Source organism: Bradyrhizobium vignae, assembly GCF_004114425.1.
GTDB classification, from domain to species: domain Bacteria; phylum Pseudomonadota; class Alphaproteobacteria; order Rhizobiales; family Xanthobacteraceae; genus Bradyrhizobium; species Bradyrhizobium vignae.
Map to the genome: position 1 here is coordinate 1 of NZ_RDQF01000032.1, position 57,671 is coordinate 57,671.

Annotated in this window: 51 protein-coding genes and 3 tRNA genes (1 of these 54 running past the window's edge); 19 read left to right on the top strand and 35 right to left on the bottom strand. The window is 64.0% G+C overall.

Annotation, left to right across the window (positions count from 1 at the left end; genetic code table 11):
• Positions 1–224 precede the first annotated feature (224 nt).
• The 22 genes from EAV90_RS24195 to EAV90_RS24300 form a co-directional block, all read right to left on the bottom strand.
• Positions 225–500, bottom strand: a complete 276-nt coding sequence (locus tag EAV90_RS24195) for a DUF1467 family protein (protein WP_100232724.1) — start codon at positions 498–500, stop codon at positions 225–227.
• 9 nt (positions 501–509) lie between these two features.
• Positions 510–914 (bottom strand): methylmalonyl-CoA epimerase, encoded by a 405-nt coding sequence (mce, locus tag EAV90_RS24200; protein ID WP_122403012.1) that lies wholly within the window; start codon positions 912–914, stop codon positions 510–512.
• Between the two features lie 12 nt (positions 915–926).
• On the bottom strand, positions 927–2,597 hold the full coding sequence (locus tag EAV90_RS24205) for a ribonuclease J (RefSeq protein WP_122403011.1): 1,671 nt from the start codon (positions 2,595–2,597) through the stop codon (positions 927–929).
• A complete protein-coding gene (locus EAV90_RS24210) occupies positions 2,597–3,403 on the bottom strand; it encodes a biotin--[acetyl-CoA-carboxylase] ligase (RefSeq protein WP_129144921.1) in 807 nt (268 codons plus the stop codon). Before EAV90_RS24210 ends, EAV90_RS24205 begins: the two co-directional genes overlap by 1 nt.
• Position 3,404: 1 nt before the next feature.
• Positions 3,405–4,841 (bottom strand): NADH-quinone oxidoreductase subunit NuoN, encoded by a 1,437-nt coding sequence (gene nuoN / locus EAV90_RS24215; RefSeq protein ID WP_122403009.1) that lies wholly within the window; start codon positions 4,839–4,841, stop codon positions 3,405–3,407.
• Positions 4,842–4,863: 22 nt separating this feature from the next.
• On the bottom strand, positions 4,864–6,372 hold the full coding sequence (locus EAV90_RS24220; RefSeq protein WP_129144922.1) for an NADH-quinone oxidoreductase subunit M: 1,509 nt from the start codon (positions 6,370–6,372) through the stop codon (positions 4,864–4,866).
• The gene (gene nuoL, locus EAV90_RS24225) at positions 6,373–8,466 is read right to left on the bottom strand and encodes an NADH-quinone oxidoreductase subunit L (RefSeq protein ID WP_122403007.1); all 2,094 of its coding nucleotides are present in this window, start codon (positions 8,464–8,466) and stop codon (positions 6,373–6,375) included.
• Between the two features lie 8 nt (positions 8,467–8,474).
• Positions 8,475–8,783 carry an NADH-quinone oxidoreductase subunit NuoK gene (gene nuoK, locus EAV90_RS24230; RefSeq protein WP_027523804.1) on the bottom strand — a complete coding sequence of 103 codons (309 nt, stop codon included), beginning with the start codon at positions 8,781–8,783 and terminating at the stop codon, positions 8,475–8,477.
• Positions 8,780–9,418, bottom strand: a complete 639-nt coding sequence (locus EAV90_RS24235) for an NADH-quinone oxidoreductase subunit J (protein WP_027575307.1) — start codon at positions 9,416–9,418, stop codon at positions 8,780–8,782. Before EAV90_RS24235 ends, nuoK begins: the two co-directional genes overlap by 4 nt.
• 9 nt (positions 9,419–9,427) lie before the next feature.
• The gene (gene nuoI / locus EAV90_RS24240; RefSeq protein WP_210342510.1) at positions 9,428–9,922 is read right to left on the bottom strand and encodes an NADH-quinone oxidoreductase subunit NuoI; all 495 of its coding nucleotides are present in this window, start codon (positions 9,920–9,922) and stop codon (positions 9,428–9,430) included.
• Positions 9,923–9,930: 8 nt separating this feature from the next.
• Positions 9,931–10,998, bottom strand: coding sequence for an NADH-quinone oxidoreductase subunit NuoH (gene nuoH, locus EAV90_RS24245; protein ID WP_122403006.1), 1,068 nt, complete (start codon positions 10,996–10,998; stop codon positions 9,931–9,933).
• Positions 10,999–11,008: 10 nt separating this feature from the next.
• Positions 11,009–13,084, bottom strand: a complete 2,076-nt coding sequence (nuoG, locus tag EAV90_RS24250; RefSeq protein ID WP_122403005.1) for an NADH-quinone oxidoreductase subunit NuoG — start codon at positions 13,082–13,084, stop codon at positions 11,009–11,011.
• Between the two features lie 5 nt (positions 13,085–13,089).
• Entirely contained in the window at positions 13,090–14,415 is a 1,326-nt protein-coding gene (gene nuoF, locus EAV90_RS24255; protein ID WP_122403004.1) for an NADH-quinone oxidoreductase subunit NuoF, read from the bottom strand.
• Between the two features lie 15 nt (positions 14,416–14,430).
• Complete coding sequence (locus EAV90_RS24260) at positions 14,431–14,637, bottom strand: hypothetical protein (protein ID WP_122403003.1); 207 nt, start codon at positions 14,635–14,637, stop codon at positions 14,431–14,433.
• Positions 14,637–15,248: an NADH-quinone oxidoreductase subunit NuoE gene (gene nuoE / locus EAV90_RS24265; protein WP_122403002.1), complete on the bottom strand. Its 612-nt coding sequence runs from the start codon at positions 15,246–15,248 to the stop codon at positions 14,637–14,639. The genes EAV90_RS24260 and nuoE overlap by 1 nt, the downstream gene beginning before the upstream one ends.
• 12 nt (positions 15,249–15,260) lie before the next feature.
• A complete protein-coding gene (locus EAV90_RS24270) occupies positions 15,261–16,223 on the bottom strand; it encodes an FkbM family methyltransferase (protein WP_162500256.1) in 963 nt (320 codons plus the stop codon).
• The gene (locus EAV90_RS24275; RefSeq protein ID WP_122403000.1) at positions 16,223–17,419 is read right to left on the bottom strand and encodes an NADH-quinone oxidoreductase subunit D; all 1,197 of its coding nucleotides are present in this window, start codon (positions 17,417–17,419) and stop codon (positions 16,223–16,225) included. Before EAV90_RS24275 ends, EAV90_RS24270 begins: the two co-directional genes overlap by 1 nt.
• A 2-nt stretch (positions 17,420–17,421) precedes the next feature.
• Positions 17,422–18,033, bottom strand: a complete 612-nt coding sequence (locus tag EAV90_RS24280) for an NADH-quinone oxidoreductase subunit C (protein WP_027575316.1) — start codon at positions 18,031–18,033, stop codon at positions 17,422–17,424.
• Between the two features lie 11 nt (positions 18,034–18,044).
• The gene (locus EAV90_RS24285; protein ID WP_162500255.1) at positions 18,045–18,632 is read right to left on the bottom strand and encodes a NuoB/complex I 20 kDa subunit family protein; all 588 of its coding nucleotides are present in this window, start codon (positions 18,630–18,632) and stop codon (positions 18,045–18,047) included.
• Positions 18,623–18,988, bottom strand: coding sequence for an NADH-quinone oxidoreductase subunit A (locus EAV90_RS24290; protein ID WP_008136158.1), 366 nt, complete (start codon positions 18,986–18,988; stop codon positions 18,623–18,625). Before EAV90_RS24290 ends, EAV90_RS24285 begins: the two co-directional genes overlap by 10 nt.
• Before the next feature lie 715 nt (positions 18,989–19,703).
• On the bottom strand, positions 19,704–21,953 hold the full coding sequence (locus EAV90_RS24295; RefSeq protein ID WP_162500254.1) for a TonB-dependent siderophore receptor: 2,250 nt from the start codon (positions 21,951–21,953) through the stop codon (positions 19,704–19,706).
• A 174-nt stretch (positions 21,954–22,127) separates the two neighbouring features.
• Positions 22,128–22,643: a MarR family winged helix-turn-helix transcriptional regulator gene (locus tag EAV90_RS24300; RefSeq protein WP_122402998.1), complete on the bottom strand. Its 516-nt coding sequence runs from the start codon at positions 22,641–22,643 to the stop codon at positions 22,128–22,130.
• A 514-nt stretch (positions 22,644–23,157) separates the two neighbouring features.
• On the opposite strand from EAV90_RS24300, the gene EAV90_RS24305 reads away from it, so the two are divergent.
• From EAV90_RS24305 to EAV90_RS24345, 8 genes are all read left to right on the top strand, one after another.
• The gene (locus tag EAV90_RS24305; protein WP_122406638.1) at positions 23,158–23,361 is read left to right on the top strand and encodes a hypothetical protein; all 204 of its coding nucleotides are present in this window, start codon (positions 23,158–23,160) and stop codon (positions 23,359–23,361) included.
• A gap of 161 nt (positions 23,362–23,522) precedes the next feature.
• Positions 23,523–23,599, top strand: a tRNA-Asp gene (locus EAV90_RS24310).
• A 762-nt stretch (positions 23,600–24,361) separates the two neighbouring features.
• Positions 24,362–24,724 carry a hypothetical protein gene (locus EAV90_RS24315; protein ID WP_122402996.1) on the top strand — a complete coding sequence of 121 codons (363 nt, stop codon included), beginning with the start codon at positions 24,362–24,364 and terminating at the stop codon, positions 24,722–24,724.
• A gap of 950 nt (positions 24,725–25,674) precedes the next feature.
• The gene (locus tag EAV90_RS24330) at positions 25,675–25,896 is read left to right on the top strand and encodes a hypothetical protein (RefSeq protein WP_122402993.1); all 222 of its coding nucleotides are present in this window, start codon (positions 25,675–25,677) and stop codon (positions 25,894–25,896) included.
• Between the two features lie 313 nt (positions 25,897–26,209).
• Complete coding sequence (locus EAV90_RS39665) at positions 26,210–26,362, top strand: hypothetical protein (protein WP_164937087.1); 153 nt, start codon at positions 26,210–26,212, stop codon at positions 26,360–26,362.
• A 547-nt stretch (positions 26,363–26,909) separates the two neighbouring features.
• Positions 26,910–27,239, top strand: coding sequence for an HU family DNA-binding protein (locus EAV90_RS24335; protein WP_122402992.1), 330 nt, complete (start codon positions 26,910–26,912; stop codon positions 27,237–27,239).
• Positions 27,240–27,356: 117 nt separating this feature from the next.
• On the top strand, positions 27,357–28,607 hold the full coding sequence (gene pepT, locus EAV90_RS24340; protein ID WP_122402991.1) for a peptidase T: 1,251 nt from the start codon (positions 27,357–27,359) through the stop codon (positions 28,605–28,607).
• Positions 28,608–28,968: 361 nt separating this feature from the next.
• A complete protein-coding gene (locus EAV90_RS24345; RefSeq protein WP_244607987.1) occupies positions 28,969–30,099 on the top strand; it encodes an MFS transporter in 1,131 nt (376 codons plus the stop codon).
• Positions 30,100–30,163: 64 nt separating this feature from the next.
• On the opposite strand, the gene EAV90_RS24350 is transcribed toward EAV90_RS24345, so the two are convergent.
• Positions 30,164–31,054 carry a hypothetical protein gene (locus EAV90_RS24350; RefSeq protein WP_122402990.1) on the bottom strand — a complete coding sequence of 297 codons (891 nt, stop codon included), beginning with the start codon at positions 31,052–31,054 and terminating at the stop codon, positions 30,164–30,166.
• A 360-nt stretch (positions 31,055–31,414) separates the two neighbouring features.
• On the opposite strand from EAV90_RS24350, the gene EAV90_RS24355 reads away from it, so the two are divergent.
• From EAV90_RS24355 to EAV90_RS24380, 6 genes are all read left to right on the top strand, one after another.
• Positions 31,415–31,651 (top strand): hypothetical protein, encoded by a 237-nt coding sequence (locus tag EAV90_RS24355; protein ID WP_122402989.1) that lies wholly within the window; start codon positions 31,415–31,417, stop codon positions 31,649–31,651.
• 120 nt (positions 31,652–31,771) lie between these two features.
• The gene (locus EAV90_RS24360; protein WP_122402988.1) at positions 31,772–32,137 is read left to right on the top strand and encodes a hypothetical protein; all 366 of its coding nucleotides are present in this window, start codon (positions 31,772–31,774) and stop codon (positions 32,135–32,137) included.
• Positions 32,138–32,192: 55 nt separating this feature from the next.
• Positions 32,193–33,467, top strand: a complete 1,275-nt coding sequence (gene ihpA / locus EAV90_RS24365) for a divalent metal ion exporter subunit IhpA (RefSeq protein ID WP_129144924.1) — start codon at positions 32,193–32,195, stop codon at positions 33,465–33,467.
• The gene (gene ihpB / locus EAV90_RS24370) at positions 33,464–34,441 is read left to right on the top strand and encodes a divalent metal ion exporter adaptor subunit IhpB (RefSeq protein WP_122402986.1); all 978 of its coding nucleotides are present in this window, start codon (positions 33,464–33,466) and stop codon (positions 34,439–34,441) included. The genes ihpA and ihpB overlap by 4 nt, the downstream gene beginning before the upstream one ends.
• Entirely contained in the window at positions 34,434–37,646 is a 3,213-nt protein-coding gene (locus EAV90_RS24375; protein ID WP_122402985.1) for an efflux RND transporter permease subunit, read from the top strand. Before ihpB ends, EAV90_RS24375 begins: the two co-directional genes overlap by 8 nt.
• A 2-nt stretch (positions 37,647–37,648) precedes the next feature.
• Complete coding sequence (locus tag EAV90_RS24380) at positions 37,649–38,611, top strand: cation diffusion facilitator family transporter (RefSeq protein WP_162500252.1); 963 nt, start codon at positions 37,649–37,651, stop codon at positions 38,609–38,611.
• A 147-nt stretch (positions 38,612–38,758) separates the two neighbouring features.
• On the opposite strand, the gene EAV90_RS24385 is transcribed toward EAV90_RS24380, so the two are convergent.
• Entirely contained in the window at positions 38,759–39,619 is an 861-nt protein-coding gene (locus tag EAV90_RS24385; protein ID WP_164937088.1) for a class I SAM-dependent methyltransferase, read from the bottom strand.
• A gap of 254 nt (positions 39,620–39,873) precedes the next feature.
• Here EAV90_RS24385 and EAV90_RS24390 point away from each other — a divergent pair, with 254 nt between their 5' ends.
• A complete protein-coding gene (locus tag EAV90_RS24390; RefSeq protein WP_122402984.1) occupies positions 39,874–40,233 on the top strand; it encodes a hypothetical protein in 360 nt (119 codons plus the stop codon).
• A gap of 192 nt (positions 40,234–40,425) precedes the next feature.
• Here EAV90_RS24390 and EAV90_RS24395 read toward each other — a convergent pair.
• From EAV90_RS24395 to EAV90_RS24430, 7 genes are all read right to left on the bottom strand, one after another.
• Positions 40,426–40,502: transfer RNA gene (locus EAV90_RS24395), tRNA-Val, on the bottom strand.
• Positions 40,503–40,565: 63 nt separating this feature from the next.
• A complete protein-coding gene (locus EAV90_RS24400) occupies positions 40,566–40,970 on the bottom strand; it encodes a GFA family protein (RefSeq protein WP_122402983.1) in 405 nt (134 codons plus the stop codon).
• Positions 40,971–41,038: 68 nt separating this feature from the next.
• On the bottom strand, positions 41,039–43,462 hold the full coding sequence (lon, locus tag EAV90_RS24405; RefSeq protein ID WP_122402982.1) for an endopeptidase La: 2,424 nt from the start codon (positions 43,460–43,462) through the stop codon (positions 41,039–41,041).
• A gap of 323 nt (positions 43,463–43,785) precedes the next feature.
• Positions 43,786–45,057 carry an ATP-dependent Clp protease ATP-binding subunit ClpX gene (gene clpX, locus EAV90_RS24410; RefSeq protein ID WP_008547851.1) on the bottom strand — a complete coding sequence of 424 codons (1,272 nt, stop codon included), beginning with the start codon at positions 45,055–45,057 and terminating at the stop codon, positions 43,786–43,788.
• A 413-nt stretch (positions 45,058–45,470) separates the two neighbouring features.
• Positions 45,471–46,106: an ATP-dependent Clp protease proteolytic subunit gene (locus tag EAV90_RS24415; protein ID WP_027559514.1), complete on the bottom strand. Its 636-nt coding sequence runs from the start codon at positions 46,104–46,106 to the stop codon at positions 45,471–45,473.
• A gap of 378 nt (positions 46,107–46,484) precedes the next feature.
• Positions 46,485–47,846, bottom strand: coding sequence for a trigger factor (gene tig, locus EAV90_RS24425; protein WP_122402981.1), 1,362 nt, complete (start codon positions 47,844–47,846; stop codon positions 46,485–46,487).
• A 175-nt stretch (positions 47,847–48,021) separates the two neighbouring features.
• Positions 48,022–48,106: transfer RNA gene (locus EAV90_RS24430), tRNA-Leu, on the bottom strand.
• Between the two features lie 154 nt (positions 48,107–48,260).
• On the opposite strand from EAV90_RS24430, the gene EAV90_RS24435 reads away from it, so the two are divergent.
• On the top strand, positions 48,261–49,562 hold the full coding sequence (locus tag EAV90_RS24435) for a multicopper oxidase family protein (protein ID WP_122402980.1): 1,302 nt from the start codon (positions 48,261–48,263) through the stop codon (positions 49,560–49,562).
• Between the two features lie 4 nt (positions 49,563–49,566).
• Here the strand turns inward: EAV90_RS24435 and EAV90_RS24440 are convergent, their stop codons facing one another.
• A complete protein-coding gene (locus tag EAV90_RS24440; protein WP_162500251.1) occupies positions 49,567–51,066 on the bottom strand; it encodes an NAD(P)H-hydrate dehydratase in 1,500 nt (499 codons plus the stop codon).
• A gap of 380 nt (positions 51,067–51,446) precedes the next feature.
• Here EAV90_RS24440 and EAV90_RS24445 point away from each other — a divergent pair, with 380 nt between their 5' ends.
• The gene (locus EAV90_RS24445; protein WP_007603495.1) at positions 51,447–51,785 is read left to right on the top strand and encodes a P-II family nitrogen regulator; all 339 of its coding nucleotides are present in this window, start codon (positions 51,447–51,449) and stop codon (positions 51,783–51,785) included.
• Positions 51,786–51,938: 153 nt separating this feature from the next.
• The gene (gene glnA, locus EAV90_RS24450; protein WP_129144926.1) at positions 51,939–53,348 is read left to right on the top strand and encodes a type I glutamate--ammonia ligase; all 1,410 of its coding nucleotides are present in this window, start codon (positions 51,939–51,941) and stop codon (positions 53,346–53,348) included.
• A gap of 190 nt (positions 53,349–53,538) precedes the next feature.
• On the opposite strand, the gene EAV90_RS24455 is transcribed toward glnA, so the two are convergent.
• The 3 genes from EAV90_RS24455 to EAV90_RS24465 form a co-directional block, all read right to left on the bottom strand.
• Positions 53,539–54,300: a slipin family protein gene (locus tag EAV90_RS24455; RefSeq protein WP_122402978.1), complete on the bottom strand. Its 762-nt coding sequence runs from the start codon at positions 54,298–54,300 to the stop codon at positions 53,539–53,541.
• The gene (locus tag EAV90_RS24460) at positions 54,297–55,679 is read right to left on the bottom strand and encodes an NfeD family protein (protein ID WP_122406633.1); all 1,383 of its coding nucleotides are present in this window, start codon (positions 55,677–55,679) and stop codon (positions 54,297–54,299) included. Before EAV90_RS24460 ends, EAV90_RS24455 begins: the two co-directional genes overlap by 4 nt.
• A gap of 478 nt (positions 55,680–56,157) precedes the next feature.
• Entirely contained in the window at positions 56,158–57,120 is a 963-nt protein-coding gene (locus tag EAV90_RS24465; protein ID WP_129144927.1) for an AraC family transcriptional regulator, read from the bottom strand.
• Positions 57,121–57,430: 310 nt separating this feature from the next.
• Here EAV90_RS24465 and EAV90_RS24470 point away from each other — a divergent pair, with 310 nt between their 5' ends.
• On the top strand, positions 57,431–57,671 hold the 5' end (the start) of the coding sequence (locus EAV90_RS24470; RefSeq protein ID WP_129144928.1) for an outer membrane protein. It continues 1,250 nt past the right edge of the window; the window shows 241 of its 1,491 coding nt (coding positions 1–241); it begins with the start codon at positions 57,431–57,433; its stop codon lies off the right edge, out of view.

Genomic DNA, 57,671 nt, shown 5'->3' on the forward strand with positions numbered 1-57,671 from the left:
TCAGAAAACGCCACTTCTGCAGATAGTTGCGTTCAACCGTTCGGTCATAGCTGTTGTCTCGCATCGGATCGTTCCTCCGCTGCAGCGATCCAATCAGCGAATTATTGAACATGCACAATTGCGAGCGAAGCGAAGCAATCCAGAGTCTTTCCGCGGAGGGATACTGGATTGCTTCGCTTCGCTCGCAATGACGAGCTTGGTCGATATCCTTCGTCTGTTACGCTCTAAAACGGCATTCCCATCAATTTCGACAGGCGCTCGATCGAGAGATAGCCGGCATGATAGGCCGCTACGCCGAGGCCGTAGATCACCGCCGAGATGATCGTGGTCCAGATCAGCTTGCGGCCCATCCGCGTCAGGATCGGCGCGCCGGGATCGGTGCCGGGGGCGCCGACGCCGTCCTCGTGCTGGCTGCGCACGCCGAACGGCAGCGTCAGGAACAGCGCGATCCACCAGATGACGAAGTAGATCGCAAGCGCGGTCGAGATCTGGATGGCCATGGCGCGGCCTTATGCCTGCTCGATCTCGACCAGGGCGCCGGAGAAATCCTTCGGGTGCAGGAACAGCACCGGCTTGCCGTGGGCACCGATCTTCGGCACGCCGTCCCCGAGCACCCTTGCGCCCTCCCTCACCAGCGTGTCGCGCGAGGCGATGATGTCGACGACCTCGTAGCAGACATGGTGGATGCCGCCGTCGGGATTGCGCTCGATGAACTTTGCGATCGGCGAGGATTCACCGAGCGGCTCGATGAACTCGATCTTGGTGTTGGGAAGGGTCGCGAACACGGTGGTGACGCCATGCTCGGGCAGCGGCACGGCCTCGGAGATCTGGGCGCCGAATGCCGCACCGTAGATCTTGGCGGCCTTGACGGCGTCCTTGGTCGCGATCGCGACGTGGTTGAGGCGACCCAGCATGGTTCTCTCCCGTTAGACTGTCAGTACGTGGACCAGACAGGGGGGCTTTTTGCCCCAATGTTCGTTGATCACAGCCCGGACCGCGCGTCGCACCGGCTCGGCCAGCGCGTCCGGATCGCGGCGGCGCGCCTTCGGCAGCCCCTCGATCGTGGACATCACGGCTTCGAAGACAAGGTCGTCGAAGAGTTCGCCGGCCCGGTTCTTCTCGGGGATGCCGACGAGATCGACCTCGGGCTCGTCGGCGAGCTCGCCCTGCGCGGTCATGGCGATGGCGACGAAGGCGCAGCCGGAGAACGCCATGCGGCGGCGCTCGATCACGGCACGGGACTTGGAGTCCTCCAGGATCGTGCCGTCCTTGTAGAGGCGGCCCGACGGCACCTCGCCGACGATGCCGGGATCGCCGGGGCCGAGCTTGACGAGATCGCCATTGCGGCAGACCAGCACGCGCGGCACGCCGGCGGCGCGGGCGAGCTTTGCGTGCTCGTGCAGATGCAGCGCCTCGCCGTGGACGGGGATGAGGAGCTGCGGTTTCACCCAGGAGATCAGGTCGCGCAGCTCGTCGCGGCGCGGGTGGCCGGAGACGTGGACCAGGGCGTCGCGGTCGGTGATGATTTCGATGCCCTGGAGCACCAGATTGTTGATGATCGAGCCGACGGCCTTCTCGTTGCCGGGAATGGTGCGCGATGAGAAGATGACGCTGTCGCCGCGGTTCAGGGTGATTTCAGGATGATCGTCATTGGCGATGCGCGCCAGCGCCGCGCGCGGCTCGCCCTGGCTGCCGGTGCACAGCGCCAGCACCTTGTCCTGGGGCAGGTGACCGTAGACCTCGGGCGAGCGGAAGTTCTGCACGCCTTCGAGATAGCCGGTCTCACGCGCGACCTGCACCACGCGCTCCATGGCGCGGCCGACCACCACGACCTCGCGGTCGGCGGCCCTCGCGGCATCGGCGACGGCTTTGACGCGGGCGACGTTGGAGGCGAAGGTCGTGACCGCGACGCGGCCCTTGGCCGCCTTCACGAGGTCGATGATGGTTTTGGCGACCTCGGCTTCCGAGGGCGAGCGGCCGTCGCGCACCGCGTTGGTGGAATCGCCGATCAAGGCGAGCACGCCCTGCTCACCCAATTCGCGCAGCCGCTTCTCGTCGGTCGGGGGCCCCAGCGTCGGAGTCGGGTCGATCTTCCAGTCGCCGGTGTGCAGCACGATGCCGGCTTCGGTGTGGATCGCAAGCGCGTGGGCTTCCGGAATCGAGTGCGCGACCGGGATGAACTCGACGTTGAACGGGCCGACATCGACGCGGCCGCCCGATGGCACCACCGTGACCGGGATCTCGGGCGCATTGCGCTCGGCGGCGCATTTGGCCTCGAACAGCGCGGCGCTGAATTTCGTCGCGTAGATCGGGCATTTCAGCTTGGGCCAGAGGTCGATGATGGCGCCGAAATGATCCTCATGGGCGTGGGTCAGCACCAGGCCCATCAGGTTCTTGCGCTCCTTCTCCAGGAAGCTGATGTCGGGCATGATCAGGTCGATGCCGGGCAGATGCTCCTCGTCGCCGAAGGAGACGCCGAGATCGACCGCGAGCCAGGCGCGCTGGTGGCGGTTGCCGAGGCCGTAGATCGACAGGTTCATGCCGATCTCGCCGACGCCGCCGAGCGGCGCAAACACCAGTTCGTCGGGCCTTGCCATCACGCAGCTCCCACGGAGGCGACGGGGCCGAAGAACACCTCGCCCGCGGCCACCGGCACAAGGCGGCCCTCGGCGGTGCGGACGATCAGGCAGCCGGTGTCGTCGATCGTGTCAAATATGCCTTCCAGCGTCATCGCTCCCGTGTGGATCGCGACCTTCTCGCCGAGGCCGGCCGCGCGGTCCAGCCACAGTTTACGGATATCGGCGAAACCGCGGCCATTGTCCCAGATGCCACGGAACTCGACCCAGGCGTCCGACAAGGCCGTAAACAGCTCCTCCGCGCTGATTTGGACGCCGAGCGTAGCCAGCGACACTGCGGGCGTCGGCGTCCCTTCGGGCGCAGCGACGACGTTGGTGCCGATGCCGACGACGACGGCCAGGCGGTCGCCGATGGCCTCCGCCTCGAGGCCGATGCCGACGAGCTTCTTGCCATTGGCGAGCACGTCATTCGGCCATTTCACGGCGTAGCGGGGACGGTCAGGACCAAGCCGCAGCGCGGCTTCGAGGCTGACCTTCTCGAGGGCGGCCTCCTCTGCCAGCCCTGCGGCAAACCCGATGGTGGCGGCAACCGCGGGCGCGATGTCCAGGACTTCGAGGACGCTGGCGGCGAGATTGCCCTTCGGGGCGATCCAGGCGCGCTGGCGGCGGCCACGGCCGGCGGTCTGCTCCGAGGTGACGAACCACATCGGACCGCGTTCGCCGGCCCGCGCGTGCTCGATGGCGTCGGTGTTGGTCGAGCCGGTCCGTTCGAACGCCGCGAGCTTGTAGCCCGCGGCCTGTGCGCGAGGACCGAGCGCGAACGCCATCCTAGAACAGCGACTTTGCCGCGGCGGAGGCGACGCTCACCACGGGACCTGCGAACAGCGCAAACAGGATGTTGAACACGCCCGCGACCGCCAGCACCGTCTTCACCTCGATGCGCACCGGGTCGACCTGGCCGGCCGGCTCGTCGAAGTACATCGTCTTGACGATGGCGAGATAGTAGTAGGCGCCGACCACGCTGGTCAGCACGCCGATCACAGCGAGCGTGAACAGGTTCGCCTTGATGGCGGCGACGAAAACGTACCATTTGGCGAAGAAGCCGGCGAGCGGCGGAATGCCGGCGAGCGAGAACAGCAGCATCGCGAACATGAAGGCGAGCAGCGGGTTGGTGCGCGAGAGGCCAGCGAAATCGCTGATCTGCTCGACGGCCTGGCCGTTACGCTTCATGGCGAGGATGATCGAGAACGAGCCGAGCGTCATCGCGACATAGATCACGATGTACATCAGGACGCCCTGCGCGCCCTCGACCGTGCCCGAGGCCAGGCCGACCAGGGCGAAGCCCATATGGCCGATCGAGGAATAGGCCATCAGGCGCTTGATGTTGCTCTGGCCGATCGCGGCGAAGGAGCCGAGCGCCATCGACGCGATCGACACGAACACCAGGATCTGCTGCCACTGCGAGACGATGCCGGGGAATGCGGTCAGCGTGACGCGGGTGAAGACGGCGAGCGCGGCCACCTTCGGCGCCGAAGCGAAGAAGGCGGTGACCGGCGTCGGCGCGCCCTCGTAGACATCAGGCGTCCACATGTGGAACGGCACGGCCGAGACCTTGAAGCAGAGGCCGACGAGCAGGAAAACGAGGCCGAAGATCAGGCCGATATTCGAGACCGTCGCGGCCGCGGCGATGCCGGTGAAGCTGACGGTACCGGTGAAACCATAGACCAGCGAGGCGCCGTAGAGCAGCATGCCCGAGGACAGCGCGCCCAGCACGAAGTACTTCAGGCCGGCTTCGGTCGACTTGGCGTTGTCGCGGTTCGAGGCGGCCACGACGTAGAGCGCCAGCGACATCAATTCGAGGCCGAGATAGAGCGAGATCAGATCGCCGGCCGAGATCAGCACCATCATGCCGAGCGTCGAGAGCAGCACCAGGATCGAATACTCGAAGATGCGGCGCGACGGGTCGGACAGGAACTCGGTCGACAGGATCAGCGTCACGGCCGAGCCGATCACGGCCAGGATCTTCATGAAGCGGGCGAAGTCGTCGACGATGAAGCTGCCGCCGAAGGTCACCTGCTTGCCCGCAGGCTGCATGTAGACGAGCGCGCCGACCACGATCAGCAGCACCACTGCCAGCGAGGTGACCGTCCTGGTCGTCCCCTGCCCGCGATAGGCCCCGAGCATCAGAAGCGCCATGGCGCCGACCGCGAGCACGAGCTCGGGCAGCGCGGGCGCCAGTTGATAACCTGCAGTCGAAAAGCTCATGGCGATATCCTGACCTGCCCGATCACTGGAGCAGTGCGGCGGCCTTCACGGCCGTCACGGCGGTGTTGTAATTGTTGACGAGTTGCTGGACCGAGGCGGCCGACATGTCGAGCACCGGCTTCGGCCAGACGCCGAACAGGATCGTCAGCGCGATCATCGGAAACAGCGTCAGGCACTCCCGCAAGGTGAGATCCTTCATGCTCATCAGCGACGGCTTGACCAGCGCTCCGAACACGATCTTGCGGTAGAGCCACAGCGCGTACGCCGCCGAAAGGATCACGCCTGATGTGGCGAAGAACGCGGTCGGCAGCGAGACCTTGAAGGTGCCGAGCAGCGTCATGAACTCGCCGACGAAGCCGCTCGTGCCGGGCAGACCGACATTGGCCATGGTGAAGACCATGAAGGTCATCGCGTAGAGCGGCATCCGGTTGACGAGGCCGCCATAGGCCGCGATCTGGCGGGTGTGCAGGCGGTCGTAGACGACGCCGACGCAGAGGAACAGCGCGCCGGAAACGATGCCGTGCGAGATCATCTGGAACACGCCGCCGGCGACGCCCTGCATGGTGCCGGCGAAGATGCCCATGGTGACGAAGCCCATATGCGCGACTGACGAGTACGCGATCAGCTTCTTCATGTCCTCCTGCATCAAGGCCACCAGCGAGGTGTAGATGATGGCGATGACCGAGAGCGTGAAGATCAGCGGCGCGAAGTCGTGCGAGGCCAGCGGGAACATCGGCAGCGAGAAGCGCAGGAAGCCGTAGCCGCCCATCTTCAACAGGATCGCGGCGAGGACCACCGAGCCCGCGGTCGGCGCCTCGACGTGGGCGTCGGGCAGCCAGGTGTGCACCGGCCACATCGGCATCTTCACCGCAAACGAGGCGAAGAAGGCGAGCCAAGCCCAGGTCTGCAGGGACCGCGGCACGGCGGTGTGCATCAGGGTCGGGATGTCGGTGGTGCCGCCGTTCCAGTACAGCGCCATGATGGCAAGCAGCATCAGGACCGAGCCGAGCAGCGTGTAGAGGAAGAACTTGAACGACGCATAGACCCGGCGCGGACCGCCCCAGACGCCGATGATCAGGAACATCGGGATCAGGCCGCCCTCGAAGAACAGGTAGAACAGCACGAGGTCGAGCGCCGAGAAGGTGCCGACCATCAGCGTCTCCAGGATCAGGAACGCCATCATGTATTCGCGGACGCGGCTCGTGATCGCCTTCCAGCTCGCGATGATGCAGAACGGCATCACCGCGGTGGTGAGGATCACGAGCGGCAGCGAGATGCCGTCGACGCCCATATGGTAGGTGATGCCGGTGGCGAGCCAGTTCGCCTTCTCGACGAACTGGAAGTCCGGATTTGCGGGATCGAAGCGCATGACCAGGATCACCGACACCGCGAAGGTGATCAGCGTGGTCCAGAGCGCGATCCAGCGCGAATTGCGCCGGGCCGCCTCGTCATCGCCGCGGCTCAGATAGACGATCAGCGCGCCGACCAGCGGCAGGAACGTGGTGACCGAAAGAATGGGCCAGGTTGTCATTTACTGGCCTCCAAAGCCGAACATGAACCAGGTGATCAGGCCGGCCGCGCCGATCAGCATGGCGAATGCGTAGTGATAGAGATAGCCGGTCTGGATCTTCACGACGTTGCGGGTGACGTCGAGCACGCGAGCGGAGACGCCGTCGGGTCCGAAGCCGTCGATGATGAAGCCGTCGCCCTTCTTCCAGAGCTGATAGCCGATCCACTTCGCCGGACGGACGAAGATGAAGTCGTAGAGCTCGTCGAAGTACCATTTGTTGAGCAGGAACTGGTACAGCATCGGCTGCGTCTTCGCGAGCTCGACCGGCAGGTAGGGCCGGCGGATGTAGAACAGGTACGAGACGAGGAAGCCCAGCACCATCATCACCGTCGGCAGGAAGGCGATGGTCTCGGGGATGTGGTGCATCTCCTCGATGATGTGCGGGTTCATCTTCACGGACTCGCGGAAGAACTCCTCGATGCCGTGACCGGCGAACAGCTCCTTGAACGGAAGCCCTGCCACGAACGAGCCGACCGCGAGCGCGCCGATCGGGATCAGCATCCAGATCGGAGCCTCATGCGCGGCCTCGTAGTGATGCTCGTCGTGCGGCTCGCCGTGGAACGTCTTGAAGATCAGGCGCCAGGAGTAGAACGAGGTCAGGCCGGCGGCGACGACCGTCATCAGGAACCCATACACCGCGAACGGATTGTGCGAGGCGTAGGCGGACTCGATGATCGCGTCCTTGGAGAAATAACCGGCGGTGAGCGGGAAACCGGTCAGCGCCAAGGTGCCGACCACCATCACCGCATAGGTGTAGGGGATCTTCTTCCAGAGGCCGCCCATGTTGCGGATGTCCTGCTCGTGGTGCATCGCGTAGATGACCGAGCCGGAGCCTAGGAACAGCAGCGCCTTGAAGAAGGCGTGCGTGAACAGGTGGAACATGCCGACCGAATAGGCCCCTGCCCCCATCGCGACGAACATGTAGCCGAGCTGCGAACAGGTCGAGTAGGCGACGATGCGCTTGATGTCGTTCTGGACCAGGCCGATCGTGGCCGCGAAGAACGCCGTGGTGGCGCCGAAGAACATCACGACGGCCTGCGCATTCGGGGCGAGCTCGAACAGCGGCGACAGCCGCGCAACCATGAACACGCCGGCGGTGACCATCGTCGCCGCGTGGATCAGCGCCGAGACCGGGGTCGGGCCTTCCATCGCGTCCGGCAGCCAGGTGTGCAGCAGGAACTGCGCCGACTTGCCCATCGCACCCATGAACAGGAGGAGACAGGTCAGGGTCAGCGCGTCGGCGTGCCAGCCGAGGAAGTTGATGGTCTTGCCGGTGAGGCTGGGCGCGGCATGGAAGATGGTCTCGAAATCGGTCGAGCCGGCCAGCATGAAAATCGCGAATATGCCGAGCGCGAAGCCGAAATCGCCGACGCGGTTGACCACGAAGGCCTTGATGGCGGCGGCGTTCGCCGAGGGCCTCTGGTACCAGAATCCGATCAGCAGATAGCTGGCGAGACCCACGCCTTCCCAGCCGAAGAACAGCTGCACGAGATTGTCAGCCGTCACCAGCATCAGCATGGCGAAGGTGAACAGCGAGAGATAGCCGAAGAAGCGCGGCCGGTTCGGGTCCTCATCCATGTAACCGATGGAATAGAGGTGCACGAGCGAAGACACGGTCGTCACCACCACCAGCATCACGGCGGTCAGCGTGTCGACCCGCAGGGCCCACCAGACCTGGAGGTCGCCCGAGAAGATCCAGGGCAGAATCTGGATGCGGGCGTCATGATGCATGAAGCCGACATCGACCAGGGTCATCCAGGACAGTGCGGCCGAGACGAACAGGAGCGCCGTGGTGATCAGCTCGGCACCGCGCGAGCCGGCCGCCGGCGGCTCGTGGTCGTGATGGCCCGGCTCGTCGTGGGTCTCGTGAACGACGCTCCCCTCCTCCTTGATGGAGGCAGCGGAGACGTGGCCGTTATTCGCACCATTACCGTGCGCCTCGTCGTGATGCTCGACGGTGTCGCCTGAGGGATTGCGCCCATGCGCGCCCACAAGCGCGATCAGGCCGGCCAGAATGGCGCCCAGGAGAGGCAGGAAAACGATTGCCTGAACCATTTGAGAGCTCAGCCCTTCATCAGATTGACGTCCTCAACCGCGATCGAGCCGCGGTTGCGGAAATAGACCACCAGGATGGCGAGACCGATCGCGGCTTCGGCGGCCGCAACGGTCAACACCAGCAGCGCGAAGACCTGGCCGACGATGTCGCCGAGGAAGGTCGAGAACGCCACGAAATTGATGTTGACCGAGAGCAGGATCAGCTCGATCGACATCAGGATGACGATGATGTTCTTGCGGTTCAGGAAGATGCCGAGGATCCCGAGCGTGAACAGGATCGCGCCGACCGCCAGATAGTGTCCGAGCCCGATCGTCATTTCACCCACTCCGCAGCATCGGCGTCCGAGAGCCCCTGCCCCGACGCTACCTTGCGCATCGCCATCGCCATGTCGGGCGTGCGCGCGTTCTGAACGTTGATGTCCTGCCGCTTGACCTTCGCCTTATGCCGAAGCGTCAGCACGATCGCACCGATCATCGCAACGAGCAGCACCATGCCGGCGAGCTGGAAGTAGTGGATGTACTTCGTATAGAGCACGAGACCGAGCGCCTCGGTGTTCGAGACATTCGTGGGGATCGCCGCCGTGATCGTCTTGGAGACGCCGGGGTTGATGACCCAGAAGCCGACCGTGAGCAGCAGCTCGAACAGGAAGATGCCGCCGATCACGAGGCCGACCGGCAGATACTCGATGAAGCCCTCGCGCAGCTCGAGGAAGTCGACGTCGAGCATCATGATCACGAACAGGAACAGCACCGCGACCGCGCCGACATAGACGACGATCAGCATCATGCCGAGGAACTCGGCACCCATCAGCACGAACAGGCCGGAGGCGTTGACGAAGGCCAGGATCAGGTACAGCACGGAGTGCACGGGATTGCGCGAGACAATCACCATCACGGCCGAAGCGACGCAGACGCCGGCGAAGAGATAGAAGAACAGCGCGGGAAGGATCATGCCCTCACCTCACCGGTACGGCGCGTCGAGCTCGATCGCTTTCGCGATCTCGCGTTCCCAGCGGTCGCCGTTGGCGAGCAGCTTGGCCTTGTCATAATAGAGCTCCTCGCGGGTCTCGGTCGCGAACTCGAAGTTCGGGCCTTCGACGATGGCGTCGACCGGACAGGCCTCCTGGCAGAGGCCGCAATAGATGCACTTCACCATGTCGATGTCGTAGCGCACGGTGCGGCGGGTACCGTCGTTGCGGCGCGGGCCGGCCTCGATGGTGATGGCCTGCGCCGGGCAGATCGCCTCGCACAGCTTGCAGGCGATGCAGCGCTCTTCGCCGTTCGGATAGCGGCGCAGCGCGTGCTCGCCGCGGAACCGCGGCGAGATCGGGTTCTTCTCGAACGGATAGTTGATGGTCGGCTTCGGCTGGAAGAAGTAGCGCATGGCGAGGAAGAACGCCGAGACGAATTCCGACAGCAGAAGCGAGCGTGCAGTGGCGTTGACGTTGATACCCATGACGGCCCTCACTTCGGCGCGATGCCGGCGAAATGCAGCACGCCGGCCACCACGACCACCATCACCAGCGACAGCGGCAGGAACACCTTCCAGCCGAGGCGCATCAGTTGGTCGTAGCGGTAGCGCGGCACGATCGCCTTCGCCATCGCGAACAGGAAGAACATGAAGAACAGCTTCAGCGAGAACCAGATGATCCCCGGCACCCAGTTGAAGGGCGGCAGATCGACCGGCGGCAGCCAGCCTCCGAGGAACAGGATCGTCGCCAACGCGCACATCGTGACGATCGCGACATACTCGCCGAGCATGAACAAGAGGTACGGCGTCGAGCCGTATTCGACCATGAAGCCGGCGACGAGCTCGGATTCGGCTTCCACGAGATCGAACGGCGGACGGTTGGTTTCCGCCAGTGCCGAGACGTAGAACACCACGAACATCGGGAACAGCGGCCAGACGTACCAGTTCAGGATGGTGAGCTGCGGCAGCCCGATCAGGCTGGCAAGACCGCGCGCATGCTGGGCCTCGACCACGGCCGTGAGGTTCAGCGTGCCGGCGCAGAGCAGCACCGTGATGATGACGAAGCCGATCGAGACTTCATACGACACCATCTGCGCCGCTGAGCGCAGCGCGGCCAGGAACGGGTATTTCGAATTCGACGACCAGCCGGCCATGATGATGCCGTAGATCGACAGCGACGAGATCGCGAAGATGAAGAGGATGCCGACATTGATGTCGGAGATCACCCAGCCGAGATTGGTCGGAATCACCGCCCAGGCCGCGAGCGCGAGCACGCACGACACCAGCGGTGCCAGAAGGAACACGCCCTTGTTGGCGCCCGCCGGAATGATCGGCTCCTTGAGCACGAACTTCAGGAGGTCGGCGAAGGACTGCAGCAGGCCCCAGGGGCCGACCACGTTCGGGCCGCGGCGGATCTGCACCGCCGCCCAGATCTTGCGGTCGGCGAGCAGGATGTAGGCGATCGCGACCAAGAGGACGACGAGCACCAATACGCTCTGCGCGACCATGATGATCAGCGGCCAGAGGAAGCCGGTCCAGAATGCGCTTTCGAAGAATTCCATCAGATCACGCTCACTCCGCTGCGGTCAGCATTTGCCCGGAGGCGAGGCGCGAGCATTCCGCCATCACGGCGGACGCACGCGCGATTGGGTTGGTCAGGTAGAAGTCCTCGACCAGGGGCTTGAACGGCGCCTTTTCCGGCGAGCCGCCCTTCCCTGCAAGCTTCTTGATCTGGTCGGCGGAGCCGGCCTCGATCTGGCCGAGACGGATCAGATGCGGCACGGCCTTGAAGATCGCCTGGCGCAGCGCCGAAAGCGAGTCGTAGCCGAGCTTCTTGCCGAGCGCCTCCGACAGGGCGCGGATGATCGCCCAGTCCTCGCGGGCTTCGCCCGGCGGGAATGCGGCGCGGCCGGTCATCTGCACCCGGCCTTCGGTGTTGACGTAGATCGCTGACTTCTCGGTGTAGGCCGCTGCCGGCAGGATCACGTCGGCGCGATGCGCGCCGCGGTCGCCGTGAGTGCCGATATAGACGACGAAGGTGCCGTCAGGCGCCTTGATCTCGTCGGCCCCGAGCAGGAACAGCAAGTCCAGCGTGCCGAAAGTCGTCATCTGCGCGGCGTTCAGCCCACCCGCCGCGGCGGAGAAGCCGATATCGAGCGCACCGACGCGCGAGGCAGTTTCGTGCAGCACGCCAAAGCCGTTCCAGCCGTCCTTCACCGCCCCGACGTCGATCGCGAGCTTGGCGCTCGCGGCAAGAATGGCCGCGCCATCGTGACGGGCGGCCGCGCCTGCGCCGACCAGGATGATCGGATGCTTGGCGTTCTTCAGCACGTCCACGAAGGAGTGCTTGCCGGCCGCGAGCTCGCCGAGCGTCTCGGTGCCCGCACCGAGATGGTCATAATCATAGGTCAGGTCGGCCTTGGCGCCGATCACGCCGACCTTGAAGCCGCCGGCACGCCAGCGCTTGCGGATGCGGGCGTTGAACACGGCCGCCTCCTTGCGCGGATTGGCGCCGATGATGAGCAGCGCATCGGCCTGCTCGACGCCCGCAAGCGTCGGGTTGAAGATGTAGGAGCCGCGGCCGAGCGCGGGATCGAAGGCGTCGCCGCCCTGCACCGCCAGATTGCTCGAGCCGTACTTGGCGAGCAGATCCTTCAGCGCGAACATCTCCTCGACGCCAGCGAGATCGCCGGCGATCGCGCCGATCCGCTTGCCGTCACTGCGCGCCGCCTTGGCGGCGATGGCGGCGAAGGCCTCGGGCCAGCTCGCTGCACGCAGCATGCCGGCTTCGCGGATATAGGGCCGGTCGAGGCGCTGGGTGCGCAGGCCGTCGACGATGTGACGGGTCTTGTCGGAGATCCATTCCTCGTTCACGGCCTCGTTGATGCGCGGCAGGATGCGCATCACCTCACGGCCGCGGGTATCGACGCGGATCGCCGATCCGAGCCCGTCCATGACGTCGATCGACTGGGTCTTGCCGAGCTCCCAGGGACGCGCCGCGAACGCATAGGGCTTCGAGGTCAGCGCGCCGACCGGACAGATGTCGACGAGATTGCCCTGCAATTCCGAGGTCAGCGCGTGCTCGAGATAGGTCGTGATCTCCATGTCCTCGCCGCGGCCGGTGGCGCCCATCTCGGGCGCGCCGGCGACTTCCGCCGAGAAGCGGACGCAGCGCGTGCACTGGATGCAGCGGTTCATCGAGGTCTTGACCAGCGCGCCGAGGTACTTGTCCTCGACGGCGCGCTTGTTCTCGGCGAAGCGGCTGGTGTCGACACCATAGCCCATCGCCTGGTCCTGCAGGTCGCACTCGCCGCCCTGGTCGCAGATCGGGCAGTCCAGCGGATGGTTGATCAGCAGGAATTCCATCACGCCTTCGCGCGCCTTCTTCACCATCGGCGAACGCGTGGAGATCTCCGGCGGCTCGCCCTTGGGACCCGGACGGCAATCGCGCACACCCCAGGCGCAGCTCGCGACCGGCTTCGGGCCGCCTTTCACTTCGACGAGGCACATCCGGCAATTGCCGGCGATCGACAGCCGCTCGTGATAGCAGAAGCGCGGAATCTCGGCGCCCGCCGCCTCGCACGCCTGAAGCAGCGTGTACTCCGGCGGGACGTCGATCTCTTTGCCGTCGATGATGAGCTTGGTCATTCTTCTTACTCCGCCGCGACCATGTTCACGGGATCGCGGACGCCGATATCGTCGACATCGGCCTTATGCGAATACTGGTCGATGCGCGCCTCGATCTCGTGACGGAAGTGCGCGATCAGGCCCTGGATCGGCCAGGCCGCAGCATCGCCGAGCGCGCAGATGGTGTGGCCTTCGACCTGTTTCGTCACTTCAAGCAGCATGTCGATCTCGCGCTTATGGGCGCGGCCTTCGGCCATGCGGGTCAACACGCGCCACATCCAGCCGGTGCCTTCGCGGCACGGGGTGCATTGGCCGCAGCTCTCATGCTTGTAGAAGTACGAAATGCGGGCGATGGCGCGGATCAGATCAGTCGACTTGTCCATCACGATCACGGCCGCAGTGCCGAGACCCGAGCGCAGCTTGCTCAAGCTGTCAAAATCCATCGGCGTGTCGATGATCTGCTCGGCCGGCACCATGCGCACGGACGAGCCGCCGGGGATCACCGCCTTGAGATTGTCCCAGCCGCCGCGGATGCCGCCGCAATGCTTATCAATCAGCTCACGGAACGGAATGCCCATGGCTTCTTCGACGTTGCAGGGCCGCTCGACATGGCCGGAGATGCAGAACAGTTTCGTGCCGACATTGTTCGGACGGCCGATGCCGGCGAACCAGGCCGCGCCGCGACGCAGGATGTCGGGCGCGACCGCGATCGACTCGACGTTGTTGACGGTGGTCGGGCAGCCGAACAGACCGACGTTTGCCGGGAACGGCGGCTTCAGCCGCGGCTGGCCCTTCTTGCCCTCGAGGCTTTCGAGCAGCGCGGTCTCTTCGCCGCAGATGTAGGCGCCGGCGCCGTGGGCGACATAGAGATCGAACGGCCAGCCGTTGACGTTGTCCTTGCCGATCAGCTTGGCCTCGTAGGCCTGGTCGATCGCGGCCTGGAGGCGCTCACGCTCGCGGATGAACTCGCCGCGGACGTAGATGTAGCAGGCATGCGCGTTCATCGCGAAGCTCGCGATCAGGCAGCCCTCGACCAGCAGATGCGGATCATGCCGCATGATCTCGCGATCCTTGCAGGTGCCGGGCTCGGACTCGTCGGCGTTGACGACCAGATAGCTCGGTCTTCCGTCGGTCGATTCCTTCGGCATGAAGGACCATTTCAGACCGGTCGGGAAGCCAGCGCCGCCACGACCGCGCAGACCCGACGCCTTCATCTCGTTGATGATCCAGTCGCGGCCCTTGTCGATGATATTCTTGGTGCCATCCCAGGCGCCGCGGCGCCGCGCACCCTCGAGCCCCCAATCGTGGAGGCCGTAGAGGTTCTTGAAGATGCGGTCCTTGTCCTCGAGCATATCAGTGCTTTCCGATCAACGATTGGACTGCTTGTAGGCAAGTCCGGCGGCGCAGACGGCGAAGGTCAGCGCCCAGAGCAGACTGGATTCCAGCGACGCGTTCAGGCTGAGACGCTGCAGCAGGAAAATGAACGTGGCCGCCACCGCGGCATGCATCGCGATGAAGCCCCATCTTTTCACGGCACCGCTCCCCTGCACTGAAGGCGACGAAAGATCACGCATCAGGTGACCTCCTTCAGCGTGGTCGGTCCGGTTATCGGCGCCGAGAACTGGCGGCCGTTCTGGGGACCGGGCTTGGGCGGATTGCCCGAAGCAAAGCCGTCGAGCACCTTGCCGAAGCTTTCCTTGGTCAGGTCCTCATAGGTGTCCTTGCCGATCAGCACCATCGGCGCGTTCACGCAAGCGCCCAGGCACTCCACCTCTTCCCAGCTGAAATTGCCGTCCTTGGAGAGATGGAAGGGCTCGTGATGGATGCGGTGCTCGCAGACGTGGATCAGGTCCTCGGCGCCGCGCAGGCGGCAGGGCGTGGTGCCGCAGACCTGGACATGGGCTTTCTTGCCCACGGGAGCGAGCTGGAACATCGTGTAGAAGGTCGCGACCTCCAGCACGCGAATATAGGGCATGTCGAGCATGTCGGCGATGACGCGGATCGCGGCTTCCGAGACCCAGCCGTTATTTTGTTCCTGCGCGCGCCAGAGGATGGCGATGACGGCGGAAGCCTGGCGTCCGGGCGGATACTTCGCGATCTGCTGCCTGGCGAATGCGAGGTTCTCCTCCGTGAACGCAAAGCTCGCGGGCTGGACTTCCTTCGGTGCTAATCGGCGAACGGACATAGCTTCAATCTCTCACTGCATGCGGCGCGCGGTCTTCGCATTCATGGCCTCGATCCTGTCCTGCCAGAATGCGCTTGCGGTGCCGAAAACGTTGTAGCCGACGTGGGTCGAGACCTTGATGCGGTCGAGGATCGACAGCTCGGTCACGGTCTCCATCCGGTTGCTGCGCGGATCGAACACGATCAGCTTCAGCGGGGTCTGTTCGAGGATGAAGCGCGACACGGCGTGAGAGCGGTCGCTGCCGTGCTCCTCGCACATGATGACGCTGTCGGCCTGCAGCAGCCGGACGCCGCCCTTGATCGCCTCGATCTCGACGCCTTCGACGTCCAGCTTGATCAGGTACTTGCCGGTGGCCGCGACCTTGCCGTCGCCGATCAGATCGTCGAGCGCAATGACCGGCACTTCCTCACCGCCCACCGACGGATCGCCGGCGATGCTGAAGGCCTCGTGCTTGGTGCCGGAGAGCCGCGCGGTGCCGCGGGCCGCGCCGATCGCGCATTTCATGGTCTCGAAGCGGCCACCGTTGACGCGGGCGTTGTTGGCGAGCTTCGGATAGTTCTGGCCCGACGGCTCGATCGCGATCGCCTTGTGCGCACCGAACGGCTTGCTCGACACCAGCACCGACCAATAGCCGTAATTGGCGCCGCAATCGAGCAGCGTGTAGTCGACGTCGATGGAGTCGGCGAACAGCAGCTCGAGCTCGTCCTCATAATTGTACGAGCGGTTGAGCAGCTTGCTCCAGTAGCCGTCCCCATAGGGGAATTCGAACACCGCGTCGGGGTTGAGCCTGATCGCGATGTTGCGCTCCGGCAGCGTCTTGCGCAGCAGATTCGCGCAGGCGATGTAGCCCATGTGCGAGAAGTGCGAGGAGATCTTCGATCCCGTCACCAGCGCCAAGGCAGCCGTCCGCTCCCACAGGTTGGCCCCTTCAAGGGCCCCCGAGGCACGGTCAAACTGGATTGGCGCCTGCGCCATCACCGATCGACCTCTCCGAACACGATGTCGAGCGAGCCGAGGATCGCCGAGACGTCGGCAAGCAGATGGCCGCGGCAGATGTGATCCATCGCCTGGAGATGGGCGAAGCCCGGCGCGCGGATCTTGCACTTGTAGGGCTTGTTGGTGCCGTCGGCGACGAGATAGACGCCGAACTCGCCCTTGGGCGCCTCGACCGCGGCATAGACCTCGCCGGCCGGCACGTGGACGCCTTCGGTGTAGAGCTTGAAGTGGTGGATCAAGGCTTCCATCGAGCGCTTCATCTCGCCACGGCGCGGCGGGGCGACCTTGTTATCGGCGACGACGACGGGGCCCTTGCCGTCCGGCGCGTTCAGTTTCTGGATGCACTGCTTCATGATGCGCACGGCCTGGCGCATCTCTTCCATGCGGATCAGATAGCGGTCGTAGCAGTCGCCGTTCTTGCCGATCGGGATGTCGAAATCCATCTCGGCGTAGCACTCATAGGGCTGCGACTTGCGCAGATCCCAGGCCGCGCCCGAGCCGCGCACCATGACGCCCGAGAATCCCCACTCCCAGGCCTCCTTGAGCGGCACCACGCCGATGTCGACGTTGCGCTGCTTGAAGATGCGGTTGGCGGTGAGCAGCCGGTCGAGGTCGTCCACGACCTTCAGGAACGGATCGCACCAGGCCTCGATGTCGTCGACCAGCTTCTGCGGCAGGTCCTGATGCACGCCGCCGATACGGAAATAAGCAGCGTGCATGCGGCTGCCCGAGGCGCGCTCGTAGAACACCATCAGCTTCTCGCGCTCTTCGAAGCCCCACAGCGGCGGGGTCAGCGCGCCGACGTCCATCGCCTGTGTAGTGACGTTGAGCAGATGCGACAGGATGCGGCCGATCTCGCAATAGAGCACGCGGATCAGCTGGCCGCGGCGCGGCACCTCGATGCCCAGCAGCTTTTCGGCGGCGAGGCAGAAGGCGTGCTCCTGGTTCATCGGCGCGACGTAGTCGAGCCGGTCGAAATAAGGGATCGCCTGCAAGTACGTCTTTTGCTCGATCAGCTTCTCGGTGCCGCGATGAAGCAGGCCGATATGCGGATCGACGCGCTCGACCACCTCACCGTCGAGTTCCAGCACCAGGCGCAGCACGCCGTGCGCCGCCGGATGCTGCGGCCCGAAGTTGATGGTGAAGTTGCGGAGATTCTGCGGTTGCTCGTTCATGATCAGCTCTTCGGCCCCGCTTTTTCATCCCCCGGCAGCGGATAGTCCGCCCCCTCCCACGGCGAGAGGAAATCGAACTTGCGGAATTCCTGGTTGAGCCGGACGGGCTCGTAGACCACCCGCTTCTCCTGGTCGTCGTAGCGGACCTCGACGAAGCCGGTGAGCGGGAAATCCTTGCGCAGCGGATGGCCCTCGAAGCCGTAGTCCGTGAGGATGCGGCGCATGTCGGGATGGCCGACGAAGAACACGCCGTAGAGATCGTAGGCCTCGCGCTCGAACCAGTCGGCGCCGGGGAAGACGTCGATCAGCGACGGCACCTGCGTGGTCTCGTCGGCCTGAGCCTTGAGCCGGATCCGCGCGTTCAACGTCGGCGACAGGAAGTGGTAGATCACGTCGAAGCGCTTCTCGCGATCCGGGTAGTCCACCGCCGTGATGTCGGTGATGTTGACGAAACGGCAGTTCGGGTCATCGCGGAGGTACTTGACCACCTCGACGATCTTGCTGGCCTCGACATCCACGGTCAGCTGGTTGAAGGCCACCGAGTGACCGGTCGCGGCGCCCGGAAGCGCGCTAACGATCGTCTGCCCCAGGGCGTCGAGCTTGGCGTCGTCCATGACGTAAAACCTTAGCGTTCGATGGTGCCGGTGCGCCGGATCTTCTTCTGCAGCAGCAGCACGCCATAGAGCAGCGCTTCCGCCGTGGGCGGGCAGCCCGGCACGTAGATGTCGATCGGCACGATGCGGTCGCAGCCGCGCACGACCGAGTAGGAATAGTGGTAGTAGCCGCCGCCATTGGCGCAGGAGCCCATCGAGATGACGTAGCGCGGCTCCGGCATCTGGTCGTAGACCTTGCGCAGCGCAGGCGCCATCTTGTTGGTCAGGGTTCCCGCGACGATCATCACGTCGGACTGGCGCGGCGAGGCACGCGGGGCGAAGCCGAAGCGCTCGACATCGTAGCGCGGCATCGACACCTGCATCATCTCGACGGCGCAGCACGCGAGACCGAAGGTCATCCACATCAGGGAGCCGGTGCGCGCCCATGTGATGAGATCGTCGGTCGCGGCCACGAAGAAGCCCTTGTCGGACAGCTCGGAACTGACCTCGAGGAAGAATGGATCATTGGCCCCGACCGGCTTTCCGGTCGACGGATCCAGGATGCCCTTCGGGGCCGGCGCGATGACCGGACCGGTGGACGATGCGGGGTTCAATCCCATTCCAGTGCTCCCTTTTTCCATTCGTAGGCGAACCCGACCGTCAGCACGGCGAGGAACACCACCATGGACCAGAAGCCGGTCGCGCCAAGCTTGCCGAACGCCACAGCCCAGGGAAACAGGAACGCCACCTCGAGGTCGAAGATGATGAAGAGGATGGCGACCAGATAGAAGCGGACGTCGAACTTCATGCGGGCGTCGTCGAAGGCGTTGAAACCGCACTCATAGGCCGAGAGCTTTTCCGGGTCCGGCTGCTGGAACGCCACGATGAAGGGCGCGATCAGCAGCACGAGACCGATGAGGCCCGCAACGCCTATAAAGACCACGAGTGGAAGATAGTTCTGAAGAATGCCGCTCATTGACGAGCCCTTTTTCCCGCAGCCTCGGGAGAGCCACGGATTCGTCCGATTTGGAATTATTCTGAGCCTTAGCGCAGTGCACCAATGGGCGCAAGACACGCTCGTTTCAGGCCCTTTGCCGCTCCCAGCGCGGCGAAAATCCCGGAATCACCCCGCGGCTGGTATGGAGCAGATCGCCGGCCCCAGCAAGAGCGGTGACGGTTTCGCTGGCCCGCAGTTCCGAGATTGCGGCGCAGGGGTCAAGGCAGCTATCGCCCGCGCTTTGACCGACCAAATGTACACTTTTTCTGACGACACGTGCAGCCCAGGCAACAGCCGGCCGCCGCCTTGACATATTTTGCCGAGGGTCCTTTTTCCAGGGGGTCCCCCCGAGCGGTGCAGCCAAGGAGCCATTGAGGGCGCTGCCGCGATCGGGACAGATGCAACATAGGACACCTATCCACAGCTGCGGACGATCAGAGAGCCATGCGCCACGAAAGGGCCGGGGCTCGTCTGGCGAATGCGTCGGCGGTCAGCTCCGGACCTGACCACGAGCGCGGCAGCGGCGACTTGCTGGTCGCTCGCGCCGCGCTCGGATGAGCTCCGGGCCGGGGGGCATGGCCCGTGAGCTCATCGTGACGCCAGATCAGCTGTCTCCAGGCGGAGCCGAAGGACGTTCACGACCCGTCGGTCCAAGTCCCACAGCCTGCCGCCACGGCCCCGCCCTCGCCTGTCCTCACCATTTGTAGGAGACGCTCGCGGTGACGCGCCGACGGTCGCCATAGAAGCAGGACGTCGGGAACGAACAGCTCGCGACGTAGATCTTGTCGGTCACGTTGATCACGTTGATGGCCGTGCGCCAGTTCTGCCATTCGTAATGAAGGGCGAGATCGCCAAGCACCACCGCGGGAACCTCGAGCGTGTTGGCGGGGTCGGCCCAGGAGGAGCCGACGTAACGGACGCCGCCGCCAAAACCGAATCCTTCGAGCGGACCTATCTTGAAGGTGTAGTCGGCCCACGCCGAGACCAGAAGCTGAGGCGTGTTGGTCGGCGTCTTGCCGACCAGCGACGGATCGAGATCCCTGCTGTTGAAGAGGTGATAGGCGGTGAAGGCGCCGATCAGCTTGAGTTCCTTCGTGGCATTGGCCACCGCTTCGAGCTCGATGCCGCGAGAGGTCACCTCGCCGGTCTGGTTCAGCAAGATCGGCGTGCCCGCGGTCGTCGCCACGTTCTGACGCTTCAGGTCGAACACCGAAGCCGTGAAGTAACCGTCGAACCCCCTCGGCGCGACCTTCACGCCGATCTCGGCCTGTTGTCCGGTCTCCGGCAGGAACAGCTGGTTGCTGGCGTTGAGACCGATGACCGGGTTGTAGCTCGTCGCATAGGAGACGTAGGGCGCGATGCCGTTCTCGAAATTGTAGATCAGCCCGGCTCGCCCGCTGAACTTGCTGTCGTCGCGGCTTGCGACCGTGGCTCCGGTGTCGCGGCCCGCCTGCGTCGTCTCCACCCAGTCGTTGCGACCACTCACCACCAGTGTGAAGTTGCCGAGCTTCATCTGATCCTGGAGATAAGTGCCCGCCTGCTTCTGCGTGATGAGGAAGTTGCGGAACGGCGCGCCCGTGAGCGGAATGTCGAGACCGTAGACGGGATTGAAGACGTTGATCGAAGGGACGGTGCCGAAATTGAAGTTCTGGTAGTCGTCGATCTGATAGCCCCTGAGATCCACTCCGAACAGCATCGTGTGCCGCACCGGTCCCGTGTTGAAGCGATACTCCAGCTGGTTGTCGAGATTGGCCTGGTTCGCGGTGTCCTTTGCGTACCAATTGTAGCGGCCCATCACGGCCGTATTGATGTTCTCCCAACCGTTGCCGATGTAGCCGCGATAAGTCAGGTCGATATGCGCAAACCGCGCGTTCTGCCGAAAGGTGAGGTCGTCAGTGAGATTGCGCTCGAACCGATAGCCGAGCATCTCCTGCTCGCGCGTGAACTTGTCGACACTGGGATCGCCGACGAAGAAGCTGGTCGGAATCTTGCCGAACGGCGCATCGGTCACCGTGCCCTGGTACGGGAGGAAGTTGATGCCGCGGGTGTCCGTCTTCGACGCCGATGCGAGAACCGTGAAGGTTGTGTCGGCATCGGGCTTCCAGGTGAATGACGGTGCGATGAAGTAGTTGTTGTCCGGCGTGAAGGCGACCTGCGTGCCACCGTTCCTGACCTCGCCGACGACGCGGTAGAACAGCTTGCCATCTTGGGGCTGGGTTGCGATCGGCCCGCCGACGTCGAAGCCGACATAGGCGTTGCCGAAATTGTTGACGCCGGTCTCGATGTAGCGGATCGGTTCGGCCGGCGGCATCTTGCTGATGACGTTGACGATGCCGCTCGGGCTCGAACCACCATAGAGCACGGCGGAAGGACCGCGCAGCACCTCGACGCGCTCCATGTTGGATGGCGGCAGACGCCAGCTCGCATAGGAGGTGTAGAACAACTGCATACCGTCGAGGAACAGTCCGACGTCGTCGGACTTGAAGCCGCGGATCAACCACCAATCGTTGCGGGTGTCCGCACCGAAGGTCCCTGCCCGAACGCCAGCGGTGTAGCGCAGCACCTCGTCGAGCTTGTTCGGCTTCTGGCCACGGATCTGCTCGGCGCCGATCACCGAGACCGATTGCGGTGTCTCGATGATCGGCGTGTTGGTCTTGGTGCCGGACGAGCTGCGACCCGCGACAAAACCGTTCACCGGGCCAAGCGGTGTCTCGACGAAGCCGAGATTGCGCTGCGGCTGGGGCTTGCTCCTGTCGGCGGTCTGCACCGACGATCGCGTCGCACGGCGCTGTGGGGTCGCAGCAGCACGTCTCCGGGTTTCCGGCGCGGTGACGGTCACCGACGGCAGATTCTGCGCGCCGCTCGGCGCCGAAGACTGTGCGAGCGATGCCTGCGGCATCAAGATCCAAGCGGATGCCGTCGCCAACACGGCCGACCGCAGCATTCCAAGACTGTTCAACGCGCCACCCCAAAGCTGCATGTTCGATGCATCATGCCGCCTGTCCCGGAACGGCATGCGCTTGCGGCGACTTATGTGAGGGCGCGCGATTTCCCTAATTGAAAGCTTCTTAGAAAGTCTCTTAGAAGTGCTTCAATAGTTCCGCGTGCCGCAGCGAGATCAGCGCAAATTCTTCTCGGCCTCGAGCATCTCGGCGGCGATCGCCGTGAGCTGATCGACCTGCCGCAGCAGTGCATGCAGTTCGGCTTCGCTCAGATGCTCCAGCAGACGGCGGTTGCGCTCCTGCGCGCCATCGACGATCGCATCATGCGCAGCGAGACCCGTCACGGTGAGCGAGATCAGCACCTCGCGGCTGTCCTTCGGATTGGCCGCTTTTGCGATCAGCTTGCGCGACAGCAGATTTGCGAGTGCACGGCTGATCTGTCCCTTGTCCTGGCCGACGGCTTCGGCGAGCCGCGCCACACTCATCGGCGGCCGCCGTCCGAGCGAGGCGACGAGACCGAACTCGACCGAGTTCAATCCAGTCAGCCGCTTGTAGCGCAGGATGGCGCCGCGTTTGAGCAAATTGGCAAGCACCATCAGCCGCGACGACAGCATCGCGGTGATCGGCGCCGCCGGCTCGCTCTCGTCCGTTTTCGATGACGTCGACCCGCCCCTGCTCTCGGTCTGGCCCATGATTCCACCTCTGCCAAGAAAGCCGGGGCGTGCCAAGCCCGGGCCGCTGCGGGCGCAACTAAGCCGCGGCGAGGACCACTCGAAATTGTGGGCCGCGCGACCACCTCGGCCTCGCCCGTGGTGGGTGGGCAGGGTCAACGTCATTCTAAAGGCGTTATGGCGCGCCGTGCGCTACTCCCCGCTCCCGGCCGCAGTCACGACCACGCTCGGCGCCCTGCTGTTCATCTCGGCCGCCCGCGCGATCCGGGATGGCATCGGCCGGGCGCCCGCCTGACGCCCCTTCCGGCCAACCCCGGCGAAACCAAGCGGGCGTATTAAAGCGCGATGAGATTTGGATGAATCGTCATCGCGCTTTAGCTTGTTGTTTACGCATGATCTTTCCGGAAAACCGCTTCGCACTTTTCCGGATCATGCTTTAATGAAACCATTTTGCGGAACCCGCGAAACCATCCGGAAACAGATGGTCCTTAGAAGAAGAGCCATAGACGGCGGTAAAGCCCGTCGGGAGGCTCAGATGAACCACTCTATTCACTCCGCTGATCGTGCGACCCACCTGAAGATCGTGGTGGTGGCGCTGGTGGCTGGCATCGTCGTGGCCGGCTTCGGGATCGCAGCCCGCACCCATGCCGATTACAGCCAGACCGCCCAGTCGAGCCATGTGATCAAGGCCGGCAAGCCGGTGGTGGTAACGAGCGCAGGGACGTCGGAGATTCGCTGATACGGCCTCTTCCGAGCCGGCCAATGGCCGCCCCCGGGGCGGCCTTTTTCGTTTTCCAGAGCAATGCTTAGCCGGGACGCTCTGGGGAAGCGCAACGTCCTTGACTTCACCATGTCCCCCCTTTAAGTCCCCCCTCGTTCCGCGCGCGTCCAGCGAACCACGCGGGAGTAGCTCAGTTGGTTAGAGCGCCGGCCTGTCACGCCGGAGGTCGCGGGTTCGAGCCCCGTCTCTCGCGCCATTCAATGGCGGAAGATCAATCACTTAGATTTGGCCGATACGGACCTTTCGACACTCGAGTGTCAGGATGGCCGGCGCCCTGACACTTTTGGTCCGGCTTCGTTCGTACCGGTGCGAATCCGCCGCGGAGCGCTCGCGCGCCGAAAATCACACACGGCCCAAGCCGCTGATGCCCAATAGTCCGCGGCCCCTTTGTTCTCGCTGCGTACACGTGCGACAAGAGGGCCGTGACACCGGGCCCCAAGATCAGCCTCGGCGAAAGCCGCAATTCACGTGCAGCAAATGCGGTCACCGCGGCGCCGAAGTCCGGCCGGATTTTCAGCCGCCACGCATGGGCACGGGCTGACGCCACCGGTCTAATCGTCCCAAGTGAGCTTCTGGCAATCGGCGCACTTGTAGATGCGCACAGGCTTGTCATTGCGGGTATTAAGGAGACGTTCCACCCGGCTCAATCGGCCGTTGCAGTGCGGGCAGGTACGGAATTGGTCTCCCCCTGCTCCCGGGGGATGAGGCGATGAAGAACCGATGCGAAGCATGGTGATGCTCGTCAGCGAACTCAGGAAGCAAGCTAAAGCAAATCTGCTTCGGATGTTCCGATACCGCGCCGAGCAGGACCGATCGCGGGGAACGAAGGTCACGGGATCAGATTAAGAGTCTCGCCGGCTCGCCGCTTGAGCTGGTGGAGCGGCCCCGGCCTACCCCCACACCACGCCCCGAAGCCGGGGCCGACTCTCCGCCGAAGCGACAGTTTCGGAGTATGCGTATGCGTTCCTCGCCGTCGATTGTGCCGGCGGATCGTCTCGACCGCGACATCTACCTGGTGCTCGAGGATTTCGGCGCATGCGCCGGCAGCGCCTGGCGCGAGACCGACGAGGGCGACACGGATCTCGAGACCGTGCTGCAGGACATCATCTCCGGCCAATACGCCTACCCGGTCAGGATCGTCTGCTTCAATGCCGTCGAGGGCTGGTCACGGGATGCGACCCCCGACGTCGCCGACGCGCTAGCCGAGCGCGTCGCCAACACGGACGCCGAGATCAGGCCAGCGCTGCAGGACTTCATCAAAGCCAACGCGAGACGGCGCCTTGACGTGCAGCTCGCGCTGCCCCTGCGCGGCGTCGGCTGATGGCAACCGAAGGCAAGCCTCTCGGCTGGACTGCCCCGGAGAAAGCCAGCTCGCGCGGACGCTGAACAGCCAAATCGGGCGCTCGTTCGCGACAGCGTCGGCACTCATGAACCGCACGAGATCGCGAAGGCAGCTGCGCGAGAACTCGGCCGTAATTATTGGGACCTGCTTTGCAAGCACTGGGAACCGAGGAGCGGGAGCAAAGTTGGTCTTGCGGATCACGCCTCGAAAACGTGATGCCGACACAAGGCCTCAGCTCGGTGTCAGCCCCGGAGCTGAGGCATTTTGTTGCCTGTGTACATTTTTGTACAAAGCTGCGGAACGCAGTCCGGGTTTCTGACTCATCCCACGGGGCCTTCGATGGGATGAAAACGTGCCGCGTTACACCTCCTTCGCCCGAGAGGCCGCAGCAACGCTGCTGCGAATGGCAAAAACAACAAAGGACCCGCAGGTTGCGTCGGGATTGATCCAGCGGGCGGCCGATCTAAAGGACCGCACTGGGGAGCTTGCCCCTGGTGAAATCGATGCGATGGCGGAAGAACCGCGACCTCTTACAAGGAACTAAGGCCGCCTCCACGGGCGGCCTCGATCGTCTCTGATCGTCCTTGCCCGCCTAATCGCGGTCGTGATGGTGATGGTGATGGTGTTCGTGGTGCTCGTGCCGGACGCCTCCACCTCCGGAATGCGCAATAGCGTTTGACGTGAGGGAGGTCGAAAGCAGCATAGTTATGGTTGGCGGAGTCACCGCCGCGAACTTTCCGCAAGTCTTCAGAAACTCACGCCGGTCGTCGTCTTCAGCGGGCATAGCGGCCAATCCTCTATTTTAGGGCGATCCAATATTAAACTAGCACGAATTAAATAAATTTAAATACGTTAATAGGTTCCAATTTTTTTCGGTGAAGCTACGGTTCCATGGTATTGTCCCTCGTAGGCGTGCTGAAGGGCGAGACATGGGGATCTACCTACATTTGCAAACCCACGGTATGGCACCGAGAGAGATTGCTTGTATTACAAAGGCTTACGAGCAAACCTTGCGTGCTCTATGTGTTAAAGATCGCGACGATCCCCTCACGGAACTGGTGGCGAAAACAATCATAAAGATCGCCCAAACAGGGCTCAAAGACCCTGCACAGATTTCAGCGCAGGCGATCACGCAACTCGAATTGCGGTAGGCGATCCCGACCGCTTGAAACTGAAACATTCCCGAGATCAGGAGGTTGGTTATTGGGCTTCGGGGCTTCGCAACATGCGAGGCGCGCCATGACCCCTCTCCCGGTGGGCGATGTGTTCCTCACGGTCGCAATCATGGCCGTGACGTTCGTGGTCGAGATCGGCCTTTTCATCCTGATCGGAATGTTCTGAATGGAACGCCCATCCCGCTCAGGATAGCGGGTGCCGGATGCCTTAGTTTCGGCTCAAATATTTCAAGATCCCCCGCAACCATCGCCCTCGTTCGGCGTCATGCTTGATTGCGGAGACTTCGCGATGGACGACGACGGCGAGGAACAGCAAGAGCTTGAAGATCAGATCATGCGCTACCGCATGATGGAGCGCGACGTCACCGATCCGCTCGCGCTCGGGCTCCTGCACGACATCGTCGCGGAATTAGAAGCTGCGCTGCAAGCTTCAAACGAGTAGCCGAATTATCAGAAAGACGGTATTGGCCTCAGTAAGAGGCGCGCTTAAGTACCGCCGCGCCGTATAGGAACCCCCGATATCAAGTGGTGTTGCGTCTCTATGCCTAGAGAGATCGCAATAGCGCTCTGGTCACTTGCCGTTGCCTGCGTGGTGGCGTTCAGTGTGGCCGCAATCGTTTCTCCTCACTAGTCGCCCAAAAGGCCGTCGGTGTCGGCGGCCTCTTTCCGCGCTTGATCCGATCCTCGTCGCCCTCATCGGCATCGCGACCCGCTTCGGTTCAAAATGACAAACCGCTGAAATTCCTCAGACAACAATCCCTCCCCGCCGAAGATCCGTTCGGCGGGTATGGAACGGCACAACTTCTAGGCACTCAAGTGGGCATTGCACGTAGTCCACGTAATCTGCCCGGCCGGTGGGTCCACCGGGAACTCTCGGCATAGTCAGCCCGCGCCCGAATCGTCTACGCCTGAAAGGACTTAGAGGGATCCCCGCATTCTCGGCTCTTCCAGGGGTTCCCCCGTCGGTGGATAACCCGAGGAGGCCATTCATGGCTAAGAAGGATTCCGCGAAGAAGGATTCGGCGAAGAAGGCAGCCGCTCCCGCCACGATCACGCTCAAGCACCTCGCCGCCGATATTGCGGAGCGCCAGGACCTGTCAAAAAAGCACGCCGAGGCCGTTCTGACCGACATGGTCGACCTGATCGCCAAGCACCTCAAGAAGGGCGACCGTGTCCGTATCGTGGGCCTTGGCATCCTCCAGGTCCGCAAGCGCGCCGCCCGCACCGGCCGCAATCCTGGCACCGGCGAGGCGATTCACATCAAGGCCAGCAGGAAGGTCGCGTTCCGCCCGGTAAAGGAACTGAAAGAGGCGATCTAGCACGTACGATTCATTAGGCCTGACCGGATCTCGTTCTCGCCGCATCATGATCCGCTTTTCTGATATACCGCCTGCTTCCCAAGACCTGCTCCCCAAGACCCGGCGGTTTGACCAGAAATGTCCTCCCTCTCCTTTTCGCATACCGTGACCGAGCGCTTCCTGCGCTACGTCACCATCGATACCCAGTCCGATCCGGAATCCCCCAGTTCGCCCTCGACCGAGAAGCAGAAGGATCTTGGCCGCGTGCTCGCCGCCGAACTGAAGGCGATGGGCGTCGAGGACGCGCATCTCGACGATTTCGGCTATGTCTACGGCACCATCCCGGCCAACACCGAAAAGAAGGTGCCGGTGATCTGCTTCTGCTCGCACATGGACACCTCGCCCGATGTCACCGGCAAGGACGTCAAGCCGCAGGTCGTGAAGAACTATCGCGGCGGCGATATCGTGCTGCCGGGCGACACCAGCCAGGTGATCCGCTTCGCCGAGCACCCCGCGCTGAAGAGCCAGATCGGCAACGACATCATCACCACCGACGGCACCACGCTATTGGGGGCCGACAACAAGGCCGGCGTCGCCGAGATCATGGATGCCGCGCATTTCTTCCTCACCAACCCCGACGTGAAGCACGGCACCATCAAGATCCTGTTCACGCCGGACGAGGAGATCGGCCGCGGCGTCGACAATGTCGACCTGAAGAAGCTGGGCGCCGATTTCGGTTACACCATGGACGGCGAGAGCGCCGGCTGCGTCGAGGACGAGACGTTCTCGGCCGACGGCGCCACCATCACCATCAATGGCGTCAGCGCCCATCCCGGCTACGCCAAGGGCAAGATGGAGCACGCAATCAAGATCGCCGCCGCCATCATCGAGCGCCTGCCGAAGGAAGGCTGCTCGCCGGAGACGACCTCGGGCAAGCAGGGCTTTCTACATCCGATCGGCATCGAGGGCGCGCTGGAGCAGGCGACCCTCTCCTTCATCGTCCGCGACTTCACCGAGGAAGGGCTGAAGGAGAAGGAGGTCCTGCTCGAGACCATCGTCAAGGACGTGATGAAGGACTATCCGCGCTCGACCTACAAGTTCGAGGTGCGCGAGCAGTATCGCAACATGAAGCAGGTGATCGATCGTCACCCGCACGTTCTCGAATACGCCATCGAAGCCATCCGCCGTGCCGGTCTGCGTCCGATGCGCACCGCGATCCGCGGCGGCACCGACGGCTCGCGCCTGTCCTTCATGGGCCTGCCCTGCCCCAACATCTTCGCCGGCGAGCACGCGTTTCATTCGCGGCTCGAATGGGTGAGCCGGCAGGACATGGAAAAGGCCGTGCAGACGATCGTGCATCTGGCCATGATCTGGGAGGAACGGGCCTAGGTCTCATACCGACCAGGCCCGGCCACCGCGCGCGGCCGAGCGAACGGTGGCTTCCCGCTGCGCCCATCCCGACAACGCGCCGGTGCGGCCGAGCCTAGGAACCGGCCGATGCGCCGGCCGTTACCGCCCGTCCGCCTCGGAATGCCCCGATAGAGCGCCGCTGTGACGCCATGGCCCGACCAGGCGGGGTCCCCGACCTCACCGGAGGAGCACGCGCGTCGCAGAACTCGAGCAGACGATGGGCATCCGTGACCTCGCGCAGTTCACGCCGCAGTAAGCGGCGGCTCCCCAGCCCGGCAGGATCAGGGCTATGAAAAAAGTTTCCGCGCACGCCTCGCCCGCTTTCACTTTCGTGCTGACAATGGGCGTGGTCAATCTGTTCGGCGACGTCACTTACGAGGGCGGCGCGAGCATCAATGGTCCCTTCATGGCTTCGCTCGGCGCCAGCGCGGCGGCCGTCAGCATCACAGCCGGCGCGGGTGAGTTTCTCGGCTATTCGCTGCGGCTCGGTGCTGGTTATCTCGCAGACCGCACCGGTCGCTATTGGCTCATCACTTTCGCTGGTTACGTCATCAACCTGTTTGCCGTCCCAGCCATGGCGCTTGCCTGGAATTGGCAGACGGCAGCCGCATTCATTCTAGCTGAGAGAATCGGACGCGCGTTGCGCAAGCCGACGGTCGAGGCGATGCTCTCCTACACGACGGGCGAGCTCGGCAAGGGATGGGTCTACGCCGTCAACACCGCGCTGGACGAGATCGGGGCCACCCTTGGCCCGCTTCTGATCGCCCTGGTCCTGCTCCTGAAAGGAGATTATCGGACCGGTTATGCGCTTCTGCTGATATCCGCCGTGTCCGCGCTCCTCGCGCTGGCCGTCGCACGCGTGAATTTCCCATTGCCGTCGCGGCTCGAGCAAGGCCAAACGGCGCCGGCGCGAAGCTTCGCTCGTCCGTACTGGCTGTACATGCTGGCGGGCGCCTTGTTTGCCGCCGGGCTCATGAGCTTCGAGCTGATCTCGTACCATCTGTCAAAATCGAAGATCGCATCCGAGCAGTGGATTCCGGTCTTGCTGGCGGCCTCGACGGCGTTCGGCGTGCTCGCAAGTCTCGCCCTGGGCAGGCTCTACGATCACCTCGGTCTCCCCGTGGTGATCGGCGCGGTGTGCCTCTCCGCCCCGTTCTCACCGCTCGTGTTCCTCGGCGACTTTCAGCTGGTGCTCGTCGGCATGCTGTTGTGGGGCGTCGGCTACGCGACGCAGGACACCCTGCTCAAGGCGCTCGTCGCCGAGGTGCTTCCCGAGGGAAAGCGCAACCTGGCGTTCGGCCTGTACTATGCAGGTTATGGGGTTGGGTGGCTGGCCGGAAGCATCGTCACCGGCCTGCTGTACGACCGCTCGATGACGGCGCTGATCGCGTTTTCGATTGCGATGCAGCTATTGGCGGTGCCGGTCTTTGCTCTGGCGCGGCGAACGCAAGCGCCACCACCCACCCTGTGATTAGCCGGGGAAGTCGGTCGCCTCCACGAACGAGAGCGGCCGACACGATCTTGTGCGAGCGATCCTACGGCACCGGCATCGCGCGTGGATTGCGATGGAAGCGGTTGGCGCTCGCCATCCAGTTCGGCAACGGCTCTCCATCCCGATGCCGTCCACCGGCGACGGCGGCAGCCCATGCCACCGCGGCGCCGACCAGGGTCGCGGCTGCGACCGAGAACGCCACGATGATCGAGTTGCGCCTGGCACGGTTGATGGCCGTCTTTGACTCTGCGATCAGGGTGTCGACCCGCCGTTCGGCGTCAGGTGCCGCAAGGCCCGTCACAGCCGCGACCTGTTGCACGAGGTAGGTCCGGTCGTCCGTGCTGACACCGCTGTGGCTGGACGACGTCATCAGGATCCGTCCCGCTTCCGCGCGTCCTTCCCTCAGATCGGTGTTCGGCGGGCGGCGCGGCGCGCGGAACAGCTTGTCGAGCTCATAGCTCAACAGCGGCTCGGCCGCGGACGTGTTGCTCGCCGAGCTGCGCATCGGCGAACGATCGATCGCAGCAGCGCCAAGAAGAGCCAGCAGAGCTGCGCCCAGGAGCACAGCGAGAGCCCAGGACGTCAGGCCATGCAAGCCGTCGCGCCGCTCGTCATCGTCCTCGATCTTGGCCGGCGCCGGCGCCGGTCGCGTTGTCCGGCCGGCGATATAACCGCCGAAGCCGAAGCTGATGATGGCCTGGATGATCAGATACAGCCCCGAGAGCAGCGCCAGCGCTGCCGAGGCATCGCGCCATGTCGGCGAAGCCGAACTGACGCCAAGGCCGATGGCAACACCAAAGCTCACCAGGATGAACGACATTGCGCCCGCCGCAAGCGCGCCTGCGAACACGGAACTCCACTGTATGGTTCGAGGAGCCTCGCCCGCCATGCCGCCTTCCATGACCTCTTCCCGCATGAGAGTTTCAACCGTCATTGCGGTGCTCTCAGCGCAAGCCGAAGAACGACAGGATCGCCATGATGACGACGATCAAGCCGATCAGATAAATCAGTCCGTCCATTGTCCGTCCTCCTCAGTCTCTCCTGCTCGCTAATCGCGAGGTATGAGGAACGTTCCAAATTGGACGGATCGCCTGGAACGAACGTGGAAGATGCGGGTTATCCGCTCAAGTCCCAAGGATAGAGAATGTGAGCACATGAGGCCTCAGCCGGTTCGTCCGGCTGGGGCCTTTCCGCGTTGCGGCCAGCTTTGGCTGTCCCTGTCCCATGTTAACGACGCAAGGGCCGGGATCATTGATGATGCGACGGGGCGGAACCTCCAGGTCAGGAGAGGCGCGTGGATCGCAGAACGGCATGCCTGCATCAGGCGAATGCATTTCGGGAGAAGGCCCTCGCCGATCCCGAGCACCACGACCAATGGATTGACGAAGCCATCAAATGGCTGGAACAGGCGATGGAAGCGAGCTGTCACGCCGTCATCACCATGGAGGCTGACGACGGCAGCGACGCTCCGGAGCCGGCCCCCACGGTCGCAGCCATGGCCCCGCATCGGCGCGTCATTATCCGCCAGTGATAGGCGCTGGCGACGTATCCACCGGTGCGGCAATTGTTCCAAGGACGTAACAATGTTGCGGGTCGACACTGTTCCCGCGCCCATGCTAGGCCGAGCACAGACCGCAACCAGAGTAACGTCGTGCTCGCAAACCGCCAGCCCTCGGGATCGTGCCGCTCGCGCAACTGGCGCGGGCTGCTGTCCGTGCTGATCGCGGTGGTCTACCTGCTCGCGAGCACGCTGCACGGCTCGCACGACATCGACGTGACCACGCCCGGCGGCGGCTCGGAGATCGCTACGGTCCTTGATGGCCCCCCGGGCCACGGCGACCACCCTAAGGTCATCGGCAGCCATCACTGCCATGGCTGCTTCTCGCTGACGGTGACGCAGCCGGCGCCATTGACCGCATCGGTCATGCTCGTGTCCGCAGCGAGCCCGCAACGTGCACCCAGGCTCGCCGGAATTGTCCTGGATACCGACTCCCCGCCTCCCAAACATACTGCCTGAACGGATTGGTCGGGCGGCCCGCGCCCGTTAGGTTCATCCTTCACAGGTCGGTTTCATGTTTCGCAGGGGAATGGCTGCGCGCCTCGCGTGCGCGGCGGCGTGTCTGATTGCCGAAGTGGCGCTAGCTCCGTCTCACGCCCAGACTTTGACGATGCGCAGCGCGTTGTCGCGCGCGCTGGCGGCGAGCCCGCGGCTGACGGCGGCGGAGCGCGACGTCGGCATCGCCACGGGCCAGCGCATCCAGGCGGGCGCGCTGCTCAATCCGGAACTGTCCTACGAACAGGACGATTCATTCGGCTCCGGCAAATATCGCGGGACGCGATCGGCGGAGACCACGCTGCAGATCAGCCAGGCCTTCGAGCTGTTCGGCAAGCGCGACGCGCGGATTGCAGCCGGGGCGGCTGGGGTCGAGGTCGCGGCGATCCAGCGCAAGGCCGTCAGGCTGGAGGTGCTGTCGGAGACCGCGATCGCCTTCCTCAGCGTGCTCGGCGCACAGCGGCGCATCCAGATCCTCGACGAGCAGATCGCGGCGATCGACCGCCTGACGCCGCTGCTCCGCCGCCGCGTCGAGGCCGGCGCCTCCTCACCGGCCGAGACCGGCCGCGCCGAGGTCGCCTCGGCGCTGGTGAAGGCCGACCGCGAGCGCTTCAAGGCGACGCTGGCGAGTGCCCGGCGCGAGTTCGCGGTGCTGATGGGCGATCCCGCCGCGAAATTCGGCGAAGTCTCCGGCCGGCTCGACACCACGGGCAAGCCGCCGACCTTCCAGTCGGTGGTCGCCGCCATCGATGCCAATCCGCAACTGGTGCGCTGGACCGCCGTTTACGCGCAGCGCAATGCCGAGCTGCTGCTGGCGCGGCTCAAGCCCTATCCAGACGTGCGGATCGCCGCCGGCTGGCGCCATTTCAACGAGACCAATGACGATGCCGTGCGCCTCACTCTCTCGGTGCCGATCCCCGTCTTCGACCAGAACCAGGGCAATATCCTTTCGGCGCAGGAGAGCCTCGCCAAGACGCGCGCCGAGCGCGAGACCAACCGCAACGCGCTGGTCGTGATCGCCGGGCGCGCCTACGACTCGCTGCAGGGCTCACTGCGCGAGCTCGCGGTGCTGCGCGAGGTCGCGATCCCGAAGGCCGTCGAAGCGTCCGAGGCGATCTCGCAGGGCTACGGACAGGGCCGCTTCACTCTGCTCGAGGTGCTCGATGCCCAGGCGAGCGTCACCCAGGCGCGGCTGCGCGAGCAGGAGGCGCTGCAGAATTTCCATGCCGGGGTCGCGACCATCGAAGGCCTCGTCGGCAACCCCTTCACGCTGGCGCGGGAGAGCGCACGATGAGGACCTCCTCCACCATTCTCATCGCCATCGTTGCCGCAGCGCTCGGCGCCTACGGCTATTCCCGGCTCGCCCCGGCCAAGCTCGCACACACCGAGCATACCGAGCATTCCGAACAGAAGAAGCCGAACAACCATGTCGAGCAGGACGAGCACGGCGCCGACCGCATCCGCATCTCCGACGTCAAGCTGGCAGCCGCCGGCGTGAGCCTGGCGGAGGCCGCAAGCGCCACACTGACCGACACGCTGTCCTTCAATGGCATCCTGCGTGCCAATCAGGAAACGGTGGTGCAGGTGACGCCGCGCTTTCCGGGCGTCGTCAAATCCATCCTGAAGCGCATCGGCGAGAAGGTCGGCAAGGACGATCTGCTCGCCGCGATCGAGAGCAACCAGAGCCTCACCGTCTACGAGCTCAAGGCGCCGATCGCCGGCACCATCATCGAGCGGCAGATCTCGCTCGGCGAATACGCCTCCGAGCAGAAACCGGCCTTCGTGGTCGCCGATCTCTCGACCATCTGGGTCGATCTGTCGATCTACCGGCAGGACCTCAGGCGCGTCCGCATCAACGACGAGGTGCTGATCGATCCCGACGACGGCCGCGGCGAGATCAAGGGCACCATCTCCTACATGGCGCCGATCGGTTCGAGCGAGACCCAGACCGCGCTGGCGCGGGTGGTGCTGGCCAACCCCGACGGCCGGCTTCGTCCCGGCCTGTTCGTCACGGCGCGGCTGATCCTCGCCGCGCGCAATGTCGCGGTTGCCGTGCGCCGAAGCGCGATCCAGACGCTGGAGAACAAGACCATCGTGTTCGTCCGCGAGGATGGCGACAAGATCGAGGCGCGCCCGGTGGAGCTTGGCGACTCCGATCCGAAATTCGTGGAGATCCGCGCGGGCCTTTCGGCCGGCGAGCGCTACGTCGCCGAGAACAGTTTTGTGGTCAAGGCGGAGATGGGCAAGGGAGACGCCGATCATGATTGACGCCCTCCTCGCCTTCTCGGTCCGCCAGCGCTGGCTCGTGGTCCTGCTCGCCCTCGCCGCCGGTGCCCTTGGCGCCTGGAATTTCACGCGCCTGCCGATCGATGCCGTGCCTGACGTGACCAACGTCCAGGTCCAGATCAACACGCACGCGCCGGGGCTGTCGCCGCTCGAGGCCGAGCAGCGCATCACCTTTCCGCTCGAGACTGCAATGGGCGGCTTGCCCAGGCTCGACTACACCCGCTCGATCTCGCGCTACGGCCTGAGCCAGGTCACCGTCGTGTTCCAGGACGGCACCGACATCTATTTCGCGCGCCAGCTCGTGAACGAACGCATCCAGCAGGCGAAGGACCAATTGCCTGCAGGCACGGAGGTCGCGATGGGACCGATCTCGACCGGGCTCGGTGAGATCTACGTCTACTCGGTCGAGGCAAAGGCCGGCGCAAAGTCGCCGGCGGGTGCCGAGTTCACGCCGACGGAGCTGCGCACCATCCAGGACTGGATCATCAAGCCGCAGCTGCGCACCATTCCCGGCGTGATCGAGGTCAACTCGATCGGCGGCTATGAGCGGCAATTCCATGTGCTGCCGATTCCGGGTCAGCTGATGGCCTACAAGCTCGGCTTCCGCGACATCATGACGGCGCTGGCCGCCAACAATGCCAATGTCGGCGCCGGCTATATCGAGCGCAACGGCGAGCAATATCTCGTCCGCGCTCCCGGCCAGGTCGCCAATATCGAGGACATCAGGGGCATCGTGATCGGCTCGCGCGGCGGCGTGCCGGTGCGCATCCGCGATGTCGCCGAGGTCAGCGAAGGCAAGGACCTGCGCACCGGTGCTGCGACGGCGAACGGCGGCGAGACGGTGCTCGGCACCGCCATGCTGCTGATCGGCGAGAACAGCCGCACCGTGGCCCAGCGCGTGAAGGCCAGGCTCGCGGAGATCGCCAAATCGCTCCCCGACGGCGTGATCGCGCGCGCCGTCTACGACCGCACGCATCTGGTGGAAGCCACCATCCAGACCGTCGAGAAGAACCTCGTCGAGGGTGCGGCGCTGGTGATCGCGGTGCTGTTCCTGATCCTCGGCAACATCCGCGCCGCGCTGATCACGGCCTGCGTCATCCCCCTCTCCATGCTGTTCACGATCACGGGCATGGTCGAGAGCAAGGTCAGCGCCAATCTGATGAGTCTGGGCGCGATCGATTTCGGCATCATCGTCGACGGCGCGGTCATCATCGTCGAGAACTGCCTGCGGCTGCTTGCCGCCGAGCAGCACCGCCGCGGCCGGCTGCTGACGCTGGACGAACGCCTCCAGACCATCCGCATGGGAAGCGGCGAGGTGATCAAGCCGAGCCTGTTCGGCACGCTCATCATCGCCGTGGTCTATCTTCCGGTCCTCACCCTGTCCGGGACCGAGGGCAAGATGTTCACGCCGATGGCGCTGACCGTGCTGATGGCGCTTGCGGGCGCGGCGCTGCTGTCGGTCACGTTCGTCCCCGCCGCGGTTGCGATTGTCGTCACCGGCAAGGTCGCGGAGACGGAGAACGTCTTCATGCGGGCCGCCAAGCGGCTCTATCTGCCCCTGCTCGACCGCGCGATCCGTTATCGCGGCAGTGTCGCGCTCGGCGCCCTGCTGATCGTCGCCGGCAGCATCTTCGCCGCAACGCGCATGGGCGGCGAGTTCATTCCGAACCTCGATGAAGGCGACATCACCATCGAGACCATCCGGATTCCCGGCACCAGCCTGACCCAGAGCGTCGACATGCAGCTCCGCCTGGAAAAGGCGATCAAGCAGGTGCCGGAGGTCGCGACCATCTTCTCCAAGATCGGCACCGCCGAGATCGCCAACGACCCGATGCCGCCGAATGTCGCCGACACCTATGTCACGCTGAAGCCGCGCGAGGAATGGCCCGACCCGGCCAAGCCGAAGGACGAGGTGGTGGCCGAGCTCGAACGCGCCGCCAACACCTTGCCCGGTAGTGCCTATGGCATGACCCAGCCGATCCAGATGCGCTTCAACGAGCTCATCGCCGGCATCCGCAGCGACGTCGGCGTCAAGATCTTCGGCGACGATCTCGACGTGCTCGCCGGCATCGCCCAGCAGGTCAACGGCGTGGTTCGCGGCATCGAGGGCGCCGCCGACATCAAGACCGAGCAGATCGCGGGCCTGCCGATCCTCACCGTCAAGCTCGACCGCCAGGCGCTGTCGCGCTACGGCCTCAGCCTCAGCGAGGTGCAAAACCTCGTCGAGATCGCGATCGGCGGCAAGCCGGTCGGCAAGCTGTTCGAGGGCGATCGGCGCTTCGACATCGTGGTGCGGCTGCCGGAAAGCCTGCGGGCCGATCCCGATACGATCAAGTCGCTGCCGATCCCGCTGCCGCCGGGCGAGGATATCGCGGCCGTCACGAAAACCGCCTGGCCGGGGGCATCCGGGACGACGCCACGCTATGTGCCGCTCTCCTCCGTTGCGGCAATCGAGATCGCGCCGGGCCCCAACCAGATCAGCCGCGAGAACGGCAAGCGCCGCGTCGTGGTCATGGCCAATGTCCGCGGGCGCGATCTGCGCTCTTTCGTTGCCGAGGCGCAAGCCGCCGTCGCCGAGAAGGTCAAGCTGCCGCCGGGTTACTTCATCGGCTGGGGCGGACAGTTCGAGCAGCTGGTGTCCGCCACCAAACGGCTGACGATCGTGGTGCCGGTGGCGCTGCTTCTGGTGTTCCTGCTGCTGTTCATGGGCATGGGATCGGCGGCGGATGCGGCGCTGGTGTTCTCCGGCGTGCCGCTGGCGCTGACCGGTGGTGTCGCGGCGCTGCTGCTGCGCGACATTCCCCTGTCCATCAGCGCCGGCGTCGGCTTCATCGCGCTATCGGGCGTTGCCGTGCTCAACGGGCTCGTCATCATCGCCTTCATCGAGCGGCTGCGCAGCGAGGGGCGATCCGTCGTGGCTGCCGTACGCGAGGGCGCGCTGACGCGGCTGCGCCCGGTGCTGATGACGGCCCTCGTCGCCTCGCTCGGTTTCGTGCCGATGGCGCTCGCCACCGGCGCCGGCGCCGAGGTGCAGCGGCCGCTTGCGACCGTCGTGATCGGCGGCATCATCTCCTCCACGGTGCTCACGCTCTTGGTGCTGCCGGCGCTCTACGTCCTCTTCCGTCGTGACGTGACGCCCGAAGCGCCTACAATGGCGCCTGATTTGACTGCATCCGCGGAGCGCTAGAGGTGGCCGGCCACGATCATCACGGGCATCACCATCATGACCATGCCGGGCATGGCCATGATCGTGGTCACAGCCACGGCCATGTTCATGCCCCCGCCAATTTCGGCAAGGCGTTCGCGATCGGCATCTCGCTCAACACAGCACTGGTCGTGGCCGAAGCGACCTACGGCTATCTCGGCAACTCCACCGCCCTGCTGGCCGACGCCGGCCATAACCTTTCCGACGTGCTCGGCCTGGTGGTGGCCTGGGGCGCCTCGATTGCAGCACGCCGCGCTCCGAGCGGCCGCTTCACTTATGGCCTGCGCGCCTCCACCATCCTCGCGGCACTTGCCAATGCGGTGTTCCTGCTGGTCGCAACCGGCGCGATCGGCTGGGAGGCGATCCTGCGCCTGCGCCAGCCGGAGCCGGTTGCCGGCGTGACGGTGATGGTGGTCGCCGGCATCGGCATCCTCATCAACGGTTTTAGCGCCATGCTCTTCGCGCGCGGGCGCAAGGACGACATCAACATCGAAGGCGCGTACCTGCACATGGCCGCAGACGCCGGGGTCTCGCTCGGCGTGGTCGTCTCGGCGGCACTGATCGTCTGGACGGGTTGGCTTTGGCTCGATCCCGTCACCAGCCTCGTGATCTGCGCCACCATCCTCTGGAGCACGACGAGCCTCTTGCGCGGCTCGATCGACATGTCCATGGCGGCGGCGCCAAGAGCCATCGACGTGGCGGCAATCAGGGCGTTCCTGCTGGCGCGGCCGGGCGTCTCAGGGATCCACGATCTCCACGTCTGGCCGATCTCGACCACCGAGACGGCGCTGACCTGCCACCTCGTCATGCCCGCCGGCACGGACGACGCATTCCTGATGCAGACGGCGCAACTCCTCAAGTCATCCTTCCGCATCGGCCACACCACGCTTCAGGTCGAGACGCATCCCGACAATGGCTGCGCGCTCGCGCCGGATGATGTGGTGTGAGGAACCATCCACGTCGTCATTGCGAGCGCAGCGAAAGCAATCCAGGCTGCCGCCGCGGGAAGATCCAGGATTGCTTCGTCGCCAGCGCAAATTGCTTCGCAATCTTGTCGCGGGCTCCTCGCAACGACGGGTGTGGAGAAAACGGGCCTACGCAGCCCTCGCCGTCACGATCCAGATCGCGCCCTGCAGCACCACGCTTTGCCCCTTCAGGAATGGCGCGAGCGTTTCGCGGATCGAGGCTTTGGCCGCTTCATAGGTCTCGGCCGGATGGCCCTGCAGCGCGCGGCTGGCCGGACCGATCTGCAGCGAGCCGTCGACGGCGGCATCGAGACCGCCGCCGATCGCAATGTCCATCGCGAGATCATGCGGCTCCATTGCCACATCCGCGAAGCCTGCACCCTTCAGGATGCGCGTCACGCGCTCCTCTGACGCAAAGGCGAACGGGCCCGGCTCCTCCGGCCCGACCGGCGGCATCTTCGGCACATGCTTGTAGACCGCCATCAGCGGCGCCATCATCCAGGGATTTTCCTTCGGCTCGCGCCAGCAGACGAAAGCAAGCCGCCCTGTCGGCCTCAGCGCGCGACGCAAATTGATGAAGGACGCAATAGGGTCGGCAAAGAACATTACGCCGAAGCGCGACGCCAGCAGATCGAAGCTCGCCGGCTCGAACGGATGCACCGTCGCATCCGCCAGCACGAACTCGAGCGGCAGGCCCTTTGGCGCAAGAGCCCGCGCCTGCGACAGCATCGGCTCGGACACGTCGAGGCCGAGCGCGAAGCCGTCAGGCGCCGCTACCTTCGCGAATGCCACCGTCGTCGCACCGGAGCCGCAGCCGACGTCGATGACACGCTCGCCCGGCTTCGGCTTGGCGCGGTCGATCAGCACATCGGCAATCGGCCCGAGCAGCTTCTCCTGCACCGCGTGGCGATCGGCCCAGCGCTGCCCGCTCGGGCCGTTCCAATAGGCGATCTGGTCGGCGTTCTGCTCGTGTCCGCTCGGCTGTTCCATCAGGTCTTTGATCCCTAGCATTGTCGATCCGCCCGTCCCGCAATTGCGGGGGGTCACCTGGTCGGATCCCCGCCCGGATCGTAGCGCAATTTTCTGCAAGGACCACACAGTCGCTGCTGTCGAGAATTGGCCGCGCTTTCCGGCAGGAAGTGCTCGCATTTTGGTCGCATAGCTTTCACCGAATGGCCCCATCAGAAGCAGACGACAACCAGATTTCGTGGATAGCATTTTCAGGTTGCTCACCTTGGAAAGGCATGACCATGCGCAGCATCATGGGCCCCCTCATCATCGCAACCCTCTCCTTCGGGACGCCGACCTTCGTGCAGGCGCAAGGAACATCGTCGCAACCGGGAACAGAATCATCGCCCGCTCAGAGCACCGTCATCCGTCAGATCCAGGTCATCGACATCAAGGACCTGCAACCAGCCGTGCGCTCGAAGGTCGATGAAATCGTCGCACAGACAAGCGATGACGATATTCAGTCGCTCCGGAAAACGATTGATGCAACGCCCCAGGCGGCGTCCGCGCTGAAGGCGAAGGGGCTGACTTCGTCGCAGGTCGTTGCGATCAACATTGCCGAAGGTGTCCTGACACTATTTACCAAGACGGCCTGACATTTCCATCGGGAATGACGACGCGCCACTGTGGGGCACGTGACCGCTCCACGGGGCCGTTGGCACGTCCGACCGAGGTTTGCAGCCTTTCGAACGAACTAGCCAGCCGCAACGAATGGAGGCTTTGCGCTGATGCCATGCTCCAATTGGTCGCCCGGCATGGCAGCCTGCTTGGCCCCGCAAAGCGAAGACTGGTGGGCGGTCACGGATTCGAACCGCGGACCCTCTCGGTGTAAACGAGATGCTCTAACCAGCTGAGCTAACCGCCCCCGGCCGCCTCTTTAGCCTCACAGGCCCTGGACGGGCAAGCGCGGAACTTCATTTCCTGGACCTCAATCCTGCGGCCGCCCCGGCAACAGCGGCACGGCGTCGATCCACACCGCCGCCGACTGGCACCATATCTGCCTGGAGGGCCGTAATTGGTCGCGCTGGCGGATGCTGCCCCAGCGGATGCCCCAATCGTCGGCCTGGTCGCCCTCGCCGCTGGTGAACAGCGGGGAACCGCAGTCGGCACAGAAGTGCTGGAAGCGCATCCGGCCGTTGTCGCCGCGCTTGCCGTAGAGCTTTGGCGCGCCGGCGGTCAGGCGGACATCGGACTTGGCGCAGATCGCGGTCACCCGGAACGGCGAACCCGTCAGCGTCTGGCAATCGGTGCAGTGGCACACCGAGACCGCCTCTGGGTCGATCTCGGCCTCGTAGGTGATCTTGCCGCAATGGCATTGCCCGTCGACCTGCATTGCCTCCTCTCCTCGCCACAAACAAAAACGGCGCCCGGAGGCGCCGTTTTATCATCTATCAATGAGCCTTAGTGAGCGGTCAGACCGCCGGCGGCTTCGTCGCCGTCCGGCTTCACCGTCACTTTGGTGTCCTCTTCCCAGACGATCGGCACCGGCTTCTTCACCAGCGCTTTCGCGACGACGTCGTCGAGGCGGGAGACCGGGATGATCTCCATGCCGCCCTTGATCGCATCGGAAATCTCCGTGAGATCCTTGGCGTTGTCCTCGGGGATCAGCACCGTCTTGATGCCGCCGCGGGCCGCGGCCAGCAGCTTCTCCTTGAGGCCGCCGATCGGCAGCACGCGACCGCGCAGCGTGATCTCGCCGGTCATCGCGACATCGTGGCGGACCGGGATGCCGGTCATGACCGAGATGATCGCGGTGGCCATCGCCACGCCCGCGGACGGACCGTCCTTCGGCGTCGCGCCTTCCGGCACGTGCACGTGGATGTCGCGCCGGTCGAACAGCGGCGGCTCGACGCCATAGTTGATCGCGCGCGAGCGGACATAGGACGCCGCCGCCGAGATCGATTCCTTCATGACGTCGCGCAAGTTTCCGGTGACCGTCATCTTGCCCTTGCCGGGCATCATGACGCCTTCGATCGTCAGCAACTCGCCGCCGACATCGGTCCAGGCAAGGCCGGTGACGATGCCGACCTGCGGCTCGCTCTCGATCTCGCCGAAGCGGTACTTCGGCACGCCGAGCAGCTCTTCCAGAGTCTTCTCGGTGACCTTGACCGCCTTCTTCTTGGAGATCATCAGCTCCTTCACCGCCTTGCGGGCGAGTGTCGAGAGCTCACGCTCCAGGTTGCGCACGCCCGCTTCGCGGGTGTAGCGGCGGATCAGAAGCAGCAGCGCGTCGTCGTCGATCGAGAACTCCTTGGAGTCCAGGCCGTGCTTGGACACCGCGTTGGGGATCAGATGCTTGCGCGCGATCTCGACCTTCTCGTTCTCGGTGTAGCCCGCGATCCGGATGATCTCCATGCGGTCCATCAGCGGGCCCGGAATATTGAGCGTATTCGCGGTCGTGATGAACATCACGTTGGACAGATCGTAGTCGACCTCGAGATAGTGGTCGTTGAACGTTCCGTTCTGCTCGGGATCGAGGACCTCGAGCAGAGCCGACGACGGATCGCCGCGGAAATCGGCGCCCATCTTGTCGATCTCGTCCAGCAGAAACAGTGGATTGGACGACTTCGCCTTGCGCATCGACTGGATGATCTTGCCGGGCATCGAGCCGATATAGGTGCGGCGGTGACCGCGGATCTCGGCTTCATCGCGCACGCCGCCGAGCGAGACGCGCACGAATTCGCGCCCCGTCGCCTTCGCGATCGACTTGCCGAGCGAGGTCTTGCCGACGCCGGGAGGTCCGACGAGGCACAGGATCGGCCCGGTCAGCTTGTTGGCGCGCGACTGCACCGCGAGATACTCGACGATGCGTTCCTTGACCTTCTCGAGCCCGTAGTGATCGGAGTCCAGGATGGCTTGCGCCTGCTCCAGGTCCTTCTTCACCTTGGACTTCTTGTTCCACGGGATCGACAAGAGCCAATCCAGATAGTTGCGCACGACGGTCGCTTCCGCTGACATCGGCGACATCTGGCGCAGCTTCTTCAATTCATGCTGCGCCTTCTCGCGCGCTTCCTTGGAGAGCTTGGTCTTGGAGATCTTCTCTTCGAGGTCGGCGAGCTCGTCGCGACCATCGTCGTCGCCGAGTTCCTTCTGGATCGCCTTCATCTGCTCGTTGAGATAGTACTCGCGCTGGGTCTTCTCCATCTGGCGCTTGACGCGCGAGCGGATGCGCTTCTCGACCTGCAGCACCGAGATCTCGCTCTCCATCAGGCCCAGCACCTTCTCCAGGCGCGTGGTGACGGACAGCGTCTCCAGGATGCCCTGGCGATCCGCGATCTTCACGGCGAGATGCGAGGCAACCGTGTCGGCGAGCTTGGCGAAATCGGTGATCGCCTGCACGACGCCGACGACCTCGGCCGAGATCTTCTTGTTGAGCTTCACATAGCTCTCGAAATCGGAGACGACCGAGCGCGCCAGCGCCTCCGCCTCGACCGACTTCGCATCGGTATCGGCGAGCGCAACGGCAGTCGCCTCGTAATAATCGGCGCGATCGGTGTATTTGGACACGCGCGCACGCTCGAGGCCCTCGACCAGCACCTTCACGGTGCCGTCGGGAAGCTTCAAGAGCTGGAGCACGCTGGCGAGCGTCCCGGTCTCGTAAATGGCATCGGGCGCCGGATCATCGTCGGACGCGTTCTTCTGCGTCGCGAGCATGATCAGCGCGTCGTTCTTCATCACCTCTTCGAGCGCGCGGATCGACTTCTCGCGGCCGACGAAAAGCGGAACGATCATGTGCGGGAAGACGACGATGTCGCGCAGCGGCAGCACCGGATAGGCGTGCGCTTCGCCATGGACGATGGTTGGCCGGGGTTTGGGATTAGTCATGGCCTTTTCCTTTTGCTTTGCCCCCTTGCACGCAGCCCGCTGATCATGCGCAACCACCACAAGGTGCCGAGGTGATCCGCAAGACCGGTCGGTCCTTTTGCGAGTTGGACCGGCTTGTCGGATCGGAACTGAGGCGAATCTTGAAGAGAATTTTCGCTCGCCGCCAACATTAGGTGGCTATCGACCCGGGGGGTGTCAAGTCACTGAAAAACGCGCGCCATCAGGCGCTTACGCACGCACTAAGCGACGCACCACCGACTGCGGAAATACCAGTTCCGCAGCCCACCTCGGCGAGACAATTGGAGCGTTCCAGCGCCGCCAGATCAGGCGCTGGCGTTCTCGACGGCGCGATCGGATCGATCGGCGTAGATGTAGAGCGGACGCGCCGTTCCTTCCACCACTTCTCGGGAAATCACGACTTCTTCCACACCTTCCAGACCCGGCAGGTCGAACATGGTCTCGAGCAGGATCGCCTCGAGGATCGAACGCAGGCCCCGCGCGCCGGTCTTGCGCTCGATCGCCTTGCGGGCGACCGCGCCAAGCGCCTCGTCGGCGAAGGTCAGCTCGATGTTCTCCATCTCGAACAGCCGCTGGTACTGTTTCACCAGCGCGTTCTTCGGCTCGGTGAGGATCTTCTTCAGCGAGGTCTCATCGAGATCCTCGAGCGTCGCCACGACGGGCAGACGGCCGACGAACTCGGGGATGAGGCCGTACTTCAGGAGGTCCTCAGGCTCGACGTGACGGAAGATTTCACCGGTACGGCGATCCTCCGGCGCAAGCACCTGGGCGCCGAAGCCGATCGAGGTCGACCGTCCGCGTGCCGAGATGATCTTCTCGAGGCCGGCGAAAGCGCCGCCGCAGATGAACAGGATGTTGGTGGTATCCACCTGCAGGAACTCCTGCTGCGGATGCTTGCGGCCGCCCTGCGGCGGAACCGAAGCCACGGTACCTTCCATGATCTTCAGCAGCGCCTGCTGCACGCCCTCACCCGACACGTCACGCGTGATCGAGGGGTTGTCGGACTTGCGGCTGATCTTGTCGATTTCGTCGATGTAGACGATGCCGCGCTGGGCGCGCTCGACATTGTAGTCGGCGGCCTGGAGCAGCTTCAGGATAATGTTCTCGACGTCCTCGCCGACATAGCCGGCTTCGGTCAGCGTCGTCGCATCTGCCATCGTGAACGGCACGTCCAGGATGCGGGCGAGCGTCTGCGCGAGCAGCGTCTTGCCCGAGCCGGTCGGACCGATCAGCAGAATGTTCGACTTCGCGAGCTCGACGTCGTTGTGCTTGGTCTGGTGGTTGAGGCGCTTGTAGTGGTTGTGCACCGCGACCGAGAGGACCTTCTTCGCATGGCTCTGGCCGATCACGTAATCGTCCAGCACCTTGCAGATTTCCTTCGGCGTCGGAATGCCGTCGCGCGACTTGACCAGCGAGGACTTGTTCTCCTCGCGGATGATGTCCATGCAGAGCTCGACGCACTCGTCGCAGATGAAGACCGTGGGACCCGCGATCAGTTTGCGGACTTCGTGCTGGCTCTTGCCGCAGAACGAGCAATATAGCGTGTTCTTGGAGTCGCTCGTGCCGACCTTACTCATTCATGTCTCCGTCCGCGGTTCGATCCCGTTCCGCTCGATCGCTCCATTCCGACACGACGGCCGGTATGAAGCTTAAGTAGAGCAAATTCCGTACCAAAAAAGACCCTACGCATTACATCCAGTGCGAATCACGGTCACTCGATTCCCCGCGATCATAGCCGATCAATCGTAGCCAACCATGCTGTCACCCGACTATCAAGAATTCGCTAATCGGGGGTCGCCGGCTACCCGTGACAATACCGTGATTTCCGGACTTGGCACGGGCCAAAGTGATCGAAAATCACCCCGGCGTTGCGGGATTGCCACGAAAAACAAGCACGAAAGCGGAACTTCCCGCTTGTCGCAGCGCGCAAAACCGCGTTTTGCGACGCGCACCCGCCGACCCCCGGGATCGCCGTGACGCCCCAGTAATGCTACGGGGCTTTCGCCGGCGCGGGCTCCTCGGCGCGCTTGTCGATGACCTTGTCGACGAGACCGAACTCCTTGGCGTCATTCGCGGTGAGGAATTTGTCGCGTTCCAGCGCATCCTCGATCGACTTGTAGGTCTGGCCGGTGTGCTTCACGTAGATCTCGTTGAGCCGCTTCTTCAGGTTCAGGATTTCCTGAGCATGCAGCATGATGTCGGTGGCCTGTCCCTGGAAGCCGCCGGAGGGCTGGTGCACCATGATGCGCGCGTTCGGCAGCGAGAAGCGCATGTCCTTCTCGCCGGCGGCGAGCAGCAGCGAGCCCATCGAGGCCGCCTGCCCCGTGCACAGCGTCGAGACCGGCGGGCGGATGAACTGCATGGTGTCGTAGATCGCAAGGCCCGATGTCACCACGCCGCCCGGCGAGTTGATGTACATCGAGATTTCCTTCTTCGGATTTTCCGCCTCGAGGAACAGGAGCTGCGCGACGATCAGCGTCGACATGCCGTCCTCGACCGGGCCGGTCACGAAGATGATGCGCTCCTTCAACAGGCGCGAGAAAATGTCGTAGGCGCGCTCGCCACGGTTGGTCTGCTCGACCACCATGGGCACGAGGTTCATGTAAGTTTCAACCGGATCGCGCATGAGTCACCTAGGGTTTTCGGAGACGGACATCGCCGGGCCTGGCTGCCAGTTTGGCTGGATGCGCCGGAGGGGCGGATGGACGTCCCGTGATGCAGGAACTTGGTAGAGGTAGAACGCGTAGCGACAGATATAGCCCAATTCGCGCCTGACAAGTGCGGAGCGCATTAAGGCTTAATCCGTGAGGCAGTTGAAGCTGATTCGTAGAATGAGGCCCAGCCGGCCATCTGGCTAGCTGGGCCTCTTTCCTGATCATCCTTAACAGAGGACTGTCCCGGAGCTCCTTTCCGATGGAATCGGAAAGGGGTTCTAGCTTCTATTTTCGACGCGTTTTCTTCGCGCGAAGCGGTATCCACTTCGCTCGAAAACGCTGTGGAGCCTTCAGGCTGCGGTCTTTTCCGCATCGTCGTCCTTGTAGAGGTCCTCGCGCGAGACCTTCTTCTCGGTCACGTTGGCGAGCTCGAGGATGAAATCGACGACCTTGTCCTCGTAGATCGGCGCACGAAGCTGGGCCAGCGCCTGGGCGTTGTTGCGGTAATAGTCCCAGACCTCCTTCTCGCGGCCGGGCATCGAGCGCGCGCGCTCGATCACGGCGCGGCCGACTTCGTCGTCGGTCACGGTGATCTTGTTCTTCTCGCCGATCTCGGAGAGCACGAGGCCAAGCCGCACGCGGCGATCGGCGATCTTGCGGTACTCTTCCTTCGCCTTGTCCTCGGTGGTGTCCTCGTCGGCAAAGGTCTTGCCGGCCGAATCCATCTCGGCCTTGACCGAATTCCACATCAGATTGAACTCCTCGTCGACGAGCGAGGGCGGCGCTTCGAAGCGATGCGCCTCGTCGAGGCGGTCGAGCAGCGCGCGCTTGACGCGCTGGCGAGTCGCGGTGGCGAACTCGGCGGTCAGGCGCTCGCGCGCGGCTTCCTTGAGCTTGTCCAGCGATTCCAGGCCGAGCGACTTGGCGAACTCGTCGTCGATCGCAAGGTCCTGCGGCGCCTCGATCAGGGTCGCAGTGGTCTCGAACTCGGCGGGCTGGCCGGCCAGCTTGTCGTTCATGTAGTTCTTGGGGAACGTCACCTTCAGCGTGCGGGTCTCATTGGCGCCGATGCCGATGAGCTGCTCCTCGAAGCCCGGGATGAAGGTGTTGGAGCCGATCACGACCTGGATGCCCTCGCCGGTGCCACCCTCGAAGACTTCGCCGTTGATGCTGCCCTTGAAGTTGATGGTGACGCGATCGCCGGAGGCGGCCTTGGCGCCATCACCCTTGTCGGCATAGGTGCGGTTGGAATCGGCAATGCGCTTGATCGCCTCGTCGACGTCGGCGTCGGAGACATCGGCAACGGGCTTCTCGACCTGGAAGGTCTTGAAGTCGGCGAGCGCGATCGCCGGCACCACCTCGATCGCAACCGTGTAGGTCAGATCGGTCTTGCCGCTCAGCAGCTCCTCGACGTCCTTCTGCTCCGTCGGCATGGTGATCTTCGGCTCGGTCGCGAGACGGAAGCCGCGCTCGGAGAACAGCTGTGTGTTGGTGTCGCGGATGGTCTGATCGATGGTCTCGGCCATGACCGAGCGGCCGTAAACCTTCTTCAGGTGCGAGACCGGCACCTTGCCCGGACGAAAGCCGTTGATGCGGACCTTGTCCTTGAGGTCGACGAGCTTGGCACCGGCCTTGGCATCAAGATCAGACGCGGGAACGCTGATCTTGAACTCGTGCTTCAGACCTTCCGAGAGGGTTTCTGTGACCTGCATGGCGTCCAATCTTCTTTTCGTTCGGCCCCGGCACGTCGCGCGTCGGGACGCTGTCATTAATCGATCCGGCGCGAGGCAAACGCCTCCACGCCGGTGGTTCATCGGACCGGCTTCAAGGCGGACGATCATCCGCGCGGAAGCAGGTCTCGTAATCCGTGCAAACGCGATAAGCGCTTGGTGCGGGCGGAGGGACTCGAACCCCCACAACTTTCGTCACTGGAACCTAAATCCAGCGCGTCTACCAGTTCCGCCACGCCCGCGTGAATTTGCATCAAGACCGGCCGCGATGCCGCGGGCGGCCGGGCTTATAGCATGTGCCTGACTGTTCGCAGCAAAAAAATGGCCTGATGGAGGCAGGCTTCAAGTAGGCACGATGGCTGGACTTATCCAGCGCCGCGTGGTCGGGATCACGCCATGACAACGCGGATTTTTGCCCCACATCGGCGCCAGGTTTTGGCAGGCCTCGGAGCCTCGGCAGCCGGGCTGATCGGCGGCGGCGCGGGCCCATCCGTGACGACCCAGCTCGCGCTTCAGGCGAGGCCGGCAACGCTCGCTCTGAAACCCGATCAGCCGGCTACACCGATCTGGGAGCTGGCCGCGGTAAGTCATCTCAGGGACGTTCGTCTCAAGCGCGGCGACCGCTGCGAGGTGGTGTTTCGGAACGACCTGCCTGTACCACTTGCGCCGGTCTGGTACGGCCTCAATGGCGCGACCGCGACCGACCCGCTGCGGGGGCGTGCGCCCGCCGCGCCAGACACGACCGAAACATCAATCATTTCAATACCAAGCGCGGGAACCCTGCTGGCTGACTTCCGTCTCTTCGAGGGCAGCCTGAAGCAGCCGGCGCGCCCGCTCCCGATCATCGCGACCGAGACCAACCGCGTCGCCGTGGACCGCGACGAAATCCTGCTGATCGAGGAATGGCGCCTCCGGCCGGATGGCACCGCGGTCCCGCCAGGCCAGGACCCAAAGGACACGACGCCGCTCTATACCGTCAATGGCCGAACTTCATTCGATCTCTCAGCTTCGGCCGGCGAGCGGCTTCGGCTGCGCTTCATCAACGGCTCCCAACGTACTGTTCTGGCAATCAAATTGGAGAGCCACGAGGTCCGCGTGATGGCCCTGGACGGACAACCAGCCGAGCCGTTCCCCGCGCGCAACGGCGCGGTGGTGCTGGCCCCGGGCGCGCGAGCCGACGCGTTCGTGGATACGGTCACATCGGCCCCATTCCTGCTCCATGACGGCAAGGAGGTGCGCCGGGTCGGAAGCCTCGCCATCACTGGGACGCTGGAGCGCGCACCGCTGTTGCCGCCGCAACCGCTCCCTTCGAACGACCTCCCCGAAAAGCTCGATCTGGGAGGCGCCCTGCGGTTCGATGTCGCGCTCGGTGCGCCGGACGCCGGTTGGACACGGCCCGCGAACTTCTCCACCGCCTCTGCCCCCGCCTTCCGCGCCAAGACCGGTCGCACCGTCGTGCTGGCCCTCAAGAACCCTGCCCCGACCAGCACCGTGTTCCACCTGCACGGCCACCCCTTCCGCCTGCTCGACAAGCTCGACGACGGCTGGAAGCCCTACTGGCTCGACACGCTCGCGATCGAGCCCGGCCAGACCCAGCGCATCGCCTTCGCGGCGACCTCACCCGGGCGCTGGCTGCTCGAATCCGTGGCGACCGATTGGGCAGCGCCGCGCTTGGTGCGCTGGTATGGGGTGGAGTGAGCGGTCAGTATTCGATGCCCAGCGCATCATAGATCCGCCGGTGCACGGCCGGCAGCGTCTCGGTGAGGTCCTCCGCGATCAGGCCCGGCCCGGCTTCGCTTGCCGCTTCGCCATGCATCCAGACGCCGATGCTCGCGGCCTCGAACGCCGGCACGCCTTGGGCCAACAGGCCTGCGATAATGCCGGACAGCACGTCGCCGGCACCGGCCGTGGCGAGCCAGGGCGGCGCGTTGGCGGCGATGGCGGCGCGGCCATCGGGGGCCGCGACGGTTGTGTCCGGGCCCTTCAGGAGCACGACCGCGCCGGAGCGCTCGGCGGCGGTGCGGACGCGCTCGAGCTTGGAACGGCCGGGATGCTTGTTGCTGAGATCGGAGAACAGGCGCGGAAACTCGCCTTCGTGCGGGGTCAGCACCACTGCACTGTCCCCCGACGACTTGATCCACTCGAACAGGCGCTCGGGTTTCGCCGCAAAGCTCGTCAGCGCATCGGCGTCGAGCACCAGATGCCGCTGCGCCGACAATCCGGTGTGGACCATGTCGCAGGTGCGTTCGCCGACGCCGGCGCCGGGGCCGATCATGCAGGTGTTGTAGCGCTTGTCACCGAGCAGCTCGCCGAACTCGACCGCGGTGTCGACGGGGCGGACCATCACCGCCGTCAGCGCGCTGGCATTGATCGCGAGCGCAGCGCGTGGGGTCGCCAGAGTCACAAGGCCGGCGCCAGCGCGCAGGGCGCCGCGCGCGGCGAGCCTTGCCGCCCCCGTCGCGGCGGCATCGCCGGAGACCGCCAGCACATGGCCGCGCGCGTATTTGTGGCCGTCGATACGCGGCACCGGAAAGGCGGCACCCCAGACTTGCGGATCGTTCTCGAAGATCTGTGGCCGGATCTCGTCCAGTACTTCGGCGCCGATGCCGATATCGGCGAGCCGCACGCGGCCGCAATGCATGCGGCCGGGCAGCAGCAGATGCGCCGGCTTCTTGCGGAAGAAGGTGATGGTCTCGGTGGCGTTCACCGCCACGCCCATCACGGCCGCGCTGGTGCCGTTGATGCCGCTCGGCAGGTCGACTGCGAGCACCGGGGCACCGTTGCCGTTGATCGCCTCGATCATTTCACGCGCCTCGCCGTCCACGCTGCGGCTGAGGCCGGCGCCGAACAGCGCATCAATGATCAGCGCCGGCCTTCCGATCGCCTGTGGATTGAACGGCAGTACCGGATGCTTCCAGCCCCGCGCGGCGGAGGCCGCATCGCCCTGGAGCTGGTCGCGCTCGCACATCAGGATCACCGAGACCTCGCGCCCCTGGGCGGCGAGTTCGGCGGCTGCGACGAAACCGTCGCCGCCATTGTTGCCGGGACCGGCGACGATCAGGATCGGCCCCTCCTCCACCAGCGCATGGGCGGCCTCGGCGACCGCCTGGCCCGCGCTCAGCATCAGCTTGAAACCGGGCGTGCCGGCCGCAATGGCGAGTTGGTCGGCCCGCTGCATCTCGGCGTTGGTCAAAACTTCCATGCCACTTCCTAGTACAAACGCCTCTTCAACAGGCATCATCCTTGCCGATCCGACGGCAGGGACGTCGACTTGCACATATATTGAACCGTTTGCCTATTTCGTAGTCTTCGGTATTTTGTGCAGGTCGGCGCCTCATCCAGAGATGCTCGTTAAAAGACTGATAACGCTCCAATAACCAGGGCATTTGCAACTTGGCATAGACCCTGCTTTCGAGGAAGCCGCTTCGGTTTGTCGTGCTCACTGGCATCTTACAGGGGGTGACCGGCCGTTGTTGCCGGACTGGTCAGGGATCCCGGCATAGAGAAGACAAGATCGTGCGTTGAGAAATGCGCATCCTGACGAAGACGTTGCTATTTGATCGAAAGGCCGGGAGTCGCGCAGTGAAGAAAATTGAAGCCATCATCAAGCCATTCAAGCTCGACGAGGTGAAGGAAGCGCTTCAGGAAGTCGGCCTCCAGGGCATCACCGTCACCGAAGCCAAGGGCTTTGGCCGGCAGAAGGGTCACGCCGAACTTTACCGCGGCGCAGAATACATCGTCGACTTCCTGCCGAAGGTCAAAATCGAGATCGTGATCGGCGACGATCTGGTCGAGCGCGCCATCGATGCGATCCGCCGTGCCGCGCAGACCGGCCGCATCGGCGACGGCAAGATTTTCGTCTCCAACATCGAAGAGGCGATCCGCATCCGAACCGGCGAATCCGGGCTGGACGCTATCTGAGCCGGGTGCTATCCCGCATTTTGCGTCACTCCGACAAGAAATAAGGCTGCTTCGGCGGCCTGATTTCGTTTGTGCGGTCGCGCGCGAACTCGCCAAAAGCGAGAATAATCTTGCTCACCTGGAAACCGACCCGCAGAGCCATAAGGGGTATGCATGAAGACCGCCAAAGACGTCCTGAAATCGATCAAGGACAACGACGTCAAATACGTCGACCTGCGCTTCACCGATCCGCGCGGCAAGTGGCAGCACGTCACGTTCGACGTCAGCATGATCGATGAAGACATCTTCGCCGAAGGCACGATGTTCGACGGCTCCTCGATCGCCGGCTGGAAGGCGATCAACGAGTCCGACATGTGCCTGATGCCCGATCCGGTGACCGCGACGATCGATCCGTTCTTCGCCGAGACGACCATGGTCATCACCTGCGACGTGCTCGAGCCGACCACCGGCGAGCCTTACAACCGCGATCCCCGCGGCATCGCCAAGAAGGCGGAGGCGATGGTGAAGTCGATGGGCGTGGGCGACACCGTGTTCGTCGGCCCGGAAGCCGAGTTCTTCTTGTTTGATGACGTGCGCTTCTCCGCCACCCCCTACAACACCGGTTTCCGTCTCGACTCCTCGGAGCTGCCGACCAACTCCGACACCGAATATGAAGGCGGCAATCTCGGCCACCGCGTCCGCACCAAGGGCGGCTATTTCCCGGTTCCGCCGCAGGACTCCGTGCAGGACATGCGCTCGGAAATGCTCGGGGCCATGGCCAAGATGGGCGTCAAGGTCGAGAAGCATCACCACGAGGTCGCTTCCGCCCAGCACGAGCTCGGCATGAAGTTCGACACGCTGACGCTGATGGCCGACCACATCCAGATCTACAAGTATTGCATCCACCAGGTCGCGCACATCTACGGCAAGACCGCGACCTTCATGCCGAAGCCGGTCTACGGCGACAACGGCTCGGGCATGCACGTGCACCAGTCGATCTGGAAGGATGGCAAGCCGGTGTTCGCCGGCAACAAATACGCTGACCTGTCGGAGACCTGCCTCCACTATATCGGCGGCATCATCAAGCACGCCAAGGCGATCAACGCCTTCACCAACCCCTCGACCAACTCCTACAAGCGTCTGGTCCCGGGCTATGAGGCGCCCGTGCTGCTCGCCTACTCGGCGCGCAACCGCTCGGCCTCCTGCCGCATCCCCTACACCGCCTCGCCGAAGGCCAAGCGTGTCGAGGTGCGCTTCCCCGATCCGCTCGCCAACCCCTATCTCGGCTTCGCCGCGATGCTGATGGCCGGCCTCGACGGCATCAAGAACAAGATCGATCCGGGCCCGGCAATGGACAAGGATCTCTACGACTTGCCGAAGGAAGAGCTGAAGCAGATCCCGACGGTGTGCGGCTCGCTTCGCGAGGCGCTCGAGAACCTCGACAAGGACCGCGCCTTCCTGAAGGCCGGCGGCGTGTTCGACGACGACTTCATCGACGCCTATATCGAGCTGAAGATGACCGAAGTCGAGCGCTTCGAGATGACCCCGCATCCGGTCGAGTTCGACATGTACTATTCGGGGTAAATCGCCCGAACCGGACAAGAGATGCAAAAGGCGCTTCCGAAAGGGGCGCCTTTTCGTTTGCGCCGTTGGGCCTGCAGGCTGGGTTGGCCCCACTGGCGTAACCCACCATGCTTCAGCAAATGTGCGACGAAGTTGGTGGGTTACGCCCAGCAACCATTTGGACGAAGCTGGGTCGTCCGCGGCGTTACCCCTACGGGTTGTTGGGCCGCGGCATGAGATGGTCGAGCAAGCCGGCCGGCAGCGGAAACACGACGGTCGACGACCGTTCACCGGCGATGTCGTGCAGAGCCGCGAAATAGCGCAGCTGCATGGCCTGAGGCTCCTGCGCGAGGATCCGCCCGGCTTCGACGAGCTTTTCGGCGGCTTGCTCCTCGCCCATCGCATTGATCACCTTGGCCCGCCGCAAGCGCTCCGCCTCTGCCTGTTTGGCAATCGCGCGAACCATGGTTTCGTTGATATCGACGTCCTTGATCTCGATGCCGGTGACCTTGATGCCCCAGACGTCAGTCTGTTTGTCGAGTATCTCCTGGATGTCGGCATTCAGCCTGTCGCGTTCGGCAAGCATCTCGTCGAGCTCGTGCTTGCCGAGCACCGAACGCAACGTGGTCTGGGCGAGCTGGCTGGTCGCGGCCATGTAATCGCCGACCTTGATGATGGCGCGCTCGGGGTCGACGATTCGAAAGTACAATACGGCGTTGACCTTGACCGACACGTTGTCCCGCGAAATCACGTCCTGCGGCGGAACGACCTGCACCATCACCCTGAGATCGACCTTGACGAGTTGCTGCACGATCGGGACGAGGATGATGAGGCCGGGCCCCTTCACCCCGGTGAAGCGGCCGAGCGTGAAGACGACGCCGCGCTCGTATTCGCGCAGGATTCGAATGGCCTGAGATAGAAATATGACGACCAGCAGCGCGAGCGCCGCATAGGTCAAATATTCCAGCATCATGATGTACCTCCCTCGCCTCTTGGGGCGGGCGTGCGCCGTATCAGCAGCGTCAGGTCGATGACGTTGGCGATTTCGACGATGTCTCCAGGCTTGAACGTTTCGGCGCCGCGCGCGCGCCAGCGCTCACCATGGGCGAACACATGACCTTCGTCCCCGTTCCAGTCGAGAATCTCGGCAGGCAAGCCTCGCATCGCCTGCGCACCGACCCGTGCAGGAGCTTTGCGGACACGCCGAAGCGAACCAAGCACGACCAGAGCAACGCCGGCGAACACAGCTGCAGTGATGCCGATCACCCACCACGACAAGCGATAGCCGGGCGCCTCGACCCTGAACAGCATCAGCGCGCCGAGCACGAAGGCGATGATCCCCCCGAGACCGATCACCACCGTCGGATTGAAGGCTTCGATGGTGAGAAGCACCAGTCCGACCAGCATCAGGGCGAGACCGGCATAGTTGATCGGCAGCAAATTGAGTGCATAGAGACCGATCAGCAGGCAGATCGCGCCGATGACTCCGGGAGCGACGGCGCCGGGCGACATGAACTCGAAGATCAGACCGTAGATGCCAACCATCAGGAGAATGAAAGCGACGTTGGGATCGGTGATGACCGCCAGGAAGCGGGATATCCGTCCGGGCTCGATGGCTTCGACGACAGCATCTTTCGTCGCGAGGCGTTGTGTCTTGCCGCCTGCAAGCTCCGCCACGCGGCCATCGACCTGCCGCAGCAATTCGGCCTGATCGCGCGCGACGAGATCGATGGCATGTGCCTCGAGCGCGCCGTTGGCAGAGAGTGTCGCAGCCTCACGGACCGCCTTCTCCGCCCAGTCCGCATTGCGGTTGCGCAGCTCGGCGAGGCTGCGGATGAAGGCGACGGCGTCGTTCGTGGCCTTCGCCGTCATCGCGTCCTTCGGCTCATCCTTCTTGTCTTTGCCGTCCTTCTCCGGCGTACCGCTCGGCAGGCCCGGCAGTGGCCCGCCAATCTGGACCGGCGTCGCCGCGCCGATATTGGTGCCGGGCGCCATCGCCGCGATGTGGGTCGCATAAAGGATATAGGTCCCGGCACTCGCCGCGTGGGCGCCGGACGGGGCGACGTAGCCGATGACGGGGACGGGCGAGGCGAGCACATCCGCGATAATCTCGCGCATGCTGGAATTGAGACCGCCGGGCGTATTCATTCTCAGAAGCACGACCTCGGCACGCCGTTCGCCCGCCTTGGCCAAAGCCTCCCGCACATAGCTGGCCGACGCCGGGCCAATTGCCCCGTCGATCGAAACGACCAGGGCAACACCGCTGCTCTCCTCCGCTGAGCTGGGAAGGAGGCAACAGGTCAAAGCCACGGCGGTGATCGCCGCAACGAGGGCCGCCTTCATGGTCTGCACGGCAAGGGCTCCCTTGCAGACCATATGGTGGTCCTCTCGGGAACCTCAATGCTGCGCGTGGAGGCCAACGTCACGATTGTGCAACGCAATGCAAATCGTCACGCAGAATGTCGATGTGATCGGCTGAGTAGAGGAAGCCGCGGACCAGGTCACAGTTGGATCCGCCCCGCGTCAGGCGCGACTACCGCGCTCAAACATAGAGCTTGCGCCCGCCCGTCAGCCTTCGTTCTGCATCTGACTCCAATTCGTTCTCAAAGAACAAATCAGAGCCGTGAAAATCGGGACGGAGCAATTCCTACTGATTGGTTTATTCCGTGCGAGATTTCGATTGCGCATTGGACAGATGGCGCAATCGTCGCCGGCCTTGCCGTCGCAAGCGCGGCGGAGCTGGTCTTCGGCAGCGACCGTGTTGCCCATCATCGGGATGCAATTCCAGTTTGGAAATCCTGGTGGAGCAAGCGGCCGATCCGTCCGTAGCTTACTTGCAGGCACGGATCTCCGACGGGGACGCGCCGTAGACACGACGAAAGGTCCGATTGAAATATGAGATGTCGTTGAAGCCGGACCGGTGCGCGATGTCGCTGATCGAGCGGCCTGCGAGGCCGACATCCGTCAGCAACTTGTAGGCAGAGGCGAGCCGCTGGTTGAGGACAAACTCGGTAAAGCTCGTACCTTCGGTCTCGAACAGCCGTCGGACATAGGATTTCGAAATGCCCTGCTTGGCAGCCACAGAGTCCAGACTCAGCCCGGGATTGCCGGACTGCGCGCGGATGTGGGCTTTGATGCTCCGCATTCTGGCGGCTGCAAGGCCGCGCGTGTGCGCCATCTCGGCGGCATCCGGCGTGGCGCCCAGCAACAGGGCGCCGAGATCGAGCATGTGGTTCACGACGGCCCGCCGCATTGCGGCGTTCGCGAGCGTCTGTCTCTCATTGACGATGCCGAGATAATCCAGAAAGAGCGACAGCGCTGGATTCTGTTTGTCGAGCGGTCTGCCGATGGCGTCATCGAAGTTGCTGACCAGGGGCGCAATCAGCGCGCGGCTGATCCGCCAAGTGACCACGCGCCTCGTCGTGTAGTTGGTCGCGGTTCCCGGCAATCCATTCGTGGTCAGGGCCGCCTCCCCCGGACCGAGATGCGTCTCGTGGCCATTTTGATTGTGGATGGCCGCACCATCGAGGTTGAACACAATCACGGGATCGTCGTTGTCGATCATCGCTTCGGTGTGGCGACAGAAAATCGGAGAAACGGTCGCGGCCGCGACGGACATCCCAGGCAACGCCCGCAGCTTCATGTCGATCTGAAGCGCCGCGTCGGGCAACGGCTCGATCTCCAGCTTGAGAATTTCACGGCCGTAGATCTGATGAAAGGCTTCGATCCTGTCGCGCTCGGCAAAGGCGGAGCTCGACAGCTCCAATACGATCAATTCGTCGCCACTATCCAACGCACCGCTCCGTAACAGCAAGATCTAACAGCAAGATCGCCCGGCGGTCCTTTTGTCGCAGGAAATGGCGCAGCGTTCAAAGGACTTTCATGCAGCCTCCAATTCGGATGCGCTGGCGCTGCATGATGCGACGCGGGCTCCGGACCGACGCGCCTGCCGATGTGGCAAGGCGATCACACTGGATGGCAATCGTCAGACTTGTGTCGATCAGTCCAAGTCGGTGTAGCGCGTGCCCCAAGCCGAACGCGCCGCACTCCCGCTATAGCTCCCTGATGTTGCTCGAAATTGCGCGCCGGTTGCAGAGGGCTCAATGGCAATCACGGAAAAAATCATTTCGGCTGCTACACTTGGTCTGGCATTGACGCAGGCGGCATCCGCCGCAGACCTTCCTGTCAAAGCGGCTGCGCTTCCGCCTCCAATCGTCGATTGGAGCGGCGTCTATGTCGGCGTGCATGTCGGCTATGGCGGCGGCATGAACGATTGGTGGATTAACGACCCCCGCGAACCGACCGTCGATTATGCTGCGAACGGCGTGCTCGCCGGCGCTCAAA

Bases quoted from the DNA above. Each gene is read 5' to 3' on its own strand.
- pepT (WP_122402991.1), top strand. From the start codon at position 27,357: ATGTCCTCCCTCTCCTTTTCGCATACCGTGACCGAGCGCTTCCTGCGC.
- EAV90_RS24345 (WP_244607987.1), top strand. From the start codon at position 28,969: ATGGGCGTGGTCAATCTGTTCGGCGACGTCACTTACGAGGGCGGCGCG.
- EAV90_RS24295 (WP_162500254.1), bottom strand. From the start codon at position 21,953: ATGCTGCGGTCGGCCGTGTTGGCGACGGCATCCGCTTGGATCTTGATG.
- EAV90_RS24440 (WP_162500251.1), bottom strand. From the start codon at position 51,066: ATGGAAGTTTTGACCAACGCCGAGATGCAGCGGGCCGACCAACTCGCC.
- EAV90_RS24455 (WP_122402978.1), bottom strand. From the start codon at position 54,300: ATGATGCTGGAATATTTGACCTATGCGGCGCTCGCGCTGCTGGTCGTC.
- EAV90_RS24195 (WP_100232724.1), bottom strand. From the start codon at position 500: ATGGCCATCCAGATCTCGACCGCGCTTGCGATCTACTTCGTCATCTGG.
- EAV90_RS24305 (WP_122406638.1), top strand. From the start codon at position 23,158: ATGAACCACTCTATTCACTCCGCTGATCGTGCGACCCACCTGAAGATC.
- ihpA (WP_129144924.1), top strand. From the start codon at position 32,193: ATGTTTCGCAGGGGAATGGCTGCGCGCCTCGCGTGCGCGGCGGCGTGT.
- EAV90_RS24235 (WP_027575307.1), bottom strand. From the start codon at position 9,418: ATGATCCTTCCCGCGCTGTTCTTCTATCTCTTCGCCGGCGTCTGCGTC.
- EAV90_RS24385 (WP_164937088.1), bottom strand. From the start codon at position 39,619: ATGGAACAGCCGAGCGGACACGAGCAGAACGCCGACCAGATCGCCTAT.
- nuoN (WP_122403009.1), bottom strand. From the start codon at position 4,841: ATGAGCTTTTCGACTGCAGGTTATCAACTGGCGCCCGCGCTGCCCGAG.
- nuoL (WP_122403007.1), bottom strand. From the start codon at position 8,466: ATGGTTCAGGCAATCGTTTTCCTGCCTCTCCTGGGCGCCATTCTGGCC.
- nuoH (WP_122403006.1), bottom strand. From the start codon at position 10,998: ATGGAATTCTTCGAAAGCGCATTCTGGACCGGCTTCCTCTGGCCGCTG.
- EAV90_RS24285 (WP_162500255.1), bottom strand. From the start codon at position 18,632: ATGGGATTGAACCCCGCATCGTCCACCGGTCCGGTCATCGCGCCGGCC.
- nuoE (WP_122403002.1), bottom strand. From the start codon at position 15,248: ATGTCCGTTCGCCGATTAGCACCGAAGGAAGTCCAGCCCGCGAGCTTT.
- nuoK (WP_027523804.1), bottom strand. From the start codon at position 8,783: ATGACGATCGGGCTCGGACACTATCTGGCGGTCGGCGCGATCCTGTTC.
- EAV90_RS24280 (WP_027575316.1), bottom strand. From the start codon at position 18,033: ATGGACGACGCCAAGCTCGACGCCCTGGGGCAGACGATCGTTAGCGCG.
- EAV90_RS24210 (WP_129144921.1), bottom strand. From the start codon at position 3,403: ATGGCGTTCGCGCTCGGTCCTCGCGCACAGGCCGCGGGCTACAAGCTC.
- tig (WP_122402981.1), bottom strand. From the start codon at position 47,846: ATGCAGGTCACAGAAACCCTCTCGGAAGGTCTGAAGCACGAGTTCAAG.
- lon (WP_122402982.1), bottom strand. From the start codon at position 43,462: ATGACTAATCCCAAACCCCGGCCAACCATCGTCCATGGCGAAGCGCAC.
- EAV90_RS24435 (WP_122402980.1), top strand. From the start codon at position 48,261: ATGACAACGCGGATTTTTGCCCCACATCGGCGCCAGGTTTTGGCAGGC.
- EAV90_RS24205 (WP_122403011.1), bottom strand. From the start codon at position 2,597: ATGGCAAGGCCCGACGAACTGGTGTTTGCGCCGCTCGGCGGCGTCGGC.
- EAV90_RS24220 (WP_129144922.1), bottom strand. From the start codon at position 6,372: ATGACAACCTGGCCCATTCTTTCGGTCACCACGTTCCTGCCGCTGGTC.
- EAV90_RS24260 (WP_122403003.1), bottom strand. From the start codon at position 14,637: ATGCGTGATCTTTCGTCGCCTTCAGTGCAGGGGAGCGGTGCCGTGAAA.
- EAV90_RS24330 (WP_122402993.1), top strand. From the start codon at position 25,675: ATGGGGATCTACCTACATTTGCAAACCCACGGTATGGCACCGAGAGAG.
- EAV90_RS24400 (WP_122402983.1), bottom strand. From the start codon at position 40,970: ATGCAGGTCGACGGGCAATGCCATTGCGGCAAGATCACCTACGAGGCC.
- EAV90_RS39665 (WP_164937087.1), top strand. From the start codon at position 26,210: ATGGACGACGACGGCGAGGAACAGCAAGAGCTTGAAGATCAGATCATG.
- EAV90_RS24375 (WP_122402985.1), top strand. From the start codon at position 34,434: ATGATTGACGCCCTCCTCGCCTTCTCGGTCCGCCAGCGCTGGCTCGTG.
- nuoF (WP_122403004.1), bottom strand. From the start codon at position 14,415: ATGCTCGAGGACAAGGACCGCATCTTCAAGAACCTCTACGGCCTCCAC.
- EAV90_RS24350 (WP_122402990.1), bottom strand. From the start codon at position 31,054: ATGACGGTTGAAACTCTCATGCGGGAAGAGGTCATGGAAGGCGGCATG.
- ihpB (WP_122402986.1), top strand. From the start codon at position 33,464: ATGAGGACCTCCTCCACCATTCTCATCGCCATCGTTGCCGCAGCGCTC.
- EAV90_RS24290 (WP_008136158.1), bottom strand. From the start codon at position 18,988: ATGAGCGGCATTCTTCAGAACTATCTTCCACTCGTGGTCTTTATAGGC.
- EAV90_RS24300 (WP_122402998.1), bottom strand. From the start codon at position 22,643: ATGGGCCAGACCGAGAGCAGGGGCGGGTCGACGTCATCGAAAACGGAC.
- mce (WP_122403012.1), bottom strand. From the start codon at position 914: ATGCTGGGTCGCCTCAACCACGTCGCGATCGCGACCAAGGACGCCGTC.
- EAV90_RS24390 (WP_122402984.1), top strand. From the start codon at position 39,874: ATGACCATGCGCAGCATCATGGGCCCCCTCATCATCGCAACCCTCTCC.
- EAV90_RS24275 (WP_122403000.1), bottom strand. From the start codon at position 17,419: ATGAACGAGCAACCGCAGAATCTCCGCAACTTCACCATCAACTTCGGG.
- glnA (WP_129144926.1), top strand. From the start codon at position 51,939: ATGAAGACCGCCAAAGACGTCCTGAAATCGATCAAGGACAACGACGTC.
- EAV90_RS24315 (WP_122402996.1), top strand. From the start codon at position 24,362: ATGCGTTCCTCGCCGTCGATTGTGCCGGCGGATCGTCTCGACCGCGAC.
- EAV90_RS24415 (WP_027559514.1), bottom strand. From the start codon at position 46,106: ATGCGCGATCCGGTTGAAACTTACATGAACCTCGTGCCCATGGTGGTC.
- nuoI (WP_210342510.1), bottom strand. From the start codon at position 9,922: ATGGGTATCAACGTCAACGCCACTGCACGCTCGCTTCTGCTGTCGGAA.
- nuoG (WP_122403005.1), bottom strand. From the start codon at position 13,084: ATGACCAAGCTCATCATCGACGGCAAAGAGATCGACGTCCCGCCGGAG.
- EAV90_RS24335 (WP_122402992.1), top strand. From the start codon at position 26,910: ATGGCTAAGAAGGATTCCGCGAAGAAGGATTCGGCGAAGAAGGCAGCC.
- clpX (WP_008547851.1), bottom strand. From the start codon at position 45,057: ATGAGTAAGGTCGGCACGAGCGACTCCAAGAACACGCTATATTGCTCG.
- EAV90_RS24270 (WP_162500256.1), bottom strand. From the start codon at position 16,223: ATGGCGCAGGCGCCAATCCAGTTTGACCGTGCCTCGGGGGCCCTTGAA.